The 56,923-nt window shown below is 75.0% G+C and carries 54 protein-coding genes and 1 tRNA gene (1 of these 55 cut by a window edge); 15 read left to right on the forward strand and 40 right to left on the reverse strand.

Annotation, left to right across the window (positions count from 1 at the left end; genetic code table 11):
• Positions 1-193: 193 nt before the first annotated feature.
• Positions 194-1,072 (forward strand): SGNH/GDSL hydrolase family protein, encoded by an 879-nt coding sequence (locus tag ACI769_RS18665; RefSeq protein ID WP_137281508.1) that lies wholly within the window; start codon positions 194-196, stop codon positions 1,070-1,072.
• Between the two features lie 141 nt (positions 1,073-1,213).
• Here ACI769_RS18665 and ACI769_RS18670 read toward each other — a convergent pair.
• The 4 genes from ACI769_RS18670 to ACI769_RS18685 form a co-directional block, all read right to left on the reverse strand.
• Positions 1,214-1,289: transfer RNA gene (locus ACI769_RS18670), tRNA-Thr, on the reverse strand.
• Positions 1,290-1,406: 117 nt separating this feature from the next.
• Entirely contained in the window at positions 1,407-2,258 is an 852-nt protein-coding gene (locus ACI769_RS18675; RefSeq protein WP_076406173.1) for a DsbA family protein, read from the reverse strand.
• 89 nt (positions 2,259-2,347) lie between these two features.
• Complete coding sequence (locus tag ACI769_RS18680; RefSeq protein ID WP_076406171.1) at positions 2,348-2,923, reverse strand: hypothetical protein; 576 nt, start codon at positions 2,921-2,923, stop codon at positions 2,348-2,350.
• A gap of 55 nt (positions 2,924-2,978) precedes the next feature.
• Positions 2,979-4,718, reverse strand: a complete 1,740-nt coding sequence (locus ACI769_RS18685) for a serine/threonine-protein kinase (protein ID WP_043654197.1) — start codon at positions 4,716-4,718, stop codon at positions 2,979-2,981.
• Positions 4,719-4,934: 216 nt separating this feature from the next.
• Between ACI769_RS18685 and ACI769_RS18690 the strand changes: the two genes are divergently transcribed.
• The 5 genes from ACI769_RS18690 to ACI769_RS18710 all read left to right on the forward strand — a co-directional run bounded on the left by ACI769_RS18690 (position 4,935) and on the right by ACI769_RS18710 (position 11,892).
• The gene (locus ACI769_RS18690) at positions 4,935-6,413 is read left to right on the forward strand and encodes a trehalose-6-phosphate synthase (protein WP_232322710.1); all 1,479 of its coding nucleotides are present in this window, start codon (positions 4,935-4,937) and stop codon (positions 6,411-6,413) included.
• On the forward strand, positions 6,410-7,264 hold the full coding sequence (otsB, locus tag ACI769_RS18695; protein ID WP_409142091.1) for a trehalose-phosphatase: 855 nt from the start codon (positions 6,410-6,412) through the stop codon (positions 7,262-7,264). Before ACI769_RS18690 ends, otsB begins: the two co-directional genes overlap by 4 nt.
• A gap of 278 nt (positions 7,265-7,542) precedes the next feature.
• On the forward strand, positions 7,543-8,667 hold the full coding sequence (locus tag ACI769_RS18700) for an ABC transporter ATP-binding protein (RefSeq protein ID WP_021483311.1): 1,125 nt from the start codon (positions 7,543-7,545) through the stop codon (positions 8,665-8,667).
• A 215-nt stretch (positions 8,668-8,882) separates the two neighbouring features.
• Positions 8,883-10,556 (forward strand): discoidin domain-containing protein, encoded by a 1,674-nt coding sequence (locus tag ACI769_RS18705; RefSeq protein WP_409142092.1) that lies wholly within the window; start codon positions 8,883-8,885, stop codon positions 10,554-10,556.
• 70 nt (positions 10,557-10,626) lie between these two features.
• Positions 10,627-11,892, forward strand: a complete 1,266-nt coding sequence (locus tag ACI769_RS18710) for a DUF4032 domain-containing protein (RefSeq protein ID WP_171468326.1) — start codon at positions 10,627-10,629, stop codon at positions 11,890-11,892.
• Positions 11,893-11,967: 75 nt separating this feature from the next.
• On the opposite strand, the gene rlmB is transcribed toward ACI769_RS18710, so the two are convergent.
• From rlmB to ACI769_RS18725, 3 genes are all read right to left on the reverse strand, one after another.
• Positions 11,968-12,984, reverse strand: coding sequence for a 23S rRNA (guanosine(2251)-2'-O)-methyltransferase RlmB (gene rlmB, locus ACI769_RS18715; RefSeq protein WP_409142093.1), 1,017 nt, complete (start codon positions 12,982-12,984; stop codon positions 11,968-11,970).
• A 249-nt stretch (positions 12,985-13,233) separates the two neighbouring features.
• On the reverse strand, positions 13,234-14,664 hold the full coding sequence (gene cysS / locus ACI769_RS18720; protein WP_034654010.1) for a cysteine--tRNA ligase: 1,431 nt from the start codon (positions 14,662-14,664) through the stop codon (positions 13,234-13,236).
• Between the two features lie 74 nt (positions 14,665-14,738).
• On the reverse strand, positions 14,739-16,007 hold the full coding sequence (locus ACI769_RS18725) for an alanine racemase (protein WP_409142094.1): 1,269 nt from the start codon (positions 16,005-16,007) through the stop codon (positions 14,739-14,741).
• Between the two features lie 44 nt (positions 16,008-16,051).
• Between ACI769_RS18725 and ACI769_RS18730 the strand changes: the two genes are divergently transcribed.
• Positions 16,052-17,461 carry a D-arabinono-1,4-lactone oxidase gene (locus ACI769_RS18730; protein WP_409142095.1) on the forward strand — a complete coding sequence of 470 codons (1,410 nt, stop codon included), beginning with the start codon at positions 16,052-16,054 and terminating at the stop codon, positions 17,459-17,461.
• A 46-nt stretch (positions 17,462-17,507) separates the two neighbouring features.
• Here ACI769_RS18730 and ACI769_RS18735 read toward each other — a convergent pair whose 3' ends face one another.
• A complete protein-coding gene (locus tag ACI769_RS18735) occupies positions 17,508-18,146 on the reverse strand; it encodes a TetR/AcrR family transcriptional regulator (RefSeq protein WP_255179558.1) in 639 nt (212 codons plus the stop codon).
• A 157-nt stretch (positions 18,147-18,303) separates the two neighbouring features.
• Between ACI769_RS18735 and ACI769_RS18740 the strand changes: the two genes are divergently transcribed.
• The gene (locus ACI769_RS18740) at positions 18,304-18,873 is read left to right on the forward strand and encodes an LpqN/LpqT family lipoprotein (protein WP_170982204.1); all 570 of its coding nucleotides are present in this window, start codon (positions 18,304-18,306) and stop codon (positions 18,871-18,873) included.
• Positions 18,874-18,875: 2 nt separating this feature from the next.
• Here the strand turns inward: ACI769_RS18740 and ispF are convergent, their stop codons facing one another.
• The 3 genes from ispF to ACI769_RS18755 form a co-directional block, all read right to left on the reverse strand.
• The gene (gene ispF, locus ACI769_RS18745) at positions 18,876-19,445 is read right to left on the reverse strand and encodes a 2-C-methyl-D-erythritol 2,4-cyclodiphosphate synthase (RefSeq protein WP_137281513.1); all 570 of its coding nucleotides are present in this window, start codon (positions 19,443-19,445) and stop codon (positions 18,876-18,878) included.
• Positions 19,442-20,188, reverse strand: a complete 747-nt coding sequence (ispD, locus tag ACI769_RS18750; protein WP_137281514.1) for a 2-C-methyl-D-erythritol 4-phosphate cytidylyltransferase — start codon at positions 20,186-20,188, stop codon at positions 19,442-19,444. The genes ispF and ispD overlap by 4 nt, the downstream gene beginning before the upstream one ends.
• Positions 20,189-20,292: 104 nt before the next feature.
• Entirely contained in the window at positions 20,293-20,775 is a 483-nt protein-coding gene (locus ACI769_RS18755) for a CarD family transcriptional regulator (RefSeq protein ID WP_031315710.1), read from the reverse strand.
• Between the two features lie 442 nt (positions 20,776-21,217).
• Between ACI769_RS18755 and ACI769_RS18760 the strand changes: the two genes are divergently transcribed.
• Together ACI769_RS18760 and ACI769_RS18765 are read left to right on the forward strand one after the other, a co-directional pair.
• Positions 21,218-21,628: a hypothetical protein gene (locus ACI769_RS18760; RefSeq protein ID WP_081895923.1), complete on the forward strand. Its 411-nt coding sequence runs from the start codon at positions 21,218-21,220 to the stop codon at positions 21,626-21,628.
• 107 nt (positions 21,629-21,735) lie between these two features.
• The gene (locus ACI769_RS18765) at positions 21,736-22,263 is read left to right on the forward strand and encodes a septum formation family protein (RefSeq protein WP_043653407.1); all 528 of its coding nucleotides are present in this window, start codon (positions 21,736-21,738) and stop codon (positions 22,261-22,263) included.
• A 97-nt stretch (positions 22,264-22,360) separates the two neighbouring features.
• On the opposite strand, the gene pstB is transcribed toward ACI769_RS18765, so the two are convergent.
• From pstB to ACI769_RS18795, 6 genes are all read right to left on the reverse strand, one after another.
• Entirely contained in the window at positions 22,361-23,140 is a 780-nt protein-coding gene (gene pstB, locus ACI769_RS18770) for a phosphate ABC transporter ATP-binding protein PstB (protein WP_034654020.1), read from the reverse strand.
• 15 nt (positions 23,141-23,155) lie between these two features.
• Positions 23,156-24,139, reverse strand: coding sequence for a phosphate ABC transporter permease PstA (gene pstA, locus ACI769_RS18775; RefSeq protein ID WP_021481980.1), 984 nt, complete (start codon positions 24,137-24,139; stop codon positions 23,156-23,158).
• The gene (gene pstC / locus ACI769_RS18780) at positions 24,139-25,164 is read right to left on the reverse strand and encodes a phosphate ABC transporter permease subunit PstC (RefSeq protein WP_034654023.1); all 1,026 of its coding nucleotides are present in this window, start codon (positions 25,162-25,164) and stop codon (positions 24,139-24,141) included. The genes pstA and pstC overlap by 1 nt, the downstream gene beginning before the upstream one ends.
• 100 nt (positions 25,165-25,264) lie before the next feature.
• Complete coding sequence (gene pstS / locus ACI769_RS18785; protein ID WP_021483683.1) at positions 25,265-26,404, reverse strand: phosphate ABC transporter substrate-binding protein PstS; 1,140 nt, start codon at positions 26,402-26,404, stop codon at positions 25,265-25,267.
• Between the two features lie 276 nt (positions 26,405-26,680).
• Positions 26,681-27,385, reverse strand: a complete 705-nt coding sequence (locus tag ACI769_RS18790; RefSeq protein WP_076406159.1) for a response regulator transcription factor — start codon at positions 27,383-27,385, stop codon at positions 26,681-26,683.
• Positions 27,382-28,689: a sensor histidine kinase gene (locus tag ACI769_RS18795; protein ID WP_409142096.1), complete on the reverse strand. Its 1,308-nt coding sequence runs from the start codon at positions 28,687-28,689 to the stop codon at positions 27,382-27,384. Before ACI769_RS18795 ends, ACI769_RS18790 begins: the two co-directional genes overlap by 4 nt.
• Before the next feature lie 219 nt (positions 28,690-28,908).
• On the opposite strand from ACI769_RS18795, the gene phoU reads away from it, so the two are divergent.
• On the forward strand, positions 28,909-29,592 hold the full coding sequence (gene phoU / locus ACI769_RS18800; RefSeq protein ID WP_021482507.1) for a phosphate signaling complex protein PhoU: 684 nt from the start codon (positions 28,909-28,911) through the stop codon (positions 29,590-29,592).
• A 93-nt stretch (positions 29,593-29,685) separates the two neighbouring features.
• On the opposite strand, the gene ACI769_RS18805 is transcribed toward phoU, so the two are convergent.
• Entirely contained in the window at positions 29,686-30,423 is a 738-nt protein-coding gene (locus tag ACI769_RS18805) for a phosphoglyceromutase (protein WP_021482508.1), read from the reverse strand.
• A 174-nt stretch (positions 30,424-30,597) separates the two neighbouring features.
• Between ACI769_RS18805 and ACI769_RS18810 the strand changes: the two genes are divergently transcribed.
• Positions 30,598-31,038, forward strand: coding sequence for a nitroreductase family deazaflavin-dependent oxidoreductase (locus ACI769_RS18810; RefSeq protein ID WP_043653402.1), 441 nt, complete (start codon positions 30,598-30,600; stop codon positions 31,036-31,038).
• 33 nt (positions 31,039-31,071) lie between these two features.
• Here ACI769_RS18810 and mshA read toward each other — a convergent pair whose 3' ends face one another.
• The 20 genes from mshA to ACI769_RS18910 all read right to left on the reverse strand — a co-directional run bounded on the left by mshA (position 31,072) and on the right by ACI769_RS18910 (position 53,539).
• Entirely contained in the window at positions 31,072-32,328 is a 1,257-nt protein-coding gene (gene mshA, locus ACI769_RS18815) for a D-inositol-3-phosphate glycosyltransferase (protein ID WP_409142101.1), read from the reverse strand.
• Between the two features lie 69 nt (positions 32,329-32,397).
• A complete protein-coding gene (locus tag ACI769_RS18820) occupies positions 32,398-33,609 on the reverse strand; it encodes a beta-propeller fold lactonase family protein (protein ID WP_043653399.1) in 1,212 nt (403 codons plus the stop codon).
• A 116-nt stretch (positions 33,610-33,725) separates the two neighbouring features.
• Positions 33,726-34,067 (reverse strand): Lsr2 family protein, encoded by a 342-nt coding sequence (locus ACI769_RS18825; protein ID WP_021483784.1) that lies wholly within the window; start codon positions 34,065-34,067, stop codon positions 33,726-33,728.
• A gap of 172 nt (positions 34,068-34,239) precedes the next feature.
• The gene (locus ACI769_RS18830; protein WP_021483783.1) at positions 34,240-34,419 is read right to left on the reverse strand and encodes a hypothetical protein; all 180 of its coding nucleotides are present in this window, start codon (positions 34,417-34,419) and stop codon (positions 34,240-34,242) included.
• A 27-nt stretch (positions 34,420-34,446) separates the two neighbouring features.
• Positions 34,447-35,982 carry a lysine--tRNA ligase gene (gene lysS / locus ACI769_RS18835; protein ID WP_051027899.1) on the reverse strand — a complete coding sequence of 512 codons (1,536 nt, stop codon included), beginning with the start codon at positions 35,980-35,982 and terminating at the stop codon, positions 34,447-34,449.
• Between the two features lie 102 nt (positions 35,983-36,084).
• On the reverse strand, positions 36,085-37,065 hold the full coding sequence (nadC, locus tag ACI769_RS18840) for a carboxylating nicotinate-nucleotide diphosphorylase (RefSeq protein WP_396052746.1): 981 nt from the start codon (positions 37,063-37,065) through the stop codon (positions 36,085-36,087).
• Positions 37,066-37,233: 168 nt separating this feature from the next.
• Positions 37,234-38,925 carry an L-aspartate oxidase gene (locus ACI769_RS18845; RefSeq protein ID WP_086150980.1) on the reverse strand — a complete coding sequence of 564 codons (1,692 nt, stop codon included), beginning with the start codon at positions 38,923-38,925 and terminating at the stop codon, positions 37,234-37,236.
• Positions 38,922-39,380 carry an aspartate 1-decarboxylase gene (panD, locus tag ACI769_RS18850; RefSeq protein ID WP_051028700.1) on the reverse strand — a complete coding sequence of 153 codons (459 nt, stop codon included), beginning with the start codon at positions 39,378-39,380 and terminating at the stop codon, positions 38,922-38,924. The genes ACI769_RS18845 and panD overlap by 4 nt, the downstream gene beginning before the upstream one ends.
• 53 nt (positions 39,381-39,433) lie before the next feature.
• Positions 39,434-40,432, reverse strand: a complete 999-nt coding sequence (panC, locus tag ACI769_RS18855) for a pantoate--beta-alanine ligase (RefSeq protein WP_409142097.1) — start codon at positions 40,430-40,432, stop codon at positions 39,434-39,436.
• Positions 40,429-41,472, reverse strand: coding sequence for a Rossmann-like and DUF2520 domain-containing protein (locus tag ACI769_RS18860; RefSeq protein WP_171468331.1), 1,044 nt, complete (start codon positions 41,470-41,472; stop codon positions 40,429-40,431). The genes panC and ACI769_RS18860 overlap by 4 nt, the downstream gene beginning before the upstream one ends.
• The gene (locus tag ACI769_RS18865) at positions 41,469-43,007 is read right to left on the reverse strand and encodes a PH domain-containing protein (protein WP_085387359.1); all 1,539 of its coding nucleotides are present in this window, start codon (positions 43,005-43,007) and stop codon (positions 41,469-41,471) included. Before ACI769_RS18865 ends, ACI769_RS18860 begins: the two co-directional genes overlap by 4 nt.
• A complete protein-coding gene (locus ACI769_RS18870; protein ID WP_043660504.1) occupies positions 43,004-43,522 on the reverse strand; it encodes a PH domain-containing protein in 519 nt (172 codons plus the stop codon). The genes ACI769_RS18865 and ACI769_RS18870 overlap by 4 nt, the downstream gene beginning before the upstream one ends.
• A 67-nt stretch (positions 43,523-43,589) precedes the next feature.
• A complete protein-coding gene (locus tag ACI769_RS18875; protein WP_021483259.1) occupies positions 43,590-44,108 on the reverse strand; it encodes a DUF3180 domain-containing protein in 519 nt (172 codons plus the stop codon).
• The gene (folK, locus tag ACI769_RS18880) at positions 44,108-46,741 is read right to left on the reverse strand and encodes a 2-amino-4-hydroxy-6-hydroxymethyldihydropteridine diphosphokinase (RefSeq protein WP_409142098.1); all 2,634 of its coding nucleotides are present in this window, start codon (positions 46,739-46,741) and stop codon (positions 44,108-44,110) included. Before folK ends, ACI769_RS18875 begins: the two co-directional genes overlap by 1 nt.
• Positions 46,742-46,861: 120 nt before the next feature.
• Positions 46,862-47,749, reverse strand: a complete 888-nt coding sequence (folP, locus tag ACI769_RS18885; RefSeq protein WP_144681046.1) for a dihydropteroate synthase — start codon at positions 47,747-47,749, stop codon at positions 46,862-46,864.
• Positions 47,750-47,813: 64 nt separating this feature from the next.
• Entirely contained in the window at positions 47,814-48,467 is a 654-nt protein-coding gene (gene folE, locus ACI769_RS18890; RefSeq protein WP_051876749.1) for a GTP cyclohydrolase I FolE, read from the reverse strand.
• Positions 48,467-50,569 (reverse strand): ATP-dependent zinc metalloprotease FtsH, encoded by a 2,103-nt coding sequence (gene ftsH / locus ACI769_RS18895; RefSeq protein WP_043659730.1) that lies wholly within the window; start codon positions 50,567-50,569, stop codon positions 48,467-48,469. Before ftsH ends, folE begins: the two co-directional genes overlap by 1 nt.
• A 178-nt stretch (positions 50,570-50,747) precedes the next feature.
• On the reverse strand, positions 50,748-51,302 hold the full coding sequence (gene hpt / locus ACI769_RS18900) for a hypoxanthine phosphoribosyltransferase (RefSeq protein ID WP_021479810.1): 555 nt from the start codon (positions 51,300-51,302) through the stop codon (positions 50,748-50,750).
• 5 nt (positions 51,303-51,307) lie between these two features.
• On the reverse strand, positions 51,308-52,408 hold the full coding sequence (gene tilS, locus ACI769_RS18905) for a tRNA lysidine(34) synthetase TilS (protein WP_137281519.1): 1,101 nt from the start codon (positions 52,406-52,408) through the stop codon (positions 51,308-51,310).
• A gap of 3 nt (positions 52,409-52,411) precedes the next feature.
• The gene (locus ACI769_RS18910) at positions 52,412-53,539 is read right to left on the reverse strand and encodes a zinc-dependent metalloprotease (RefSeq protein WP_232322706.1); all 1,128 of its coding nucleotides are present in this window, start codon (positions 53,537-53,539) and stop codon (positions 52,412-52,414) included.
• An 85-nt stretch (positions 53,540-53,624) separates the two neighbouring features.
• Here ACI769_RS18910 and vapB point away from each other — a divergent pair, with 85 nt between their 5' ends.
• Both vapB and ACI769_RS18920 read left to right on the forward strand, forming a co-directional pair.
• Complete coding sequence (gene vapB / locus ACI769_RS18915; RefSeq protein ID WP_021482085.1) at positions 53,625-53,858, forward strand: type II toxin-antitoxin system VapB family antitoxin; 234 nt, start codon at positions 53,625-53,627, stop codon at positions 53,856-53,858.
• Positions 53,855-54,277, forward strand: a complete 423-nt coding sequence (locus ACI769_RS18920; protein ID WP_034655167.1) for a type II toxin-antitoxin system VapC family toxin — start codon at positions 53,855-53,857, stop codon at positions 54,275-54,277. The genes vapB and ACI769_RS18920 overlap by 4 nt, the downstream gene beginning before the upstream one ends.
• Before the next feature lie 34 nt (positions 54,278-54,311).
• Here the strand turns inward: ACI769_RS18920 and dacB are convergent, their stop codons facing one another.
• Positions 54,312-55,724: a D-alanyl-D-alanine carboxypeptidase/D-alanyl-D-alanine-endopeptidase gene (gene dacB / locus ACI769_RS18925; RefSeq protein WP_409142099.1), complete on the reverse strand. Its 1,413-nt coding sequence runs from the start codon at positions 55,722-55,724 to the stop codon at positions 54,312-54,314.
• Between the two features lie 259 nt (positions 55,725-55,983).
• On the opposite strand from dacB, the gene ACI769_RS18930 reads away from it, so the two are divergent.
• The gene (locus tag ACI769_RS18930) at positions 55,984-56,487 is read left to right on the forward strand and encodes an inorganic diphosphatase (protein WP_034655165.1); all 504 of its coding nucleotides are present in this window, start codon (positions 55,984-55,986) and stop codon (positions 56,485-56,487) included.
• A gap of 69 nt (positions 56,488-56,556) precedes the next feature.
• Here the strand turns inward: ACI769_RS18930 and ACI769_RS18935 are convergent.
• Positions 56,557-56,923 carry part of the coding region annotated (locus ACI769_RS18935) for a C40 family peptidase (RefSeq protein WP_409142100.1) on the reverse strand (this coding region is incomplete at its 5' end). Its footprint extends 249 nt past the window's final position, so 367 of the 616 annotated nt are shown.

Below are 56,923 nucleotides of genomic sequence, written 5' to 3' on the forward strand. Positions count from 1 at the left end.
CGTCCGCGCCAAGGTCGCCTGACGCGTCGCACCGCACGGCCGCGCCCGTCCGCCCGGCGGCGCCCCCGGCCCCCCGCCCCCGTCTCCGCCGAGCAGGTGGTCCTGGCTCGTCCGCGCCGCGTGACGCGCCAGGACCGCCTGCTCGACCCGCCAGGATCGCCGGGTCGACGGCGCACCGCCCCGCAGGAGCACAATGGGGCGGGTGACGACGCAGAACCCGACGACCACTCCCCTGGCCGGTGACACCGCCGACGCACGCCGACCCGACGACCCCGCTCCGCGCTGGACGAGCTACGTCGCGATCGGCGACTCGTTCACCGAGGGGCTGTGGGACCCGTACCCCGGCGAGGAGGACCACCAGCGCGGGTGGGCCGACCTCCTCGCCCAGCACCTCGCGACCCGGCGCGTCGCCGCCGGCAAGGAGCCGCTGCGGTACGCGAACCTCGCCATCCGCGGACGCAAGCTGCGCTCGATCCTCACGGAGCAGGTGCCGGCGGCGCTCGAGCTCCGGCCGGACCTCGTGAGCGTCATCGGCGGCGGCAACGACATCCTGCGGCCGAACGCCGACGTCGACCGCCTCGCGCGCAACCTCGAGCACGCGGTCTCGCGCCTGCGCGGCGCGGGGATCGACGTGCTCATGGCGACCGGCTTCGACGCCTCGCAGTCGCCGCTCGTCGGCCTCACGCGCCCGCGCGTCGGCGTGTACAACGCCCACATCTGGTCGATCGCGCGCCGCCAGGGCGCGTACGTGCTGGACCTGTGGGGCATGCGCGCGCTCCAGGACTGGCGCGTGTGGTCGGAGGACCGCATCCACCTGACGCCCGCGGGGCACGCGCGGGTCGCGCAGGCGGCGCTCGTCGCGCTCGGCCAGGCGCCCGACGACGCCGCGTGGGACGACCCGCTGGCTCCCCTCCCGCCCGCGCCGGCTCTCGACCGCGCGCGGCAGAACGCGCAGTGGGTGCGCACGCACGTCGTGCCGTGGGCGCAGCGGCGGCTGCGCGGGACGTCGTCGGGCGACGGGCGGCTCCCCAAGGCGCCCGAGCTCCTGCCCGTCCCGCTCGCCGACCGCTGAGCGCGGGCGACCTCGGCAGCACCTGCCGAGATCGGCTCGCGCCACCACCGATCCGGGCAGCGACTGCCGACCGACTGCTGACCCCGCGGTGCGCACCGGCACGACGACGCCCCCGGCTCCGTGGAGCCGGGGGCGTCGTGGTGGAGCCGCCTGTCGGATTCGAACCGACGACCGTTCGCTTACAAGGCGAGTGCTCTACCGGCTGAGCTAAGGCGGCGTTCCCGGGGCTGCCGGGCGAGCGAACAGACTACCTGCTCGCCCGGCGCGCCCCGGTCGGCGGCCCGCGCCGGTCACGGCGCGGGCGGCGCGGGTCAGGACACCGACGACGTGCCGGTCAGCCCTGGGCGGCGGTGACGGCCTGCGGGAGCGCGTTCGGGTCGCTCCAGTTGCCGTCCCACCGCTCGCCGTTGATCGTGATCGTCGGCGTGCCGAACCCGCGCTCGCCGTGCAGCGACGTGTCCTGGTTCACCAGGCTCGACGCCGTCGCGACCCAGTCGCCGAACGTCTCGACGGCCGTCCCGTCCTCGATGCCGGCGGCGACGTCGGCGGGCACGCCCGCCTGCTCCGCGATGTCGGCGATCTGGGCGTCGGTCAGGGTCTCGCTGCCCTCCTGGGGCTGGTTCTGGAACATCGCGGTGTTGAAGTCGTTCATCGACTCGGGCGCGCGGTCGGCGACCCAGGCCGCCGCGGCGGCGGAACGCGTCGAGAACTGCTGCGACTGCGCGACGCGGTCGAGGATCGAGATCGGGTGCAGCACGACGGTCACGTCACCGGACTCGCGGAGCTGGTCGAGCGTCGCGCCGTTCGTCTCCTCGAACTGGCCGCAGATGGGGCACATGTAGTCGAGGTAGACCCCGACCTCGACGGCGCCCTCGTTCTGCGTCCCGGCGGCGCCGTCCGCACCGATCGGGATGCCGCCGTCCTCGGCGTCGCTCGTGGCGGGGCTCGTGACGTCGGCGAGGTTGCCCGCCGCGACGGCGTCGATCGTCTTGTTCCGGTCGTTCATGGCCGGGATCCACACGGCGAGGAACACGCCGACGAGGACGAGGACGCCCGCGACGAGCGCTCCGATCGTGATGAGGCGGTTGCGCTTGTCGCGCTTGGCCTGCGCCTCGCGCAGCGCGAGCGCCTCCGCGCGCGCGGCCTCGCGGCGCTGGGCCTTGGTCTGGGTTTCGTTGCTGGGCATGGTCGTCCTCCGAGGGAGTGGCCGAGAGCTGGGGATGTGTCAGGGTGCGCGCCGACGGGGTCGCGCGGGCCGTGCGTCCTACGACGTCGTCAGACGAGCGCGACCTGCGGAGGCCCGCGCCGGGTGCGCACCACCGCGTCGGCGAGGTGGTGCAGCGCGGTGGGGACGGCGTCGGGCACCGGGCGCACGACGCGGCGCGCGACCCCGACGAGCGACCCCACGGGGCGCAGCGCCCCCCGGAGCACGGCGCGCAGCGCACGCCCGGCCCCGGTCACGACGGCGCGGGAGCGCTCGTGCGCGCGTCGCGCCCACGCGGAGAGCCCCCACGCGACGGCAGCCGCCGCCGCGTGGGCCACGACGACGGGCAGCGCGAGCGCGCCCACGACGGTGACCATGGCGGCCGGGTCGCCCCCGAGCGCGGTGCCCGACGGGCAGTCCGGCACCTCGTGGACGAGCGCGAGGTGCATCCCGGCGGCTCCCCACACCCCCGGCACCGTCACGCACTGGTGCACGACGGCGTACCCGCGGTCGGCGAGGTGCGTCACCACGGCGGCGAGGAGGGTGAGGAGCAGGAGCGCAGGGCCGAGCAGACGGCCGGCTGCGGGCACGACGGACGTGCGCGTCACGCCGCGCGACAGGGCGCGCGGCACCGTCGTCCGGAGCACGGCGCCCATCCTACGCGCGCGGCCTGGCAGCGGGCTGGGAAGGGCCGGTGCCGGCTCAGCGCAGCGACGGCGGGCCGGGGAACGGCCACCAGGTGACGCCCGGGTCGCCCCCGAGGAGCACGAGGGACACGACGGTGAGCACGAGACCCAGGCCGGCGAGCACGAGCGTCCCCGTGCGGCCGGGGGCGAGCCGCGCCAGCGCGGTCCGCGTCCCGTACCGCGTGAGGTGCGTCAGGGGCCCGACCCAGGCCAGGGTCACCGCCGCGACCGCCGCGAGGCACAGCAGCACGGTCGTCACGACGGGCGCGTTGCCGCCGTCGGGACCCTCGACGACGACCCAGCGGTCGGACTCGAGCAACCACCACCCGGCCACGACCACGAGCACCGCGGCGCACGCCGCGACCAGGAGGGACGGGAGCGCGCCGACGAGCGCACGCACGACGTACCACGGCGACGCCGCGACCGCGCGCACCGTGTCCCGCGACGAGACGCCGCGCCGCTCGCGCCGCGCGTGCAGCGACTCGGTCGTCACGCCGACGACGCGCGCGAGCACGACCAGCACCGACAGCACGACGAACGCCACGCCGGGGTACGTCCCGCCGAGCAGCACGAGCGGCACGGCGAGCAGGAGCAGCGCGGTGCGCCGTGCCGCGGGCACGGGGCGCACGTAGAGCGGTTCGCCGTCCTCGCCGAGGGGAGGGGCGCCGAGGTCGTCCATGAGGTCGTGCCCGACGGGGACGGCCATCGTGCGGCCGTCGTTGACCTGCGCCTGCGACGTGGGCAGGGGCGGCGGCACGACCTGGGCCTGGCCGGTCCACGCGGACGCGCCGGTCCACGCCTGGGCCCCCGTGCCGCCGGGCACGACGGCGACGGGCGGCACCACCTGGGTCGGTCCGGTGGGCGGCGCGACCACCTGGGTCGCGGGCGCGGCGTCGCCGGTGTCGGCCGCGTGCCGCAGGGCGGCCACGACCTCCGTCGGCCCGAGGCGCTGCGCCGGGTCGGCGTGCAGCGCCCGACCGATCGCGTGCGCGGTGACGGGCCCGAGGCCGGCGAGGTCGGGGCGTCCGCTGCGCGCACGGGCGAGCACGACGTCCGTCGGGCGCACGCCGAACGGCGCCCGCCCGGTGGCCGCGTAGGCGAGCAGGGCCGCCCAGCCCCACCAGTCGGTGTCGACGCTGGGGGCCGCGCCCTCGAGCAGCTCGGGCGCCAGGTACCCCGGGGTGCCCATGACGAGGCCCGTGGACGTGACGCGCGCGTCCTCGAGCCCCTGGGCGATGCCGAAGTCGATGAGCACCGGGCCTCGCGAGGACACCATGACGTTGCTCGGCTTGAGGTCGCGGTGCACGACGCCGGCCGCGTGCACGGCCTCGAGCGCGGCGGCGAGCTGGTCGGCGAGCTCGTAGAGGTCCCAGGCGTCGAGCGGCCCGCCCTCGGCGATCTCGTCCTCGAGCGTGGGCCCGTCGACGAGCTCGGTGACGATGAACGCGTCCGGGCCGTCGAGCTCGACGTCGAGGATCTGCGCGACGGCGGGGTGCCGCAGGCGCTGGAGGGCGCGGGCCTCGCGGCGCAGCCGTTCGCGGCCCTGCGCGGCGGCGTCGAGGTCGACGTGCGCGTGCAGGAGCTTGATCGCGACGAGGTTGCCGCCGCCGTCGTGCGCGCTGTGGACGGTGCCCATGGCGCCGGACCCGAGCCGCGCGCCGATGTGGTAGCCCCCGACCTCGCTGCCGGGGGCGGGTCCGCGCGACGGCCCCCCGGCGACGTTCCGCGCCTCGACGCGCTGCGTGGGCTCCTCCATGGTGACAAGGTAGCCGCAGTGGACGGGCCGGCGCTGGAGGGTGCGGCCCCGACGGGCCCGGTGGGCGACCCGGCCCGGGGCGGCGTCCGGCACGCAACCGGCACCGGACGACCCGTCCATGCGCCCGACGAGCGGACTACCCTGGGCCGCCCAGGCGCGATTCATCGAAGCTCAAGGAGAGGTCCATTGACAGGCAAAGAGGGATTCGATCTCGTCGTGGTGGCCAACCGGCTGCCCGTGGACTTCACGGTCGGCCCCGGCGGTGAGATCGAGTGGAAGCGGTCGCCCGGAGGCCTGGTCACGGCGCTCGAGCCCGTCATGCAGGCGTCCGACGGCGCCTGGGTCGGCTGGTCCGGCGCGCCCGACCTGGCGAGCGAACCGTTCGACGCCGACGAGATGCGCCTCGTGCCCGTGACGCTCTCGGCCGACGAGATCGAGCGGTACTACGAGGGCTTCTCGAACGACACGCTCTGGCCGCTCTACCACGACGTCATCTCGCCGCCCACGTACCACCGCACGTGGTGGGACGCGTACCGCCGCGTCAACCAGCGCTTCGCCGACGCCGCCGTCGCGCAGGCGGCGCCGGGCGCCGTCGTCTGGGTGCACGACTACCAGCTCCAGCTCGTGCCGCAGATGATCCGCGCCCAGCGCCCGGACGTGCGGATCGGGTTCTTCAACCACATCCCGTTCCCCCCGCTCGAGCTGTTCCAGCAGCTGCCGTGGCGCCGCCAGGTGATCGACGGCCTGCTGGGCGCGGACCTCGTGGGCTTCCAGCGCGCGGGCGACGCCGCGAACTTCATCCGCGCGGTGCGACGGCTGCGCGCCCACACGACGCGCGGGCCGATCATCACGGTCCCGGGCGAGGACGGGCGCGACCGCCACGTCCGCGCCGCCGCGTTCCCCATCTCGATCGACTCGCGCCGGTTCGACGAGCTCGCCCGCACGCCCGAGGTCCAGCAGCGCTCGCGCGAGATCCGCGCGGACCTCGGCGACCCGGACATCATGATGCTCGGCGTCGACCGCCTCGACTACACCAAGGGCATCCGGCACCGCATCAAGGCGTACGGCGAGCTGCTGCAGGACGGCCGCCTCGACGTCGAGCACGCCACGCTCGTCCAGGTCGCGAGCCCGAGCCGCGAGAACGTCGACGCCTACCAGGAGCTGCGCGAGCACGTCGAGGGCGCGGTCGGGCGGATCAACGGCGAGTACGCAGAGATCGGGCACGCCGCGATCCACTACCTGCACCACTCCTACCCGCCCGAGGAGATGGCCGCGCTGTACCTCGCGGCCGACGTCATGCTCGTCACGGCGCTGCGCGACGGCATGAACCTCGTCGCGAAGGAGTACGTCGCGGCCCGCTCGGACGACCGCGGGGTGCTCGTGCTCTCCGAGTTCACGGGCGCCGCCGACGAGCTCTCGTCCGGCGCGCTCCTCGTGAACCCGCACGACATCGACGGGATGAAGGACATCATCGTCGCGGCCGCGCACATGGACCACCGCGAGCAGCGCAAGCGCATGCGCCGGCTGCGTCGCAAGGTCCTCACCGACGACGTCGCACGGTGGTCGGAGTCGTTCCTCGGCGTCCTCACGGCGATGCCGTCCCGCGTGCCGCGCCGCCGCCCGGAGGACGACGAGCCGGGTGCGCCGCAGGACGCCCGCCAGGGCGCCGACGAGCCCGCGGAGCAGGGCGCGTGACCGCGACGCACCACCCCGCGCCCGTGCCCGGGCCGGTCGCCGACGCCGTGCGCGCCTTCGCGGCGGACGCGGACGGCCCACCCGCCGCGCGGCTCGTCGCGCTCGACTTCGACGGCACGCTCTCGCCGCTCGTCGACGACCCGCTCGCCGCGCGCATGGCGCCGTCCGCCCGGGCCGCCGTCGACCGGCTGGCCGCCGCGCTCGTCGGCACGACGACGCGCCTCGCCCTCGTCTCGGGCCGCAACCTCGCGGACCTCGCCGAGCGCAGCGAGCCGCCCGTCGGCACGTACCTCGTGGGCAGCCACGGCGCCGAGACCGGGCACGTGACCGAGGACGGGCTCGACGCCGTCCCGCTCGACCTCACGCCGGAGCAGGCCGACCACCTCGCCGCCCTGCGCACGGGCATGGCCGAGGCCGTCGCGGGGCGGGAGGGCGCGTGGGTGCAGGAGAAGCCGAGCGCCGCCGTCCTGCACACGCGGCTCGCCTCGGCGGCGGACACGCAGGCCGCCGAGCACCTGGCCGACGCGGTGGCCGCGCGGCTCGGGCTGCACGCGATGCACGGGAAGGACGTCGTCGAGGTCGCGGTCGTCGAGACGTCGAAGGGCGAGGCGGTGGACCGGCTGCGGGACGTCGTCGGGCAGGACGCCGGGTGCCCCGACGCGCGCACGCGCGTGCTCTACGCGGGCGACGACACGACCGACGAGACGGCGTTCGCCGTGCTCGGCCCGGGCGACCTGGGCGTCAAGGTGGGCGACGGCGACACGCTCGCCGAGCAGCGCGTGCCCGACGCCGACGCGCTCGCCGCGGTGCTCAACCTCCTCGCCGACCTCCTGGAGCGCCGGGAGGCCTGACCCCAGGCGGGGTCCGCCGGGCGCGCGCCCGGCGGACCCTGCCGCCCGCACCGAACCGCTACCGGATCGTGACCGACGCTGTGACGAAGCACTCAGGACCGGGAGTAGGATCGGGTCACGATGACGTCGGGTCCCCTGCCCGTTCCGGAGGGGGTCCGACTTCTTCTGTGTCGTCGAAGACACGCTCGTCCGCCATCGCGAACAGCTACGTCGACGTGGCACGTCACTGCACAACGGATCGTCCGGCACGTACCTGCCGGTGGAGGGATGTACCAGTCATGGCTACGGTCACCTACGACCACGCAACCCGCGTCTACCCCGGGACCGAGCGTCCTGCCGTGGACCAGCTCAACCTGCACATCGAGGACGGCGAGTTCCTCGTCCTCGTCGGCCCCTCGGGCTGCGGCAAGTCGACCTCGCTCCGCATGCTCGCGGGCCTCGAGGACGTCAACGGCGGACACATCTACATCGGCGACCGCGACGTCACGGACGTCCAGCCGAAGGACCGCGACATCGCGATGGTGTTCCAGAACTACGCGCTGTACCCGCACATGTCCGTCGCGGACAACATGGGCTTCGCGCTGAAGATCGCCGGCACGCCGAAGGCGGAGATCCGCCAGCGCGTCGAGGAGGCCGCGAAGATCCTCGACCTCACCGAGTACCTCGACCGCAAGCCGAAGGCGCTCTCCGGTGGTCAGCGCCAGCGCGTCGCGATGGGCCGTGCGATCGTCCGTCAGCCGCAGGTGTTCCTCATGGACGAGCCGCTGTCGAACCTCGACGCCAAGCTCCGCGTCCAGACGCGCACCCAGATCGCGTCGCTCCAGCGCCGCCTCGGTGTCACGACGGTCTACGTCACGCACGACCAGACCGAGGCCCTCACCATGGGCGACCGCATCGCGGTCCTCAAGGACGGCCTGCTCCAGCAGGTCGGCACGCCGCGCGAGATGTACGACACGCCGGCCAACGTCTTCGTCGCGGGCTTCATCGGCTCGCCGGCGATGAACATCGGCACGTTCGCGGTCAACAACGGCGTCGCCGAGGTCGGCCCCGCGCGCATCGCGCTCGAGCGCGAGACGGCCGCCAAGATCACCGAGGCCGACAACGGCAAGGTGACGATCGGCTTCCGTCCCGAGGCGCTCGACGTCGTGTCGCAGGCCAACGAGGCCGCGTTCCCGGTCGAGGTCAACATCGTCGAGGAGCTCGGCTCCGACGCGTTCGTCTACGGCACGCTCAAGGGTGACCTGGCCTCGCAGGCCGACGTCCACTCGGGCGCCGGCGACAACCAGGTCATCGTCCGCGTCGACCCGCGCAACGTCCCGGCCAAGGGCGAGCGCATCTACGTGACGATCCGCCCGGGTCAGTCGCACGTCTTCGGTGCCGCCTCGGGTCAGCGCATCAGCTGACACCTCGCACCACCCCCGCAGGGCGGGTCCTCCCGGTCGGGAGGGCCCGCCCTGCGGCGTTCCGGGCTCGCGACGGCGAGGCACGCTCTCTCGCCGACCCGCCGGGTCCGTGCCCTTGACAGGGTCATGGGGGACCTCAAGACTGCTTTTGCACACACGACGCCAAAAGTCGTCTGTTCGTCACCCAAATCGACAACGCTGTCAATTGGAGCCTCATGCAGATCTCGTCCCTCTCCCCGCGCGCCCGGCGCGTCGGCGCGGCGCTGACCACCGGCGCGCTCGTCGCGACCGCGCTCGCCGCCGCGCCGGCCGTCGCAGCGCCCGTCGGGCCCGCGCCGTCCTCGGGTCCGTCGACCACCGCCGCCGTCACGTGCGACGCGGACGACGGCCTCCCCGACGCCAAGATCTCGATCCAGCTCTACACGCACGTGGGCGAGCTCGGCGGCTCGGGGACGCCGTCCCCCGAGACGCTCGACCGCGTGCTCGGCGAGGTGGCCGCGGCCGGGTTCACGAACGTCGAGCCGTACAACCAGCCCTACGCGATGCCCGTCGACGACTACCGGGCGATCCTCGACCGGCACGGCCTCCAGGTGTCGTCGAGCCACGGCAGCACGGACCGGGCCACGTGGCCCGAGACGGTCGCGTACGCCGTCGCGCTGGGCCAGGACTACATCGGGACCGGCGGCATGGCGGGCGGCTACGGCACCTACGACGAGGCGGTCGCCACCGCGGCGTACGTGAACGAGCTCGGGAAGTACGCGCACGAGAACGGCGCGAACAAGATCGTGCTGCACAACCACCAGAGCGAGTTCACCACGCGGTACACCCACCCGGAGACGGGCGAGACGGTCAGTGCCTGGGAGGTCATCGAGGAGAACACCGACCCGCGCTACGTCACGTTCGAGCTCGACGTCGGCTGGGCCGCCGACGCGGGCCTCGACGTCCCGGCGTGGATCGAGGAGCACGGGGACCGCATCGAGCTGCTCCACATCAAGGACGCCGTGAACGTCGACGCGCCGGGCGACATGCGGCAGGTCGCGCTCGGCCGCGGCGAGCTCGACCTCCCGGCGATCATCGCCGCGGCCGAGCCCTACGTCGAGTACTTCACCTACGAGTGGGACTGGGCACCGTCGTTCGAGACCTCCGCGGAGTCCTACCAGTACCTGCGCTGCTTCCGGTCCGACGACGGGGGCGGCGAGGAGGACGAGGACTCGCTCGCCCTGGGCCGGCCCGTGACGGCCTCCAGCATCGACGAGGCCGGCCACGAGCCCGAGAAGGCGGTCGACGGCAACGCCGGGACCCGCTGGAGCAGCGCGTGGAGCGAGCCCGAGTGGATCGCGGTGGACCTCGGCGCGAGCTACGACCTGAGCCGCGTCGTCGTCGACTGGGAGACGGCGTACGGGTCGGGCTACGAGGTCCAGACGTCCCCCGACGGCGAGACCTGGACCACGGTCCGCACCGTCACCGACGGTGACGGCGGGTTCGACGACCTGGAGATCACCGGGACGGGCCGGCACGTGCGGCTCTACCTCACCGAGCGCGCGACGCAGTGGGGCTTCTCCCTCTACGAGCTCGAGGTCTACGGCGCACCGGCCGGACAGCTCGACCTCGACGTCGAGGTGCAGGCCCGCTGCCTCGCCGGCCAGGCGTACGTCGCCGTCCGGGCGACGAACGGCGAGGACCAGCCCGTCGACGTGACGCTCGCGACGCCGTACGGCACCCGCGAGGTCGCCGACGTCGCCCCGGGCGCGAACGCGTACCAGTCGTTCGCGGTGCGCTCCACCTCCGTCGAGAACGGGTCGGTGACCGTCACCGGCACCGCGACGGTCGACGGCGGGGACGTCACGTCGACGGTCGAGGTCGACCACGACGCGGTCGCCTGCGCCTGACCTGCGGCACCTCGTCGCGGGGCGGGTCCGACCTCACGGGTCGGGCCCGCCCCGCCCGGGCCCCACGACCATGGACAATGGACCCGTGACGGTGCACAACCTGCAGATCACCGCGTCGGCCCCCGACCCGGCGCTCCTCGACCTGCCCTGGGACGTCCCGCTCGAGGAATGGCCGGCGGAGACGCTCGCCGCCCTCCCCCGCGGCATCTCGCGGCACATCGTGCGGTTCGTCCGCCTCTCCGGGCGGGTGATCGCGATCAAGGAGATCGGCGAGACGGTCGCGTACCGCGAGTACGAGCTGCTGCGGCAGCTCCGCCGGCTCGAGGTGCCGAGCGTCGTCCCGGTGGGCGTCATCACCGGACGCCAGGACGCGAACGGCGAGCGGCTCGAGGCCGTGCTCATCACCGAGCACCTCCAGTTCTCGCTCCCCTACCGCGCGCTGTTCAGCCAGTCGCTGCGGCCGGACACGGCCACGCGCCTCATCGACGCGCTCGCCGTCCTCCTCGTGCGCCTGCACCTCGTGGGCTTCTACTGGGGCGACGTGTCGCTGTCGAACACGCTGTTCCGGCGCGACGCGGAGACGTTCGCCGCCTTCCTCGTGGACGCCGAGACGGGTGACCTGCACCGCGAGCTCTCCCCCGGCCAGCGCTCGTACGACGTCGACCTCGCGCGCACGAACATCATCGGCGAGCTCATGGACCTCGCCGCCGGCGAGCTGCTCGACGAGGACGTGGACGAGGTCGCGATCGGCGACGCGCTCGTCGCGCGCTACGAGGAGCTGTGGGAGGCGCTGACGACGTCCGAGTCGTTCGACGCGAACGAGCGGTGGCGCGTCGCGGCCCGCATCGAGCACCTCAACAACCTCGGGTTCGACGTCGACGAGCTCGCGATCACGACCGACATCGACGGCACGACCGTGCAGATCCAGCCGAAGGTCGTGGACGCGGGGCACCACTCGCGACGCCTGCTGCGCCTCACCGGCCTCGACGTGCAGGAGAACCAGGCCCGCCGTCTGCTCAACGACCTGGACTCGTTCCGCGCGGCGGCCGAGCGGCAGAACGACGACGAGGAGTTCGTCGCGCACGACTGGCTGAGCGGCGTGTTCGAGCCCACGATCCAGGCCGTGCCGCGGAACCTGCGCCGCAAGCTCGAGCCGGCGCAGCTCTTCCACGAGATCCTCGACCACCGCTGGTTCATCTCGGAGCGCGCCGGTCGCGACGTGCCGATGGCGGAGGCGACGCACTCGTACGTGGAGAACGTCCTGCGCCACCGCCCGGACGAGAAGGCGATCCTCGGCCTCGCGCCGGGCGAGAAGGACCCCGAGTACTACGGCTGACGGACGCGCGTCGCCCCGCCGTCCGAGGACCGGCGGGGCGACGCGTGACGGTGAGTGCTGCCGGGCGCGCCGGCGTCAGGCCTCGCGCCGCAGGCGCGCGACCTCGTAGAGCGAGATGCCCGTCGCGACGGCGGCGTTGAGCGACTCCGTGTCCGACCCGATGGGGATGGACGCGACGACGTCGCACGCCTCGCGCACGAGGCGGGACAGGCCCTTGCCCTCCGACCCCGCGACGACGACGAGCGGCTCGGTCGCGAGCTCGAGGTCGCCGATCGCCGTGGTGCCGCCCGCGTCGAGCCCGACGACGAAGCACCCCGCCTTCTTCAGCTCACCGAGCGCGCGCACGAGGTTGGTCGCCCGGGCGACCGGGACGCGCGCGGCGGCACCCGCCGAGACCTTCCACGCGGACGCGGTGACGCCCGCGGCGCGGCGCTCGGGCACGAGGACGCCGTGCGCGCCGAACGCGCCCGCGGAGCGGAGCACCGCGCCGAGGTTGCGCGGGTCCGTGACGCCGTCGAGCGCGACGACGAGCGGCGGCCGCCCCGACTCCTCGGCGGCGTCGAGCAGGTCGTCGACGTCCGCGTACTCGTACGGCGGGACCTTGATCGCGACGCCCTGGTGCACGGCCCCGTCGGTGAGACGGTCGAGCTCGGGCTTGCCCACCTCGAGGAGGTCGTAGCCGCGGCCCGCGACGATGTCGACGATCTCGCGCGTGCGGTCGTCGGCGTCGAGGCGCGACGCGAGGTAGACCACCTCGACGGGGATGCGCGCGCGCAGCGCCTCCAGGACCGAGTTGCGACCCGCGACGACCTCCTGGACCGACCCGCGGCCCTTGGGGCCGCCACCGCGCGAGGCCCCGCCGCGCGACGTGCCGGCACGCTCGGTGCCGCGCGCCGTGCCGCCGCGCCCGGTCGCGCGCTTCTCGTCGGCCACCTTGCGCTTGTGCGCCGCGTGGTAGACGCGGTCCTCGGCCTTCGGGGTCGGCCCGCGGCCCTCGAGGCCCTTGCGCCGCTGCCCGCCCGAGCCGACGGTCGCGCCCTTCTTGCTTCCGGGCTTGCGGGTCGCGCCGCGTCGTTGTGAGTTGCCAGCCATGGTGCACCGATCGTGTCGTCGTTCAGGTCAGTTCAGGTCAGTCCACGTCGGGTTCGGCGCCCGGCGTGCGTGTCTCGCTCCTGGGTCCAGTGTCCCCCAGACACCCCGCCGAGGGGGAACCGTGGTCGTCACCAGGGTTCTCCCGCGCGCTACCAGAGCTCTACCTCGCGTTACCGGAGCTCTATCTCGTGCTACCGGAGCTCTGTCTCGTGCGCCGGCGGGTGGCTCCCGGCCGTCGTCCGGTGGGCGTCAGGCGAGGGTCCAGCGCGCGCCGTCGGCCGAGTCCTCGACCGCGACGCCTGCCGCGGCGAGCCGGTCGCGGATCGCGTCGGCCGTCGCGAAGTCCCGCGACGCGCGCGCCTCGGCCCGCGCCGCGAGCTCCGCGCCGACGACGGCGTCGAGCACCGCCGCGTAGCGCGAGTCGCCGCGGTCGGCCCACTGCGCGTCGCCCGGGTCGAGCCCGAGCACGTCGAGCATCGCGCGCACCGCCACGAGGTGGTGGCGCGCGACGGCGTCCGCGGCCGTCGTCCGGTCCGCGAGCGCCGCGTTGCCCGCGCGCAGGTGCTCGTGCACGACGGCGAGCGCCGCCGGCACGTTGAGGTCGTCGTCCATCGCCGCGGTGAAGGCGGTCGGGAGCTCGGCGTCGCGCACGTCGTCGACCTCGCCCACCCGCTCGGTCGCCCGCTCGACGAAGCCCGCCAGCCGCTCCCACGTCGCCTCGGCCTCGACGACCGTGGCGGGGGTCCACTCGAGCATCGAGCGGTACTGCACGGACGCGAGCGCGTAGCGCAGCACGGCGGGGCTCGTGGTCGCGAGGACCTCGCGCACGAGCAGCCCGTTGCCGAGCGACTTGCTCATCTTGGCGCCGCCCTGCGTGACCCACGCGCTGTGCAGCCAGTGCTGGGCGAACCCGTAGCCCGCGGCGCGCGACTGGGCCTGCTCGTTCTCGTGGTGGGGGAACCGCAGGTCGAGGCCGCCCCCGTGGAGGTCGAACGTGTCGCCGAGGTAGCGGCGCGCCATCGCGGAGCACTCGAGGTGCCAGCCCGGACGGCCGCGCCCGAACGGCGTGTCCCACGACGCGGTCTCCGGCTCGCCCGGCTTCGGGGCCTTCCACAGCGCGAAGTCGCGCGGGTCGCGCTTGGCGGCGGCCTCCTCGGCGTCGGCGGGGACGTCGTCGGGCACGGGGTTGAGGTCCTCGAGGCGCTGGTTGGTGAGCGCGCCGTACTCGGGCCAGGACCGCACGTCGAACCACACGTCGCCGGGGCCCGTGGTGTAGGCGTGGCCGCGCTCGACGAGGCGCTGCATGAGCTGGACCATGTCCGGGACGTGGCCCGTCGCGCGCGGCTCGTACGTGGGGGGCAGCACGCCCAGGGCGTCGTACGCGGCGGTGAACGCGCGCTCGTACGTCGCGGCCCAGGCCCACCAGGGCTCGCCCGCGTCGGCCGACTTCGCGAGGATCTTGTCGTCGATGTCGGTGACGTTGCGGATGAGCGTCACCCGCGCGCCGCCGCGCCGGAGCCAGCGCACGAGCACGTCGAACGCGACGGCCGAGCGCATGTGCCCGATGTGGGGGGCGGCCTGGACGGTGGCACCGCACAGGTAGATGCCGACCTCGCCCGGGGTCAGGGGGACGAAGTCGCGCACGTCCCGCGTGGCGGTGTCGAACAGGCGAAGGGTCACGCCGCAAGGGTACCGGGGACGCACCGTCGCGGCCGAAGCGACGCCGGGGCGACGGCCGGCCCGTCCCCGCCGCGTCAGCCGAAGCTCTTGCCCTCCCCGCGGTACGTCGGGACGACGTCGACCACCTCGTCGCCGCGCACGAGGTGCACGCGGTCGAACCGCTCCATGGCCTCGCCGGCCTTGCCGTGGCGGAACCAGACGCGGTCCCCCACGCCCAGGTCGGGCGCCCCGGCGGCGCCGCGCGACCGGTGCAGCGGCGTCTGCACCTCGCCCGCGCCCTCGCGGCCCGTGAGCGACCAGCCCGGCGTCACGACGCGCGGCAGACGGCTGCGGGTCGCCGGGCCGGACGCGACGTACCCGCCGCCGAACGCCGTCGCCCAGCCCGGGCCCGGGACGCGCACGACGTCGAGGCCGAAGAACGCCGACGGCCGGGGCCGGAACGCGCGGTACTCGTCGAACAGGCCCGGGACGTACAGGCCCGACCCGGCCGTCACCTCGGTCACGACCGCGTCGGCGGACGACGTCTCGAGGGACCCCGTGCCGCCCGAGTTCACGAGCTCGAGGCCGTGCCCGACGACGTCCCGCACCGCCGCGACGACCTCGCCCCGGCGCTCGCCCAGCTCGAGCACCGAGAGCCGCTTGACCGCGCGGACGGCGAGGCTGGAGTCCGGCATCCCGGCGACCTGCGCCTCGTAGAACATGAGGCCCCGCAGCGCGAGACCGGGCGTCGAGACGACCCGGGCGGCGAGCGACGCGACGTCGCGCGCACCGTGCAGGGGCGAGCGGCGCGTGCCCAGGTGGACCGTCACGAGACCGAGGCCCACGCGCAGCGACGCGTCCACGTCGAGGCACACCCGCACGGGCGGCTCGTCCCCGGTGCCGGTCTCGGCGAGCGCGTGGCGCACGAGCTCCAGGTGCGCGGCGTCGTCGACCATGAGCGTGACCTCGCGCCGGCCAGCCTCGTGGCGGGCGAGCGCCGCGAGCGCCCCGCGGTCGACCGACGGGTAGCCCACGAGGACGTCGCGGACGCCCGACTCGACGAGCCACAGCGCCTCGCGCACCGAGTACGCCATGACGCCCTGGAAGCCCCGCTCGCCCGCGCGCGCGACGAGCGAGCGCACCCGCACGGACTTCGACGCGACCCGCACGGGGACGCCGCCCGCGCGCGCGAGCAGCTCGTCGGCGTTGGCGTCGAACCGGTCGAGGTCGACGACGGCGAGCGGGCCGTCGAGCGCCGCGGTCGCGCGGGTGAGGCGGGCCAGGAGCGACGGCGTCGCGCCCCGCTCGTCACCGTCCAGCGGGCCCGCGCCCTGGTCCGCCCCCGGTGCCATGTGGGTCGTCATGGGGAGAACGTACGCCACCCGCCGGGCGTGAGACAGTACGACCTGTGAGCAGCGACGACGCCCTCTCCTGGACCAACTGGGCCCGCACGGCCTCCGCGACGCCGCGCCGTCGGGCCTCGCCCCGCGACGAGGCGGAGCTGGGCGCCCTCGTCGCCCGCGCCGCGGCGGAGGGCATGCCCGTCCGCGCGGTGGGCGCCGGGCACTCGTTCACCCCGGCCGCCGTGACGGACGGCCTGCTGCTCGACCTCGACCGGCTGAGCCTCGTCGAGCGCATCGCACGCGGCGGGGCGGACGGCACCGACGGCGACGCGATCCTCGTGACCGTCGGGGCGGGCATCCGCCTGCACCGGCTCAACGAGGCCCTCGCCGCCGCGGGGCTCGCGATGCGCAACCTCGGGGACATCGACCGGCAGTCGGTCGCGGGCGCGATCTCGACGGGCACCCACGGCACCGGGGCACGCCTCGGCGGCCTCGCGACGCAGGTGCGCGGCGTCCGCGTCGTGGGGGCCGACGGCGAGGTGCGCGAGGCGTCGCCCGCGCACGAGCCGGGCCTGTTCGAGGTCAGCCGGCTCGGGCTGGGGGTCACGGGCATCCTGTCCGCCGTGACGCTCGAGGTGGTCCCGGCGTTCCTCCTGCGCGCGCAGGAGGAGCCGTGGCCGCTCGACCGCGTGCTCGAGCGGCTCGGCACGCCCGACGACCCCGACGGGCTCGTCGGCGGCAACGACCACTTCGAGTTCTACTGGTTCCCCCACACCCGCCGGGCGCTGACCAAGCGCAACAACCGCCTCGCGCCCGACGAGGAGGCCGTCGAGCTCGAGCGGCTGCGCACCACGGGCCCCGGGCCGGTCGCGCGGGCGCGCACGTGGGTCGACGAGGAGCTCCTGTCGAACGGCGCGTTCGAGCTCGTGAACCGGCTCGCGACCGCGGTCCCGCGCGTCACGCCGCGCCTCAACGCCGTCTCCGCGCGGGCGCTCGCGCCGCGCACGTACGTCGCGCCGTCGCACCACGTGTTCGTCACGTCGCGCCGCGTCCGGTTCCGCGAGATGGAGTACGCCGTGCCGCGCGAGCACCTCGTCGACGTGCTGTCGAGCATCGACGCGTGGCTGGACCGGTCCGGCGAGCACGTGCCGTTCCCCGTCGAGGTGCGGTTCGCGGCGCCCGACGACGTGTGGCTCTCCACGGCCCACGGGCGCGAGACCGCCTACGTCGCCGTGCACCAGTACGCGCGCCTGCCGCACGAGCGGTACTTCGACGCCGTCGAGCGCATCGTCGCCGAGGTCGGGGGCCGCCCGCACTGGGGCAAGATGCACGGCCTGGCGGCGGACCGGTTCCGGGAGCTCTACCCGCGCTTCGACGACGCCGTCGCCGTCCGCGACGCGACGGACCCCGAGGGCGTCTTCGCGAACGGCTACACCGACCGCGTGCTCGGCCCGGCCCCGGCCGCGCGGCGCTGACCGGCGTCGTCCCGGACCCGTCAAGGGACGGGACGTCGTCCGTCCGTCAGGGGACGGGCTCGGGACCGTTCTCCCGCACCGGCGAGCCGTCGGGGCGCACCATCATCGACAGCACGTACTCGGCGAGCGCGTGGAAGCTGCGGACCGCCGTCTCGTCGTCCTGCTCGACGAGCCACGCGATCTCGATCCCGTCGATGTACCCCGCGACGACCCGGGACAGGAACCCCATGTCCATCGTGTAGCTGACGTTCCCCCGCTCGGCCACGTTCTCGAGGAACCCGCGCGTCATCGCCCAGGTCTGCTCCAGGTGCGTGTGCGCGACGGAGCGCAGCGCGCGGCTGCGCACGCCCGCCGTCGCGAACTCGAACGTGAGGAGCCGCATGTGACGACGCGGCGTCAGCCCGCTCCACAGGCCGTCGGCGGCGGCGTGGGCGAGCGCCACGACGTCGCCGTCGACGTCGAGCGCGGACCGGACGGGCTCGGAGGCCACGAGCGCGAGGCTGTTGCCCATCGCCTGGAGGAGCTCGTCCTTGTCCTCGAAGCAGTAGTGCACGACGCCGAGCGAGACCCCGGCCTCGGCCGCGACGCCGCGGATGGTCACGGCCTCGACGCCCTCGCGGACGGCGATGGTCATCGCGGCGTCGACGAGCTGGGCTCGGCGTTCCTCGACGGACATTCGGTTCATGTGCGATTCATCCCATGTGTCGTTCTTGGGAAAGTCAAACACATCGATGCGCTTCCAGCGATCGTAGAGGCAGGTGGCGGGCCTGGCACGCCGGACGGGAGCGGGCGAGAATGACGAGCCGGACCAGCCCCGGCCCCACCCCCGACGAAGGACTCCCGTGCCCCGACCGCGCCTGCCCCGCTCCCCCTGGACGCTCGCCCTCACGGCGGCCGTCGCGCTCGCCCTCGCGGCCTGCGGCGGGCCCGAGGACGCCGCAGGCGGCACGGAGCCGGTCGTGCACGACGTCCCCGAGATCCCGGTCCAGGTGACCGCGCCCCCGGACTGGGAGCGCGGCACGCGCGACGGCGCGTTCCTGCTGCGCGCGCCGAGCGGCACGGGTTCCGAGGACTTCCGGGCGAACGTCGTCGTCACCGGCAAGCAGTCGGCGCAGACCGTCGACGAGGCGGGCGCCGCGACGACGGCGGCGGTCGCCTCGATCCCCGGCTGGGTGCCCGATCCCGACGGGCAGGGCCCCACGACCCTCGCCGGGCTGCCCGCCTACCGCGTGGCCGGGACGTACGGCGCCGCGGGCACCGCCGTCGCGCAGGAGATCGTGGCCGTGCGGACGGGCGACGGGCCGGACGCGTGGGTCGTCGACCTCACGGCGTCGTACGCCGTCGACGACGCCGACGGCGCCGCGCAGGCGCGCGCGATCCTCGAGAGCGTCCAGGTCGCGCCCGCGGGCTGACGTCAGGCGGGCGGCGCGACCCGGACCACGAGGGCCGTGGCGACCGCCGCGACGCCCTCGCCGCGCCCGGTGAGGCCCAGCCCGTCGGTCGTGGTCGCCGTGAGGGTCACCGGGGCGCCCGCGGCCGCCCCGAGCGCCGCCTCCGCCTCCGCGCGGCGCGGTCCGAGGCGCGGCCGGTTGCCGATCACTTGGACGGCCACGTTCCCGATCGCGAACCCCGCGGCCCGCACCCGGCGCGCGGCCTCCGCGAGCAGGCTCGCACCGCTCGCGCCCGCCCACTCGGGCGCGCTCGTGCCGAAGTTCGAACCGAGATCGCCCAGGCCGGTGGCCGAGAACAGCGCGTCCGCGGCGGCGTGCGCCGCGACGTCGGCGTCGGAGTGCCCGGCGAGCCCGCGCTCGCCCGGCCAGTGCAGACCGCCCAGCCACAGCGCTCGATCCTCGCCCTCGGTCGCGAAGGCGTGGACGTCCACCCCGATGCCCGTGCGCGGGAGCGCCGGGACGGGGCCCGCGGCGGCCGGTGCGGTGGTGGGCGTCTCGGCCGGTGTCCCGGTGGAGCCTGCAGGGGTGGTCATCGGTCCTCCCGGAGCGTGAGCGCCGCGACCCGGAGGTCGTGCGCGGTGGTGATCTTGGCCGCCGCGGCGTCGCCGGGCACCACGTGGACCGGGACGCCCAGCGCCTCGACCAGCCCGGCGTCGTCGGTCGCGGCGACGGACTCGTCGTCCGCGCGGTGCGCCGCTGCCGCGTGCGCGCGGGCCAGGAGCTCGCCGTCGAACCCCTGCGGGGTCTGGACGGCGCGCAGCGCGCTCCGGTCGACCGTCTCGACGACGGGCTCCGCACCGGACGCGTCTCCCGCGCCCGCGGGCGCCACGCGCTTGATCGTGTCCGTGACGGGGAGCCCCGGCACGACGGCCCCGTGGCCCGCGCGCACGGCCGCGACGACGCGGCGGACCAGCGACGGCGGCGCGAGGGGCCGTGCGGCGTCGTGGACGAGCACGACGTCGGCGGGCACGTCGCCCTCCGAGAGGTCGCGGCCGGCCCGGAGACCGGCCGCCACGGAGGCCTGGCGGGTCCCCGCGCCCTCGACCACCCGGACCGGCCGGTCGACCGCGGGGTCGTCGGCCAGGAGCGTCGCGACGTGGTCGCGCAGCCCGGGCGGCGCGGTCACGACGAGCGCGTCCACGACCCCGGACGCGCACAGCCGTCGGGCGGCGTGCGCCACGAGCGGGAGGCCGTCGAGCTCGACGAGGGCCTTGGGCAGGTCCAGCCCGAGGCGGGTCCCGGAGCCTGCGGCGGTGAGGACGGCGAGAGTCGGCACGCGCACACGCTACCGGGCACGACGACGGGGAGGGCGCCGTCCGTACGGACGGCGCCCTCCCCGGTGGTCTGTGGCGCTGACTGCGCGGGCCGCGGCCCGCGACGTCAGGAGGCGAGCACCTCGTCGAGGATCGCCTCGGCCTTGTCCTCCTCGGTGTGCTCGGCCAGCGCGAGCTCCGAGACGAGGATCTGCCGTGCCTTCGAGAGCATGCGCTTCTCGCCGGCGGACAGACCGCGGTCGGCGTCGCGGCGGGAGAGGTCGCGCACGACCTCGGCGACCTTGATCACGTCGCCCGACGCGAGCTTCTCGAGGTTCGCCTTGTACCGGCGCGACCAGTTGGTCGGCTCCTCGGTGTAGGGTGCACGAAGCACCTCGAACACGCGGTCGAGACCCTCCTGGCCGACGACGTCACGCACGCCGACGAGGTCGACGTTCTCGGCTGGGACTTCGATGGTCAGGTCGCCCTGCGCGACCTTGAGCTTGAGGTAGATCTTGTCCTCTCCGCGGATGGTGCGCGTCTTGATCTCCTCGATCAGTGCGGCTCCGTGGTGCGGGTAGACAACGGTCTCGCCTACTGTGAACGTCATCTGCAGATGTCCCCTTTCGCGGTGGTCCACCTTACCACGCGGAAGGGCGGAAATCCGAGCCCCTCGGCCCCTTGACAAGCCCGTCACCAGCACGTTCGCGCAGGTCAGAGCCGTGTCAGCGCGCCTGACGAATCTCGGGGAGGGGCCCCATCGGCCCCTTGCGAGCGCCCCGCGGGCCCTCTCAGGACCTTCACCTCGCCCGACGACCACCGTCCCGGCGCCCCCGGAGCCACGTGACGCCGCTCACGCCACGGTCGCGAGCCGGCCGTTCCGGCCGCCCGCGCCCTCCCGACGCACTAGGCTGGGCGCGGAATCCCGTCCCCCTTCTTGCAGCCCTGGAGTGCACGTGACCCGCATCCCGACCCCCCGAGCCTCGACCCGTGCGGAGTCCCGAGCGACCGGCCGTGCGCGCGCCTGGGCCGTGCCCCTCCTGGTCGCCGGTGTGGCCCTCGCGTCCGCCTGCTCCCCCATCGAGACGAACCGCCCGTACTCCCCCTCCGACGGCCTGCGGGTCGACCTCACCAGCGAGCTGCGCGGGCTCAACCTGCTCGTCGTGAGCGCGGAGGACGGCGAGCCGGGCGCCCTCGTCGGGGCCTTCGCCAACGACTCGACGGAGGACGTGGAGTTCGACGTGACGCCCGAGGGCGGCGCGCCGGTGACGATCCCCGTCGCGGCGGGCGAGACGGTCTACCTCGGCGCCGAGGACGGCTTCGACGCGCAGATCGGCCGCGTCGACGCGGAGCCGGGTGCGATGCTGCCCGTCACCGTGAGCGCGACGACGGGCGAGGAGCAGACCCTCTCCCTCCCCGTCCTCGACGGCACCCTCGAGGAGTACGCGCACCTCCTGCCGTGACCGCGCAGGTCGCGCCGGAGATCGGCTCGGCTCGTGTCACCGCCCGGCGCTAGCCTTCGCGTGCCGCCCCACCACCCTGGTCGGGGCCTCGTACCGAAGGAACCCTGGTGACCCTCCCCCGCTCCACCCGCCGGCCGCTCGTCCTCGTCGTGAGCGCCGTCGCCCTCGCCCTGACCGCGTCGGGCTGCGGCGCGATCCTCGACGAGATCTCCGGACCCGCCGACGCCCAGCGCGACGAGCCCGGCGGCGAGGTGACCGAGGCGTCGGACGCCGACGTCTTCTCGGTCCAGGTCGGCGACTGCATCGTCTCCTCGAAGCTGGACGACGCGGACCTGGTCGAGTCCGTGCCCGTCGTGCCGTGCTCGGAGCCGCACGACGCCGAGGTCTACGCCGAGACCGAGCTCCCCGCGGGCGACTACCCCGGTGACGAGGCCGTGACCACGAGCGCCGAGGAGTTCTGCTACGGCGCGTTCGAGCCGTTCGTCGGGCTCCCCTACGAGGAGTCGGCGCACGAGTACTGGTACTTCACGCCGCGCGCGGACGGCTGGACCCGGCAGGGCGACCGCGTGGTCCAGTGCGTCCTCGACACGAACGGCACCGACGTCACGGGCTCGCTCCAGGGCAGCGCGACCTGATTCCCCTGATCCGTCCCGCACGCACGACGGCGCCCCTCCCCGCGGGGGGAGGGGCGCCGTCGCGCGTCGGGCCGGGGCCGTGACGGACGGGCTCAGGTCACCCGAAGCGGCCGGAGATGTAGTCCTCGGTGGCCTGCTGCGTGGGCGAGGAGAACATCGTCGCGGTGTCGTCCATCTCGATGAGGCGCCCGGGCTTGCCGGTGCCCGCGATGTTGAAGAACGCGGTGCGGTCGCTCACGCGCGCCGCCTGCTGCATGTTGTGCGTGACGATGACGATCGTGTACTCGTCCTTGAGCTCGGCGATGAGGTCCTCGATCGCGAGCGTGGAGATCGGGTCGAGCGCCGAGCACGGCTCGTCCATGAGGAGCACCTGGGGCTTGACGGCGATCGCGCGCGCGATGCACAGGCGCTGCTGCTGGCCGCCGGAGAGGCCCGAGCCCGGGCGGTCGAGGCGGTCCTTCACCTCGTTCCACAGGTTCGCGCCGCGCAGCGACGACTCGACGAGGTCCTCGGCGTCGGCCTTCGAGATGCGCTTGTTGTTGAGCTTCACCCCCGCGAGCACGTTCTCCTTGATGGACATCGTGGGGAACGGGTTCGGCCGCTGGAAGACCATGCCGACCTGGCGGCGGACGGCGACCGGGTCGACGTCGTCGCCGTAGAGGTCGACGCCCTCCATCGCGACGGTCCCCTCGACGCGTGCGCCGGGAATCACCTCGTGCATGCGGTTGAGCGTCCGCAGGAACGTCGACTTGCCGCAGCCGGACGGGCCGATGAAGGCCGTCACGGACTGGGGTTCGATCGTCATGCCGACGTCCTGCACCGCGAGGAAGTCGCCGTAGTAGATGTTGAGGTCCTTGACGTCGATGCGCTGTGCCATCGGGGCTGTCCTGTTCTAGCGGAGGGTCTTGGGCGCGAACCAGCGGGTGACGAGTCGCCCGACGAGGTTGAGCAGCATGACGATGAGGATCAGCGTCAGGGCGGCCGCCCAGGCCCGGTCGTAGTTGATGTCGGGGAGGCACACGGCGTCGGTGACGTTGCTGCAGGGCACCAGGCCCTGGCTGTACTGCCGGTAGACGTACACCGGGAGCGTCATCATGCGGCCCTCGAAGAGGTTGCCGTTGATCGAGTCGACGACGCCGACCGTGATGAGGAGCGGCGCCGTCTCGCCGATGACACGCGCGACGGCGAGCATGACGCCCGTCGTGATGCCGGCGATCGACGTGCGGAGCACGACCCGCACGACGGTGAGCCACTTGGGCACGCCGAGCGCGTAGGCGGCCTCGCGCAGCTCGTTCGGCACGAGCCGGAGCATCTCCTCGCACGAGCGCACGACGACCGGGATCATGAGGACGGACAGTGCGACCGAGCCGACGATGCCCATGCGCACCCCCGGCCCGAACAGCACCGCGAAGAGCGCGTACGCGAAGAGGCCCGCGACGATCGACGGGATGCCGGTCATGACGTCGACGAAGAACGTCACGGCGCGCGCGAGCGGCCCGCGCCCGTACTCGACGAGGTAGATCGCGGCGAGCAGGCCGATCGGCACCGAGATCACCGCGGCGCCGAGGGTGATGAGGAGCGTGCCGAGGATCGCGTGGTAGATGCCGCCCGCGTCCATGCCGCCGAAGACGCCGCGCATCGAGTGCGTGAGGAAGTAGACGTCGAACCGCTCCATGCCGTGCACGACGACGGTCCACGCGACGGACACGAGGGGCACCATCGCGAGCGCGAACGCGCCCCACATGAGGACCGTCATGGTGCGGTCCTTGCGGCGACGTCCGGCGTCCGCGCCGCGCAGGAGCGCGCGCACGGACGCGGTGCGCTCCGGGTCCGGTGCGGAGGCCCCGCGCGCGGGGCTGGTGCTGAGGGCGCTCATCAGTTGGCTCCCGAGAAGTCCTTGCGCCGCGCGACGATCGCGCGGGCGCCCATGTTGACGAGCAGGGTGATGACGAACAGCGCGAGGCCCGTCGCGATGAGGGCGCTCACCCCGAGCGGGTTCGCCTCGGGGAAGTCCGCCGCGATGTTCGCGGCGATCGTCTGCTGCTGCCCCGCCTGCAGGATCTTGAACGAGTAGAGGAGCCCGGGCGAGAGGATCATGAGCACGGCCATCGTCTCGCCGAGCGCGCGCCCGAGGCCGAGCATCGCGGCCGAGATGACGCCCGACCGCCCGAACGGGATGACCGCGGTGCGGATCATCTCCCAGCGCGTCGCGCCGAGGGCGAGCGCGGCCTCCTCGTGGAGCTTCGGCGTCTGGAGGAACACCTCGCGGCTCACGGCCGTGATGATCGGCAGGATCATCACAGCGAGCACGAGCGCGACGGTGAGCAGGACGCGACCGGTCGGCGACGCCGGGCCGGCGAAGAGCGGGAACCACCCGAGGGTGTCGGCGAGCCAGGACCACACCGGCACGACGACCGGCGGGAGGACGAGCGAGCCCCACAGGCCGTAGACGACGCTCGGGATCGCCGCGAGGAGGTCGACGACGTAGCCCAGGGTCGAGGCGAGCCGGCGGGGCGCGTAGTGGGAGATGAACAGCGCGATGCCCATCGCGACGGGCGTCGCGAGCACGAGCGAGAGCGCCGCCGCGAGCAGCGTGCCGAAGATCAGCGGCCCCACGAACGACAGGAGCGACGCGCCCTCGGGGAACCACGCGACCTGCTCGCTCAGCTCGGCCCCGCCCGCGCTGAGCGCGGGCCACGCCCGCAGCAGCAGGAAGATCGCGACCGCGGCCAGCACGGCGAGGATGAGCGCGCCGGCACCCGTCGCGGTCCAGCGGAACGCGCGGTTCACGCCGCGGTCGCTGTTGCGGGCGCGGCGGCGCGAGGTGCCCGCGCGACGCGCGGGCTCGGACGAGCCGCCCGGCGCGGGGCCCGGCGTCGTGGGTGGGGCTGTGGTGGTCACTCTCGTGCTCCCGGTGTGCTGTCCTGCGGCGTACGGTCTGGTCGCGGGTCGGGGGCGACGGGGCCCGCAGGCCCCGCCGCCCCCCGGCGCCCGGCGGTCGTCAGCCGGCGGCGCCGACCGTGATGGCCTCGACGGCCGCGTGGACGTCCGTGCGCAGGTCCTCCGAGATCGGCGCGCTGCCCGCGGCCGACGCGGAGGCCGACTGGCCCTCCTCGCTCGAGACGTAGGTGAGGAACGCCTTGACGAGGTCGCCCGTCGCCTCGTCCTCGTAGTTGAGGCACGCCACCGCGTACGAGACGAGCACCAGCGGGTAGGCGCCGGCCTCGGTCGTGGTGCGGTCCAGCTCGACCGCGATGTCGTGCTCGTGCCGGCCCTCGACGCGCGGCGACGCGTCGACGACCTTGGCAGCGGCCTCCGGGGAGTAGGCGACCCACTCCTCGCCGACCTTGATCTTCGCGGTGCCGAGGTCGCCGGCCTTCGAGGCGTCGGCGTAGCCGATGGTGCCCTCGCCGCCCTGGACGGTCTGCACGACGCCGGACGTGCCCTGCGCGGACTCGCCGCCCTGCGTCGGCCAGTCGCCGCTCGGCTCGTGGCCCCACGCGTCGCCCGCGGTCGCGGCGAGGTACTCGGTGAAGTTCTCGGTGGTGCCCGACTCGTCGGAGCGGTGGACGGGCGTGATCGCCACGTCGGGGAGCGTCGCGTCGGGGTTGTCGGCGGCGATCTCCGGCGCGTTCCACTGCGTGATGGTGCCGTTGAAGATGCCCGCGATCGTGGCCGGGGCGAGGTTCAGCTCGGCGACCTCCGGCAGGTTGTAGATGATCGCGATCGGGCTGACGTAGACGGGGAGGTCGATCGCGCCGTCGGGGCCGCAGACGGCCTGCGACTGGGTGATCTCCTCCTCCTTGAGCACCGCGTCGGAGCCGGCGAACGCGACGCCGCCCTCGAGGAACTGGGTGCGGCCACCGCCGGAGCCGACCGGGTCGTAGTTGACCGTGACGTCGGGGTTCGCGCTCTGGAACCCGGCGCGCCACGCCTCCATGGCGGACTCCTGCGAGCTCGCGCCCGCACCGTTGAGCTCACCGCTGAGGTCGCTCGCGGTCTCGGACGAGCCCTCGGAGGAACCACCGGTGGAGCCGTCGGCGCCGCCGACGGGGTCGTCCGACCCGCACGCGGCGAGGGTCAGGGCGAGCGCGCCGACCGCGACGGCGGATCCTGCACGGGAGAATCGGCTGAGCTTCACTCTTCGTTCCATCCTGTTCACGCGTCTCGTGCCACCAGCGAGCGCCGGTGACGATCCCGACGCTAGGAGCGCCGGGTGACGCGTTCCCCGAGAGCGGGTGAACGACGGATGAACAGTGCACAGACCTTCCGTGCCGGGCTGCCGGCTCGCGCGGCGGGCCCCGCGGCGTCGGACGACGACGGCCCGGTGCGTCCGCGAGGGACGCACCGGGGCCGTCGTGCCGGCAGTCGCGCCGGTCGTTCGTGCCGGACGGGACCGCCGGACGGGACCGTCGGGTCAGGCCTGCCCGACGCCGTCGGCGATCTTGTAGCCGAGGCCCCGCACCGTGAGGAGGTAGCGCGGGCTCGCGGGCTCGGGCTCGATCTTCGACCGGATGCGCTTGACGTGGACGTCGAGGGTCTTGGTGTCCCCCACGTAGTCCGTGCCCCACACCCGGTCGATGAGCTGCCCGCGCGTGAGCACGCGACCGGCGTTGCGCAGGAGCAGCTCGAGGAGCTCGAACTCCTTGAGCGGGAACGGCACGACCTCGCCGTCCACGCTCACGGTGTGCCGCTCGACGTCCATGCGGACGGGACCGACCTCGAGCGCGCTCTCCGCGACCGGTTCGGCGCCGGCCTCCCCACCCTTGCGGCGCAGGACGGCGCGCACGCGCGCGAGCAGCTCGCGGAACGAGTACGGCTTGGTCACGTAGTCGTCCGCGCCCAGCTCCAGGCCGACGACCTTGTCGATCTCCGAGTCCTTCGCCGTGAGCATGATGACGGGGACGTCGCCGCGCTGGCGCAGCTCCCGGCACACCTCCGTGCCGCTCAGGCCGGGGAGCATGAGGTCGAGCAGGACGAGGTCCGCGCCGTCGGCGTCGTACCGCTCCAGCGCCTCCGTGCCCGTCGCCGCCTCGACGACGTCGAAGCCCTCGCGCCGCAGCTGGTACGTCAGCGGGTCGCGGTACGACTCCTCGTCCTCCACCACCAGGATGCGCGTCACGCGCCTACCTCCTTGTTCGGTGCGCCCGCTTCCGGGGCGCCGTCGTCCGACGCGTGCCCGTGCGGCGCGCGCTCGTGCTCGTCCGGTGCGCGACCCTCCGTCGCGTGCCCGTCGGGTGCCTGCTCGGCCACCCGGTCGGTCACCGCGCCGCGCGTCCGCGCGGCCGGGACGTTCGCCGCCGGGATGCGGAGCGTGAAGGTCGACCCGCGGCCCGGCTCGGACCACATCGTCACCTCGCCGCCGTGGTCGGCGGCGACGTGCTTGACGATGCTCAGCCCGAGGCCGGTGCCCCCGGTGTCGCGCGAGCGCGCCGGGTCGACGCGGTAGAACCGCTCGAAGACCCGCGCCTGCTCGTCGGCCGCGATCCCGATGCCCTGGTCCACGACGGCGATCTCGACGAGGTCGCCCGACCGGGTCACGCCGACGCCGACGCGCGTGTTCTCGCCCGAGTAGGCGACCGCGTTGTCGAGGAGGTTGCGCACCGCGGTGACGAGCAGGTTGTGGTCGCCGTAGACCGCGGCGTCCAGCTCGCCGCCCGTCGTGAGCACGATGCCCTTGCCCTGCGCGGTCGTGCGGGCGCGGTCGACGGCCTCCTCGACCACGCCGCGCACCGGCACGACCGTCACCTCCTGCAGGGCTCCCGCGACCTGGAGCCGCGACAGCTCGATGATCTCCTGGACGAGCGCGGACAGGCGCGTCGCCTCGGACTGCATGCGTGCGGCGAACCGGCGCACCGCCACCGGGTCGTCCGCGGCGTCCTGGACGGTCTCCGCGAGCAGCGCGAGCGCGCCCACCGGCGTCTTCAGCTCGTGGGACACGTTGACGACGAAGTCGCGGCGGATCGCCTCGACGCGCCGCGCCTCCGTCCGGTCCTCCGCGAGCACGAGCACGTGGTGCGGGCCCACCTGGGCCACGCGCACCTGGAGCATCACCGTGCCCCGGCCGACGGGACCGCGCGGGAGCTCGAGCTCCTCGTCGCGGATCACGCCGTCCCGGCGCACGTCGTCGATCATGTCGCGGATCGCGGCGTGGGCGATCGCGTCGCCGCGCACGACCCCCAGCGCGTACGCGGGCGGGCTGGCCCGCACGACCTCCCCCTCGCCGTCGAGCACGACGGCGGCGGACCGCAGCACGGCCAGCACCCGGACGAGGCCCTCGTCGAGCTCCGGCGCGGTCTCCTCGCGCACGGCGCGCTGCTGCCGCTCGCTCACGCGGAACGCGATCGCGGCGATCACGCCGACGACGATGCCCACGACACCGGCGAGCAGCACGGTCACGCCCTCGATCAGACTCTCGGCTTGCACCCGTCCAGCGTACGGTCGCGCGCGCTCCCTCCCGGCCCCACCGGACCCTGGGCGGGCCCGATCCGCCAAGAGTTCACCTGACGGCGCACTGGTGTTCACCGGCCGGTCGACCACGCCTGCGAGCGTGTCAGGAGCCGACGGCGTGCCCGGGCGCCTCCCGGCGCGTCGGGGCGCACGCCGTCACGGACCGGACCGACCGGTCACGACGAGAGGGAAGCGATGCGGGAGATCTTCGAGGCCGAGCTGAAGCAGGTCGGCGACGACCTGGCCGAGATGAGCCGGCTGGTGGAGTCGGCCGTGAACCGCGCCGGGCAGGCGCTCCTCACGGCGGACCTGCAGCTCGCGCAGTCGGTGATCGGCGACGACCACACGATCGACGCCCTCGAGCGCGAGCTCGACGAGCGCTGCGTGCTGCTGCTCGCGCAGCAGCAGCCCGTCGCGACCGACCTGCGGGTCGTCGTCAGCGCGCTTCGCATGAGCGCCACGCTGGAGCGCATGGGCGACCTCGCGCGCCACATCGCGCAGGTCGCGCGCGGCCGCTACCCGGGCCGCGCGATCGAGCCGTCGCTGCACCGCACGTTCGAGCAGATGCACGACGCCGCCGTCCGCGTCGCGCGGCGCACCACGACGCTCCTCACGACGCGCGACCTCACCGTCGCCGCGAACATCGAGCGTGACGACGACCTGCTCGACAAGCTGCACCAGGACACGTTCAGCGCGCTGCTCGACGGCACGTGGACGGGCACGCCGCAGGAGACGGTCGACGTCACGCTCGTGGGCCGCTACTACGAGCGCTTCGGCGACCACGGGGTGTCGATCGCCAAGCGCGTGACGTACCTCGTGACCGGCGAGTTCGCCGACGACCGCGGCGCACCCGCGGGCACCACGCGCGCGACCGCCTGACACGCCGCCGGGAGCGCCCGCTCGACCGGCGCAGACGACCGTGGCCCGTCCGGATCTCCGGACGGGCCACGGTCGTGCGGGGGGTGGGGCCGGTCAGCGGCCCTGGTTCGCGACCGCCGCGGCGGCCTCGGCGGCGGCCTCGGGGTCGAGGTAGCGGCCGCCCTTCGTGACGGGCTTGAGGTCCTCGTCGAGCTCGTAGAGCAGCGGGATGCCGGTCGGGATGTTGAGCGCGGCGATGTCCTCGTCGGAGATGCCGTCGAGGTGCTTGACGATCGCGCGCAGCGAGTTGCCGTGCGCGGCGACCAGGACGGTCTTGCCCGCCTTGAGGTCGGGGACGACCTCGCCGTCCCAGTACGGCAGGGCGCGCTCGAGCACGTCCTTGAGGCACTCGGTGCGCACGACGGGGGCGTCGGCGTAGCGCGGGTCCGTGTCCTGCGAGAACTCGGAGCCGAGCTCGATCTCGGGCGGCGGGACGTCGTAGGAGCGGCGCCAGAGCATGAACTGCTCCTCGCCGAACTCCTCGAGGGTCTGCTTCTTGTTCTTGCCCTGGAGCGCACCGTAGTGCCGCTCGTTGAGGCGCCAGGACCGCTTCACGGGGATCCAGTGGCGGTCGGCCGCGTCGAGCGCGAGGTTCGCCGTCGTGATGGCGCGGCGCAGGAGCGAGGTGTGCACGACGTCGGGCAGGACGCCGGCCTCCGTGAGGAGCTGACCGCCGCGCTTCGCCTCCTCGGTGCCCTTCTCCGACAGGGCGACGTCCACCCAGCCGGTGAACAGGTTCTTGGCGTTCCATTCGCTCTCGCCGTGGCGGAGCAGCACGAGGGTGTAGGTCATGCCTCCATCCTGCCGCACGGCCCGGCGCGGCGGCACGCGCGTCCCACGTGGTGGTGACCGTCGCCGCGCGGCGTGGGACGAAGGTCCGGCCGTCCCGGGCCGCCCGAGCAGCGCCGCGCCACGGCCGGGGGCGCGGCCGGGAATCAGCGCGCCGTCGCGCACGTTCTCTCCCGCATGCCGATCGACGGAGAGTACGCACCGAGCCCGAGCACCTGGTCCCGCGAGCAGGCGGAGGCCTACGAGTCGTCCGGCGGGACGCGCAGCACGACCATGAACGGGATGCCCGTCGTCGTCCTCACGACGCTCGGGCGCCGCAGCGGCAAGGTCCGCAAGACCCCGCTCATGCGGGTCGAGCACGACGGCGCGTACGCGGTCGTCGCGTCGCTCGGCGGCGCGCCGAAGCACCCGGTCTGGTACCTCAACGTGCTCGCGCACCCGCGGGTCGAGCTGCAGGACGGCACCGAGCGGCACGACTACGTCGCGCGCGAGGTCCACGGCGAGGAGAAGGCGCTGTGGTGGGAGCGCGCGGTCGCGGCCTACCCGCCGTACGCCGACTACCAGGAGAAGACGTCGCGGGAGATCCCCGTCCTCGTGCTGGAGCGCGCGGACGACTGAGCCCGGCGTGACCCCGCGTACCGGTCCGCGCGGTCAGCGCGCCGCGCGGACCTTCTTCGCCTGCGCGTAGACGTCGAGCATGCGGACCGCCGCGACGTCCCACCCGAACCGCTCCCCCGCGCGTCGGGCGCCCTCGCCGAGGGTCGCGAGGCGGGCGTCGTCGGCGAGCAGGTCCGCGAGGACGCGCGCCCAGGTCTCCGGGTCGTGGTCGGCCACGAGGACGCCGGAGACCTGATCCTCCACCACGGTCCGCAGCCCGCCGACGGCGGCCGCGACCACGGGCGTGCCGCTCGCCTCCGCCTCGGCCGCGACGAGCCCGAACGTCTCGTTGTGCGAGGGGACGGCGACGACGTCGGCCGCCCGGTACCAGCGCACGAGCTCGTCGCGCGGGACGGGCGGGCGCACGACGAGGCGGTCGCTCACGCCCACCTGGTAGGCGAGGGCCTCGAGCTCGCGAACGGCCGTCGGGCGGCCGCTGGGCCCGCCGAGCACGACGAGCGTCGGCACGGGCTCCCCGCGCGCGGCGAGGACGCCGAGCGCCCGGACGAGCACGTCCGGGCCCTTGAGCGGCTGCACGCGCCCGGCGAAGAGGACGAGGCCGCCGTCGGCGGGCAGACCCAGCTCGGCCCGCAGCGCGCGTCGCCGCTCGCGGCGCGCCCGGGCGTCGCCGGTCGTGGCGCCCGGCGCCGGGGAGAACAGCTCGAGGTCCACGCCCGGCGGCACGACGTGCACGCGCGCCGGGTCGGCCGCGTAGTCGCGCACGAGGTCCTGCGCCTCCGCGTCCGTGCTCGCGACGAGCGCGTCCGCCTCCGCGACGACCTGCTCCTCGCCGATGATGCGCCCGAGCGGCTCGGGCGCGTCACCCGGCGCGAGCGCCGCGTTCTTCACGCGCGCGAGCGTGTGCATGGTGTGGACGAGCGGGACGTCCCAGCGGTCGGCGGCGAGCCACCCGACCTGCCCCGAGAGCCAGTAGTGCGTGTGCACGACGTCGTACCATCCCTCGCGGTGCCGCGCCTCGGCCCGGAGCACCCCGGCCGTGAACGCGCAGAGCTGGCCCGGGAGGTCGTTCTTGTCGAGCCCTTCGAAGGGCCCGGCGGCGACGTGGCGCACCGTCACGCCGTCGGACACCTCGACCACGGGCGGCTGGCTCGACGCCGTCGCGCGCGTGAAGATCTCGACCTGCGTGCCGCGGCGCGCGAGCGCGTGCGCGAGCTCGGTGACGTACACGTTCATGCCGCCCGCGTCGCCGGTGCCCGGCTGGTCGAGCGGCGACGTGTGCACCGAGAGCATCGCGACCCGCAGCGGGTCCGACGGGTCGGGGGCGGTTCCGCCCGGCAGGTCGAGCGTCGTCACGGCGGGTCAGGCCTCCACGACGCACGCCGGGGCCGGGAGCGCGAGCACGTCGAGCACCTGGGCGGCGCCGTCCGAGCGGCGCACGCGCAGGAGCGCGAGGTTCGACGTCGGGGCGTCCGGGCCGGCCACGGCGGGCCGCTCGATGAGCGGGTCGTCGTTCTGGTTCGCCACGACGACGAGGTCGTGCAGGGGCGCGTCGGCGTCCCCCTGGTCGGCCTCGGCGCCCGACCCGGCGCCGGTCGCGGCTCCGAGGATCGCGAAGTGGCGCGGCCACGCGCCGCCCACGGGCGAGTCGGCGAGGTGGCGCAGCGTGGGCACGCCGCCGTCCGGCCCCGGCTCGACCGCGTGCACCGCGAGCACGTCGGCGCCGCGCACCGCGGCGAGGACGCGCGTGCCGTCCGCCGTGACGGCGACGTGCGAGGGGTAGTTCCCGCCGTCGGCCGGAGCAGCGGCGTGCGTGACGTCGTAGCGCGCGACGACGTCGTAGGTGCGCACGCCGTCCGGCCCGTCCACCGGGGAGAGCAGGAACAGCGCCGGGTCCAGCTCGCCGACGACGACGAGGTGCCCCGACGGCAGCGCCGCGAGGTGGCGCGGGCCCGTGCCGGGCGGGAAGGTCGCGACGACGCGGGCCGTCGAGCCGTCGGGCGCGGCCGGGTCGTGCCGGCGCAGCTCGTCGGTGCCGAGGTCGACGACGAGCACCGCGCCGCTGCCGTCGTCCGCCGCGCCGAGGTGCGCGAGGGGCGCGACGAAGTGCGCGTGCGGCCCCTCCTGGCGGTCGGCGACCGGGCCGGTCCCCGCGTGCGGCTGCCGGCGCGGCCCGGCGTCGGACGCGGTCGTGTCGAGAGCGCCGTCGTCCGTCGTCGGCACGACCGTGAGGACGCCGTCGCCGTAGTTCGCGACGAGCACGTCACCGCTCACGGCGACGTGGCACGGGTACGAGCCGCCCGTGGCGACCGGGCCGCCCCGAGGGGCGAGGGCGCCGTCGGGCCCGACGGCGAACGCCGAGACCGAGCCGGCCTCCGTCTCCCCCACCGCGTAGAGCGTGTCGCCGTCGAGCGCCAGGAACGACGGCGACCCCGACGCGGCGGCGAGCGTGCCGCCCCCGAAGGAGCCGGTGCCCGCGGCCGGGTCGACGTCGAGCTCGACGCGCCACACGCCCTCCGCGCCGCTCGGGTGCGGGTAGGTGCCGATCCAGAGGGCGCGGGTCGCGGAGGTCATGCCCCGAGCCTAGTTCTCCGCGCGGGCGGCTCGGCACGAGCGCCCCCGGCGCACGAGAAGGGCGCCCGGCCGACGTGTCGTCGGCCGGGCGCCCCGGTGCTCGGTGAGACGACGCGTCAGTGCGCGGCGTCGTACGCGGTCTGGATCTCCTGGGAGATCCGACCACGGTCGTTGACCGTGTAGCCGTTGGCACGGGCCCACTCGCGGACCTCGGTCGCACGGGCCGAGCCGGACGAACGACCGCCGCCGCTGCGGCGGGCCGGCCGGGCCGAGCTCGTGCGGGACGAGACCTTGCGCGCGTTGCCGACCCACGAGGCAAAGGCGTCGCGCAGCTCTTGGGCATTCTTCGTGCTGAGGTCGATCTCGTAGGAGACGCCGTCGAGTGCGAACGTGACGGTCTCGTCGGCCGCACCCCCGTCGAGATCGTCGACGAGAATTACCTGGACTTTCTGGGCCACTGTGGTTTCCTCACGCTTCACAGGAATTGCTGTCGCCGTCAGGATGCCACCGCGAATGGCGAGCGTCAATTGAACACGCCGCGCCGACGGAACGTGCGCGCCGTACCCGACGGGCAATTCTTGGACGGAGGTCCATCATTTCGGGACGCCGCCCGAGGGCCTTCCGCGGAGATCAGGAGTCGTGCGCGGGAGCAGCATTCCCGCGCGCGGCGGATTCCTGTTCCGCGTCGAGACGCGCCAGCGCGGCGCGCTCGTTGCGGTCCGCGCGCACGATCGCGCGCATCGCGACATAGAAGAGCACGCCGACGCCGATCGACGGGATCAGCGCCGCGAGGGTGGGCCAGATGTCCATGCTGTCGGTCCTAGGTTCTCGGCCGCGCTACTGCGCGGGCTTCACGAGCGGGAAGAGGATGGTCTCGCGGATGCCGAGACCGGTGAGCGCCATGAGCAGGCGGTCGATGCCCAGGCCCATCCCGCCGGACGGCGGCATCGCGTACTCCATCGCGGTGAGGAAGTCCTCGTCGATGCGCATGGCCTCCTCGTCGCCGGCCGCGGCGAGCAGGGCCTGCGCCTCGAACCGCTGCCGCTGGACCACCGGGTCCACGAGCTCGGAGTACGCCGTCGCGAGCTCGACGCCGCGCACGTAGAGGTCCCACTTCTCGACCTGCCCGCGCACCGTGCGGTGGTCGCGCGTCAGCGGCGAGGTCTCGACCGGGAAGTCCCGCACGAACGTGGGTGCCACCAGGTGATCTCCCACGAGGTGCTCCCACAGGCCTTCGACGAGCTTTCCGTGATTGACGTTCTTCGGGTCGAAGGAGAGCTCGTGCTTGTCCGCGAACGCCCGCAGCGTCTCGACCGACGTCTCGGGGGTGATGTGCTCGCCCAGCGCGTCCGAGAGCGAGTCGTACATCTTCAGCTGCGTCCATTCCCCGCCGAGGTCGTACTCCGTGCCGTCGGCGAGCGTCACGAGCGTCGTGCCGAGAGCATCCTGCGCGGCGCGCTGGACGAGGTTCTGGGTGAGCACGGCCATCGTGTCGTAGTCGCCGTAGGCCTCGTACGCCTCGAGCATCGCGAATTCCGGCGAGTGCGTGGAGTCCACGCCCTCGTTGCGGAAGTTGCGGTTGATCTCGAACACCTTCTCGACGCCGCCGACGGCCGCGCGCTTGAGGAACAGCTCGGGCGCGATGCGCAGGAACAGGTCGATGTCGAACGCATTCATGTGCGTCTCGAACTGGCGCGCGGCGGCACCCTCCGGACGCGTCTGGAGCATCGGGGTCTCGACCTCGACGAAACCGCGCTCCCAGAAGTTCTCGCGGATCGAGCGCACGACGGCGGCGCGCAGGCGCACGGTGTCGCGTGCGGCCGGGCGGGCGATGAGGTCGACGTAGCGCTGGCGCACGCGCGCCTCCTCCGAGAGCTCCTTGTGGAGCACCGGGAGGGGACGCAGCGCCTTCGCGGCGATCTGCCACGCGTCCGCGAACACGCTCAGCTCGCCGCGGCGCGAGCTGATGACGCGGCCGTGCGCGAACAGGTGGTCGCCGAGGTCGACGTCGGACTTGAACGCCGCGAGCGACTCCTCCCCGACCACGGCCTGGCTGAGCATGACCTGCAGGCGGTTCCCCTCGCCGTCCTGCAGCGTGGCGAAGCACAGCTTGCCGGTGTTGCGCAGGTACACCACGCGGCCGGCGACGCCGACCTCGTCCTGCGTCTCCTCGCCCGTCTCCAGGTGCGCGTACGCGGCACGGACCTCGGCGATCGTGGTCGTGCGCGGCACCGAGACGGGGTAGGGCTCGTCGCCGCGCGCGAGAATCCGTTCGCGCTTCTCGCGGCGGACCTGCATCTGCTCGGGCACGTCGTCGACGTGGTCCTCGGGCTCGGGCACGGCAGGAGAGGGGGTTCCGGCGGGGGAGGTCACCCCTGGATTCTACCGACGCTCCCGCGTCCCCGAGGTAGAGCCGTGGTCGCGCGAGGTAGAGCCGTGGTCCGCCGAGGTAGAGCCGTGGTGGTGACCGGGGCTCTACCTCGCGGGACCGGGGCTCTCCCTCGGCGGGAGGGTGGGGAGGAGGTCGAGCGCGAGGTCGAGGATCGGGGCCGAGTGGGTGAGCGCGCCGACGGACAGGTAGTCGACGCCGGTGCCCGCGACCTCGCGCGCGCGGTCCAGGGTGAGGTTGCCCGTCGCCTCGAGCTCCACCTTCGCCGGGACGCCGTCGGTCCCCTCGCGCGCCCGCACGGCCGCGACCGTGTCGGCGAGCACCGGCGTCGGCATGTTGTCCAGGAGCAGGAAGTCGGCGCCCGCCGACAGCGCCTCGAGCGCCTGCGCCGTGGTGTCGGCCTCGACCTGCACGAGCACGTCGGGGAACGCCCGGCGGATCGCCTCGATCGCGGCGCTCACCGACCCCGCGGCCACGACGTGGTTGTCCTTGACCATCGCGACGTCGTACAGGCCCATGCGCTTGTTCGTGCCGCCGCCCGCGCGGACCGCGTACTTCTCGAGCGCGCGCAGCCCGGGGGTCGTCTTGCGCGTGTCGAGCACCTGGGCGCCGGTGCCGGCGAGCTCCCGCGCCCACGCGCGCGTCGCCGTCGCGACGCCCGACGCGCGGCTCGCGAGGTTGAGCAGCGTGCGCTCCGCCGTGAGCAGCACCTGGACGGGGCCGGTCAGCGCGGCGAGGACACGGCCGCGACCCACGGCCTCGCCGTCGGACGCGACGAACGTCACCTCGACGGGCGGGAGGCCAAACCGCTGAGCGACCTGCCGCGTCACCTCCTCGACCACGACGAGGCCCGCGACGACCCCGTCCGCGCGGGACACGAGGTGCGCGGTCCCGGTGGCCGACGCCGGCACCGTCGCCTGGGTGGTCACGTCGCGCCCGGGCACGGGGCCCAGGTCCTCGTCGAGCGCCCGCGCGACGGTCTCGGCGATCCACGCCGGGTCGAGGCCGGGCTCCACGCGGGACGGGACGGCGGGCGGTGCTCCGCCGTCGGCGGGACGGGCGGGCACGGGCTCGGCAGGGCTGCTCACGGTCCCCCACGCTATCCGCTCGCGTGCCCGCAGCGCGCCGGTGCCCGACGGCTCCCGGCCGCCGGCCGCCCACGCCGTCGCGCAGGACCGCGGTCGTGCGGGCCCGCGGTCGTGCAGGCCCGCGGTCGCGAGGTCGCGCGCCGCGCCTCAGCGGACGAGCAGGGTCCCGTCCGCGCCGAGCGAGACGAGCACGCGCCGCTCCCACGCGGGGTCGCTCGCCGGGAAGTCGGTGCGGAAGTGGCCGCCGCGGCTCTCGGTGCGCAGCGCCGCCGCGGCGGTGAGCGCGGTCGCGACCTGGTGCACGTTCGTCGTCTCCCACTCCGCGGCCTGCGGCTGCGCGACGACGTCGCTCGCCTCGTGCGCGTCGGTGCGGACCGCGGCGAGGCGGGCGGCGGCGGCCGCGAGCCCGTCGCCGTCGCGCAGGACGCCCGGGCCCGCGGACGCGATCGACTGGATGCGCGACCGCGCGGCCGCCGCCACGAGGGCCGACGGCCCCGGACGGTCGACGGGCTCGCCCACCTCGAGCTCGCCCGCGGCCACGCGCTCCGTGATCTGCCGCGCCGCGCGGTGGGCGAACACGAGCCCCTCGAGCAGCGAGTTCGACGCGAGGCGGTTCGCGCCGTGCACGCCCGTGCACGCGACCTCGCCGATCGCGTAGAGACCGTCGACGGTGGAGCGACCGTGCAGGTCCGTCACGACGCCGCCCGAGTGGTAGTGCTGCGCGGGCGCCACGGGGACGGGCTCCTCGGTCCAGTCGAGCCCGTTCTCGGCGAGCCGCTCGGTGATCGTCGGGAAGCGCGCGCGCAGGAACTCGGCGCCGAGGTGCCGGGCGTCGAGCAGCACGTGGTCCGAGCCGGTCGCGGCCATCTGCCGCACGATCGCGTGCGCGACGACGTCGCGCGGCGCGAGCTCGGCCATGGGGTGCTGCGCGGGCATGAACCGGTGGCCGTCGGTGTCGAGGAGGATCGCGCCCTCGCCGCGCACGGCCTCGGAGATGAGCGGGAGCTGCCCCTTGGCGCCGAGGCCGAGCCACAGCACCGTGGGGTGGAACTGCACGAACTCGAGGTCGCCGAGCGTCGCGCCCGCGCGCAGCGCCGCGGCGATGCCGTCGCCCGTGGCCTGCGGCGGGTTGGTCGACGAGCGGAACACCTGCCCCACTCCCCCGGTGGCGAGCACGACGGCGCGCGCGAGGACCGCACCGACGCCGTCGCGCGAGCCCTCGCCGCGCACGTGGAGGGTCACGCCGCACGCGCGGGCAGCGCGGTCGCCCGAGCCGTCGGTCGTCAGCACGTCGAGCACGAGCGCGTTCTCGATGACCTCGATGCCCGGGTCGCGGCGCACGGCCTCGAGCTGCGCGACGAGCGCCCGCGAGATCTCCGCGCCCGTGGCGTCGCCGCCCGCGTGCGCGATCCGGTCGGCGTGGTGCCCGCCCTCGCGCGTGAGGGCGATGTCGCCGTTGGCCGCCCGGTCGAAGTTCGCGCCGCGCGCGACGAGCTCGCGCACGCGCGCGGGGCCCTCGGTGACGAGCACCTCGACGGCCGCCGGGTCGCACACGCCGGCCCCTGCGACGAGCGTGTCCGCGAGGTGCGCCTCGGGCGAGTCCTCGGGGTCGAGCGCGGCCGCGATGCCGCCCTGCGCCCAGACCGTCGACCCGGACGACAGCTCGCCCTTGGTGACGAGCAGGACGTGCGGCACGCGCGTGCGCAGCTCGAGCGCGGCGGTGAGGCCGGCGATGCCCGAGCCGACCACCACGACGTCCGCCGTCGTCGTCCACCCCGGTGCGGGGGCGGCGAGGGACCGGGCGAGGTGGGGCGCGGACGCCCCGCCGGCCCGGGTCACGCGGGGCGCACCGCGGAGGCCACGCCGCCGTCGTCGACCGCGCCGCGGAACGGGGCGAACGGCAGGCCGCTCGCCTCGAGGCCGTGGCCCGCGGGCACGAGCCCGGGCTCGTCGGAGAGCTCGACGATGCGGTTCTGCTCGTCCACGAAGACGACGTTCGGCAGGTAGGTGCGCGCGTCGGCGTCGTCGAGCATGCCGTAGGCGATGAGGATGACGACGTCGCCCGGACTCACGAGGTGCGCGGCGGCGCCGTTGATGCAGATCTGGCCCGCACCGCGCTCGCCCGGGATGACGTACGTCGTCAGGCGCGCGCCGTTGGTGACGTCCACGACGTCGACCTGCTGGCCCGGGTAGAGGTCCGCGGCGTCGAGCAGGTCGGCGTCCACGGTGATCGAGCCGACGTAGTGCAGGTCGGCCTGCGTCACCGTCGCGCGGTGGATCTTGCCGATCATCATAGGTCGCTGCAGCGACGCCGGACGTCGCGGCGGGCTCGGCGGGGTCTGCGCGGTCACGCGGTTCCTCCAGGTGCGGGGGCACGGCCCGCGGGGTCCGCCGCCCGGGTCGCGGGCGGCACGATCTCGACGGCCGTGTTGTCGATGAGACGCGTGGTGCCCACGCGTGCCGCCACCAGGAGGAGCCCGGGGCCGACGGCGCCGGGCGCCAGGTCCTCCACGGTAGCGGGATCGACGAGCACCACGTAATCGACGTCAACGCCGTCGGTGGCCTCCAGGATTCCCCGCGCGGCGGCGAGCACGGACGGCGCGTCCTCCCCCGCGGCCGCGGCGTCCCGCCCGGCGCGCAGCGAGCGGCTCAGCGCGAGCGCGTGCTCGTGCTCGGCCGGGGACAGGTACGCGTTGCGCGACGACCGCGCGAGGCCGTCCGCCTCGCGCACGGTCTCGACGGCCAGGACCTCCACGTCGAGGTCGAGGTCGGCGACCATGCGGCGCACCGCGAGGAGCTGCTGCGCGTCCTTCGCCCCGAACACGGCGACGTCCGGCCGCACGAGGTGGAGCAGCTTGAGCACGACCGTGAGCACGCCGTCGAAGTGCCCGGGCCGCGACGCGCCCTCCAGCACCGTCCCGATGCGCCCCGACGTCACCCGCACGATCGGGCCGTCGGCCGAGCCCAGGTCGGGGTAGAGCTCGTCGACGGGCGGCGCGAAGACGACGTCGGCCGCCGCGTCAGGGCCCGCCGCGGCGAGCAGCGCCACGTCGGCCGCGACGTCGCGCGGGTAGCGCTCGTAGTCCTCGCCGGGGCCGAACTGCAGCGGGTTGACGAAGTCCGTCACGACGACCTGGCCGACGGCGCCCGCCTCCGCGCGCGCCCGGCGCACGAGCTCGAGGTGCCCGGCGTGCAGCGCGCCCATGGTCATGACGACGACGCGGCGACCGTGCGGGTGCTCGGCGCGCCACGCGTCGAGGGTGGTGCGCAGCGCGGCGCGCGTCGTCACGACGGCCGGGGTCCCGGTTGCGGGGGGCCCGGCGTCCGGGCGGGGGGTGCTCGTCATGCTCGTCCTTCGTCGTGCGGGTCCTGCGGGTCGGGCCGGTCCTGCTGGTCGTGCCGGTCCTGCTGGTCGTGCCGGTCCTGCGGGTCGGGCGCGGGCGCGTCGAGCGCGTCGAGAAGATCGCGGGCCGCACGCTCGCCGAGCCGGCCGCCCGCGAGCGCACGGTGCGTCGCGGCGCGGCTCAGCGCCCGGTACGACGGCGGCACGTCCGCCGCGTCGCTCGTCGCAGCGAGCGCGTCCAGGGCGGCGAGGTGCTCGCGGACGGTGCCGACGTCGCCCCGCGCCACGGGCCCGGTGAGCCCGAGGAGCGCCCCGGCGCCCGCGCCCGTCCCCGACTCGGCGCCCGCGTCGGCGCCCCGCGTCGCGCCGTCGAGGGCGGCAGCGAGGAGCGGCGCGAGCGCGCGCCCGGGCTGGTCGACGCCCGCGGCCTCGAGCGCCTGCGCGGCCTGCGCGACGAGCACGACGAGGTGGTTCGCGCCGTGCGCGAGGGCCGCGTGGTAGAGCCCGCGCGACTCCTCCGCGACGACGACGGGCTCCCCGCCGAGCTCGACGACGAGCGCCTGCCCGATCGGCAGGACCGGGCCGGGCGCGGTGACGGCGAACGTCGTGCCCTCGAGCCGCGCGAGGTCGAGCGACGTGCCGGTGAACGTCATGGCGGGGTGCAGCGCGAGCGGGATGGCGCCGGCGGCGCGCGCGGGGTCGAGGACGGCCGTGCCGTAGCGGCCCGACGTGTGCACGACGATCTGGCCGGGCTGCCACGCCCCCGTCTCGGCGAGGCCGCGGACCAGGGCCGGGAGCGCGTCGTCGGGCACGGCGAGGAGCACGAGCTCGGCGCGCTCCACGACCTGCGGGACCTCGAGGACGGGCACCCCCGCGAGGAGGGTCTCGATGCGGTCGCGCGACGCGTCGGACACGCCGCTCGCGCCCACGACCGCGTGGCCGACGGCACGCAGGGCGCTGCCGAGGACCGCCCCGACGCGGCCGGCCCCGACGACGCCGACCCCGAGCCGCCCGGGGCGGCGACCGCCGTCCGCGGCGCTCACGCGTTCTCCTCGAGCGGGACGTCGTCGCGGCGCATCCAGAGCTCCGGCCCCGCGTGCGCGCGGGCCTCGCGGGCGCGCTCGGCCTGGGTGTCGAGGAGGCGCGCGGCATCGCCCGCGTCGAGGTGTCGCACCTGGGGCGAGACCGGACCCGGCGTCGAGTGCACGGTGAACGACGCGACCTCGAGCCGGCGCTGCAGCGGGCCCTGCTCGAGCCCGAGCGACTGGGTGCGCTCGTGGGGCACGACGACGAGGGTGCGGAACACGCGCCCGCCGCGCAGCAGGAGGGCGCGGTCGGTGACGCTGAAGCCGTTGCGCCGCCACGCGACGAGATCCAGCAGGCGCGCACGGCGCGGGGACGCGACGAAGTGCTGCCCGGCGTCGAGCCCGGACAGGCCCTCGTCGAGCAGGCCGCGGGGGTCGGGCGTGCCGAGGTCCGGCAGCACGAGCCACAGGGCCGCGAGCGCCTCGTCGCGCGTGCCGACGGGCAGGAGCACGCTCGTGCTGTCCGTCCCGTCGGTGCTGACGCCGTAGCCCGCGACGTTGACGTCGACGCGCCACCAGTCGGGCCCGCGCCAGAACGGGCCCTGCCGCAGCCGCACGGCCTGGACGCGACCGGGCGGGATCGTCTGCGAGCGGGTCTCCAGCAGGCCGTGGCGCAGGCGGATGCCGTCGGGCGAGATGGCGGACCGGAAGCCGAACTCGCCCGTGAACCGGGAGAACAGGAACCCGCCGAAGCCGAGCACGGCGGGCAGCGCGCTGAACAGGATCCCGATCTCGCGCGTGCCGACGACGACGCCCGCGATGCCGAGCACACCGAGGACGAGGCCGACCGTCGCGCCCGACCGCAGGAGCGAGGCGACGAGCCGACCCGGCCCGACGGCGGTCACGGGCTGCTCGGGCGCCTCGGCGACGAACGACGGCGCGTCCGTCGCGGGGACCGTGACCTCTCCGGCCGGCGTGCCGACGGTGCCGGGAGAGCCGGGGACCGCGGTCGCACCCGGGGCGCCCGTCGCCGTCGCGGCGGCCGGGCGCTCGCGCGCGACCCGCAGGCCCGCGGCGCGCGCGAGGAGGTCGTTGCGCAGCCGGTTCGCCTCCGCCTCCTTGAGGAAGCCGAGCTTCACGCCCGAGTCCGCTCCCCCGGCGACCTCGAGCTTGAGCTCCGCGAGCCCGAAGAACCGGGCGAGGAGCGGCTGCACGACGTCGACCGCCTGGAGCCGGTCGAGCCGCGCCTTGCGCTGCTGCCGGAACAGCACACCGGTGCGCAGGTGCACCGACTCGTCGTCGACCGCGTAGCTCGTCATGCGCCACGCGACCGCCGAGTACCCGAGCCCCACGAGCCCCACCACGAGGATGCCGAGGAGGATCATCCACCAGCGGTCGCCCTCGAGGAGGTTCTCCCCCTCGGGCAGCCCGTTGAGCGTCTGCTGGCCGACGACGACCAGGAGCACCGCGATGACAGTCCAGCCCCGCACGAGCGGGGTGACCGGGTGCACCCGGTGCCACACGAGGTCGTCGGTGGCCGGTGCGTCGTTCACAGGCCCGCCAGCCTCGCCTCGCCGCGCGACGCGAGCCGGTCGCGCAGGCGCTCCGCCTCGGCGGGCTCGAGACCGTCGATCGTCGCGTCGGTCGACGCGGACGCCGTGTGGAGCTGGACCTGGGCGATGCCGAGCTTGCGCGCGAGCGGCCCGGCCTGGACGTCGACGTACTGCATGCGGCCGTAGGGCACGACGACGAGCGTGCGGAACATGATGCCGTGGCGGATCAGGAGGTCGTCGTCACGCTCCGCGTAGCCGATCGCGCGGACCTGGCGCGGCACGAGGACGGCCGCCCACAGGCCCAGGAGCGCGAGCACGCCGAGCACGAGCCACTGCCACCAGTGCGGGAAGAGGATCGCGAGCACGACCACGGCGACGGCCGGGACCGCGAGCGTGATGCCCACGGACAGCAGGCGCGCCGTGACGAGCCGCGGCGACACGCGCGTCCACTCGATGCCGGGCGGGTCGAAGGGGCCGGTGCCGCGGGGGTCCTGGTCCCGTGCAGGGTCGGTCATGCGTCGATTCTCCCATCCCGTCCCGGTGCGGACCGGGTCGTGCACAGGCCGGGGCGGAGGGCGCGTCTCAGGCGGGCGTGCCCGCGCCCGGAGTCTCCGGGTCCTCGCGCGTCACCGAGCCCTCGCGGCCCTCCCGGCCCTCGCCGCGGTCGTCGGGCGGGAGCTGGCAGAACCGCTCGGCAACGAGCCCGACGACGGCCAGCACCACCGCGCACGCGGCGGCCACCCCGGCCGCGAGGGCCCGGTCGCGGAACGCGTCGATCGAGAGGTCGGGCAGGGCGGCGAGCACCTGCGCGCCGTACCAGCCCGTCAGGAGTGCGCCCGTCAGCGCGGCCGCCTTCGCGAGGACGAACGTGCGCGCCGCCCGGATCGCGTCGAGCGACGGACGCTTGCCCTGCTGGTACGCGCGCACGGTCCAGCCCGCCCAGAAGACGGCTGCCGCGAGCGCGAGGACGGTGACGTCCACGATCCACGGCACCGCCGGCAGGAGCGTGCCGCGGCTCTGGAGCAGGCGCACGACGAACCACCCGCCGACGGCGGTCGCGACCGCCACGAGCAGCAGGGTGCGGACAGAGGTGCGCCGCATCAGCGCTCGTCGTCGCGACCGTCGCCGGACACCGGCCCGAACGGCGGCCACGGGTCGTTCGCCGGGAGCCCCGCGTCCGCGAGCGGGCCGGGGGCGGACGCCGGTCCGCCGCCCGAGACCGGCGGGAACGGCACCGACCGGATGATGTCGTCACCGGACGACGCGGCGTCCGCGGGCGGCTGCGGGTGCGCGGGCTGCGCGACCGGCTGCTGCGGCGCCGTCGGCACGGGCTCGGGCGCGTGGACCGGCGGGAAGACCGGGTGCGCGGGTGCGCCGTGCTCGGGGAAGCGCGCCGCGTCCTGAGCCGGGGCGGGCCCGGCGTCCGGGGCGTGCCCGGCGTCGGGCGACGACGGCACGGGGTGCGACGGCGGCCGGTTCGACGGCCCGGGGAACGGGGTGACGGGGACGCCCGCGTCCTCGCGCGGGTCGAACGAGCCGTCGGGGACGATCGGCGGGGCCGCCCCCTCGGGCGCGACGCCCTCGGAGACGGGCGCGAAGACCGGCCGTGCCGGGAGCGCCTCGCTCGGCGTCACGGTCTGCGGGAGACCGGCCGGCTGCGGCACGACCGCGGGCTGCGGCGGGGCGGCCGGGGGCGCGGGCTCCGGTGCGGGCGGCTGCGGCGGCTCCGCCTGCTGGACGTGCGGCGGCTGCTGCGGGACGGGCTGCTGCGGAGCCGCGGGCTGCTGCGCGAGGGGCTCCTGCGCGAGCGGCTGCTGCGGCGCCGGGTGCGGCTCGTGCGGCGGCACGGGCTGCTGCGGTGCCGACTGCTGCGGTGCCGGGTGCTGCGGTGCCGGCGCGCCGTCGGAGGCGGGCACGCCGCCGCCGGGCGTCGCGGGACCGTCGTACGGGGCGGCGACGGGACCGGTGTGCGCCTGCTGGTAGGGGTCGGGCACGTCGACGGGCGCGGGCGGCGGCGCGGCGTCCGTGCTGCCCGTGGTGACGGGCACGGCGCCCGTCGGGTCGGGAGCAGGGTCCGTCAGCCAGTCGAGCGCGAGCCACCGGATGCCCCCGCGGTCGGGCGCGGTCGCCGCGAGGGCCGCGACGGGGCCGCCCCCGAGGCCCGGGAGCACCGCGTCCGGGTCGATCTGCGACCACGGCTCGAGCACGAACGCCCGCTCGTGCGCGCGGGGGTGCGGCAGCTCCAGGTCGTCGGCGACGGCCGTCAGCGTGCCGTAGACGATGAGGTCGACGTCGAGCGTGCGGGGGCCCCAGCGCTCGTCGCGCACCCGGCCGTGCGCCTGCTCGACCGCCTGGCACGCGTGCAGCAGGTCGCGCGCCGACAGGCGCGTGCGCGCGAGGAGGACGGTGTTGAGGTAGTCCGGCTGGTCGGGGCCACCCACGGCCTCCGTCCGGGCCAGCGGCGAGACCTCCGTGATCTCGAGACCGGAGATCCGGTCGAGGTCCGTGATCGCGTCGCGCAGCGTCTGCTGGGCGTCGCCGAGGTTCGCGCCCAGCGCGAGCACGACCTCGACGAACCCGGCGGGCACGTCGTCCATCCGGTCGTGCTCGACGGGCGCGGCCACCTCCGCGGCGTCGTGCGCCCCGCCGGGGGCCTCGTCGTGCGCCGGGACGGGCTCGGCCGCGGCGCCGTACGGCAGGGGCTCGGCCTCGGGGGCGGCGTGCTCGACGGGCGCGGCGTCGCCGGGGACGGTCTGCTGCTCGCCCGACGGCGTGCCGGGCGCGACGGGCGGCGCGCCGTGGTGCAGCACGTGCTCGGCGGGGCCGGCCGCGGGGACCGACCCCGCGACGAGCTCGTCGTACGACGCCGCCTGCTGCGGGTGCGGTGCCGCGTCGTCGTGCGCGGGCTCGCCGACGTCGTCGTGCGCAGGCTCCGCGTACGGCGCCTCCCCGTACGGGGCCTCGCCGTGCGGTGCCTCCGCGGGGGTCTGCTGCTCGCCGCGGGCGTCGCCGGGGACGGCGGCGTCCCGGACGGCGGGAGCCTCGCGGGTCGCGTCGAGCGCGTCCTCCGGGGAGCCGGCCGCCGTCGCACCGGACTCGGCCGCGGTGCGCGCGTCCTCGACCGGGGCACCGGCCGAGCCCGGGAGGATGCTGGGCGGCATGACCTCGGGCGCGGGGGCGAGCGGGGCCCGGTCGTCGGGCGCGGGGACCTCACCGACGCCGTGGATGAGCGCGGGGGCGACCGACCCGACGGGGATCGGCCCGACGGGCTGCGCGTCGCGCGACCCCTGCTCCCCGCGGCGCGACAGCGGCGCGACGACGGGGACGACCACGCGGTCGCGACGGATGACGACCTCGACGTCCTCGAACGGGACCGTGATCGGCGCCTGCGGCTTGTGCACCGCGACGTCGACCGCGACGACGTCGTCGTGCGTGAGGATCGTCGCGGCGATGCGCTCGGCGACGGTCTCGACGAGGTCGGCGGGCGAGCCGGCGAGGACGGCGACGACGTCCTCGGCGACGCCCGCGTAGCTGACGGTCCGGGACAGGTCGTCGCCGCTCGCGGCCGCGCGCGTGTCCAGGTGGAGCACGACGTCGGCCCGGAAGAGCTGGCCCTGCGCCTTCTCGTGCTCGAAGACGCCGTGGTGGCCCGTCGCGCTCAGGCCCGTGAGGCGGATCCGGTCGAACGGCCGTCCGTCCGCGTCGAGGACCGCTCCTGCGAACGCTGTGGTCACGTCGTGCTCCCGTCCGGTGCTGCGTCGTCGCCCGCCGGGGCGGGTCGTCGTCACCGTGTCTCGTTGCGTGTGTCGTGCTGCGCCGGGCCGCCCGCGCCGTGGGGCCCCTCGCCCATCCTGCTAGGTCGTGGGCCGCGCCGTCGAGTCGCTCCCGGCCCTCGGTCGGTCCGCCGGCTGCGCCGCGCCGCCGTCCGCGGGCCGCACGACCTCGTCGCGGGCCCGGCCCCAGGCGGCGGCGACCCGCACCGCGTCGGCGGACGCCCGGACCGCGTGGACCCGCACGCACCACGCGCCCGACGCCGCGGCGAGGGTCGTGACCGCGGCGGTCGCGTCGTCGCGCAGGAGCGGCGGGACGGGCCGGCCGTCGGAGCGCGCGAGGAGGTGCCCGAGGAACCGCTTGCGGGACGCGCCCACGAGGACGGGCAGGCCCAGCGCCTCGAGCTCGCGCAGGCGGGCGAGCAGCGGCCAGTTCGACGACCCGGCCTTCGAGAAGCCGAGACCCGGGTCGAGCACGACCTGCTCGCGCCGTACGCCCGCCGCGAGGAGCACGTCCACGCGCGCGGCCAGCTCGTCGCGCACGTCCGTGACGACGTCGTCGTAGTCCTCGAGGTCGTCCATGACGTCCGCGTGCCCGCGCCAGTGCATGCAGACGTAGGCGACGCCCGTGCGCGCGACGACGTCGGCCATCGCCGGGTCGGCGAGACCGCCGGAGACGTCGTTGACGAGCCGGGCGCCCGCCGCGACTGCGCGCTCCGCGACGACCGCGCGCGTCGTGTCGACGCTGACGACAGCCCCCTCGGCCGCGAGCGCGGAGATCACGGGGAGCACCCGCGCGAGCTCCGCCTCGACGGGCACCCGGCCCGCCCCGGGGCGGGTCGACTCCCCGCCGACGTCGAGGATGTCCGCACCCTCGCCCAGCAGCTCGCGCCCGTGGGCGATCGCGGCGTCCGGCTCGAACCACTCGCCGCCGTCGGAGAACGAGTCGGGCGTGACGTTGACGACGCCCATGACGAGCGTGCGGCCGACGTTCGCGAGCTCCTCGAGCCCCGCGACCACGAACCGGTCCACGGGCCTAGCGCCCCAGGATGAGGCTCATCGCCTCGGCCCGCGTCGCGCCGTCGCGCATCTGGCCCCGCACCGCCGACGTGACGGTGCGCGCGCCGGGCTTGCGCACGCCGCGCATCGACATGCACAGGTGCTCGCACTCGACGACGACGATCGCACCGCGGGGCTTGAGGTGCTCCACGAGCGCGTCCGCGACCTGGGACGTGAGCCGCTCCTGCACCTGCGGGCGGCGCGCGTACACCTCGACGAGGCGCGCGAGCTTCGACAGGCCCGTGATGCGGCCGTCCACGTTGGGGATGTACCCCACGTGCGCGACGCCGTGGAAGGGCACGAGGTGGTGCTCGCACGTCGAGTACACCTCGATGTCCTTGACGAGCACCATCTCCTCGTGGCCGAGGTCGAAGGTCGTCGTCAGGACGTCCGCGGCCTCCTGGCGCAGGCCCGCGAAGATCTCGCGGTACGCGCGCGCCACGCGGGCCGGCGTCTCGCGCAGCCCTTCGCGGTCCGGGTCCTCGCCGACGGCGAGCAGCAGCTCGCGGACGGCGGCCTCCGCGCGGTCCTGGTCGTACGGCGGGACGTCCGCGGGGGCGCGCAGGCCCTCCGCCGACCGGGCCGGGGTGATCGCGCCCGTGCCCGCCGAGGCGCCCGTGGGGGTGCCCATCAGTCCTGCCCCGGCTCGCGCACGTCCGTGACGTCCGTGGTGGTGTCGCGGCCGAGCGCGCGGTCGAGCGGGCTGTCCGCGGGCACCTCGCCGATCCGCTCCGGGGGGAGCTCGTCGTTCGCGGCCGCGGCCTCGTCCTGCGGGATCACGGGCGCGCCGTTCTGCGCCGCCTTCTCGGCGTCGGTGAGCACGGGCCCGCGCTGGGAGACGGCCCGCTGCTCGCTCGAGAGCCAGACGTCGCGCGGGGCGCGCTTCTCGACCGGGGAGAACACGCGCGCGAGCTCGGCCTGGTTCAGCGTCTCCTTCTCGAGGAGCTCGAGCACGAGGGCGTCGAGCACGTCGCGGTACTGCGTGAGCACCTCCCACGCCTCGTCGTGCGCGGCCTCGACGAGCTTGCGGACCTCGTGGTCCACCGTGCCCGCGACCGACTCCGAGTAGTCGCGCTGGTGGCCCATGTCGCGGCCGAGGAACGGCTCGCCCGAGCCGGAGCCGAGCTTGATCGCGCCGACGCGCTCGCTCATGCCGTACTCGGTGACCATCTTGCGCGCGATCGCGGTCGCCTTCTCGATGTCGTTCGAGGCGCCCGTCGTGGGGTCGTGGAAGACGAGCTCCTCGGCGACGCGACCGCCCATCGCGTACGCGAGCTGGTCGAGCAGCTCGTTGCGCGTCGTGGAGTACTTGTCCTCGGTCGGCATGACCATCGTGTACCCGAGCGCCCGGCCGCGCGGGAGGATCGTCACCTTCGTGACGGGGTCCGTGTAGCGCATGGCCGCCGCGACGAGGGCGTGGCCGCCCTCGTGGTACGCGGTGATCTTCTGCTCCTTGACGTTCATGACGCGCGTGCGCTTCTGCGGACCGGCGATCACGCGGTCGATCGCCTCGTCGAGCGCCCGGTCGTCGATGAGCTGCGCCCCGCTGCGGGCGGTGAGGAGCGCCGCCTCGTTGAGCACGTTCGCGAGGTCGGCACCGGTGAAGCCGGGCGTGCGACGCGCGACGGCCGCCAGGTCGATCTCCGGGACGATCGGCTTGCCCGCCGCGTGCACCCGCAGGATCGCCTCGCGACCCTTGAGGTCGGGCGCCTCGACCGCGATCTGGCGGTCGAAGCGGCCCGGGCGCAGGAGCGCCGGGTCGAGGATGTCGGGGCGGTTGGTCGCGGCGATGAGGATGACGTTCGTCTTGACGTCGAAGCCGTCCATCTCCACGAGGAGCTGGTTGAGCGTCTGCTCGCGCTCGTCGTGGCCGCCGCCCATGCCGGCGCCGCGGTGGCGGCCGACGGCGTCGATCTCGTCGACGAAGATGATCGCGGGCGAGTTCTCCTTGGCCTGGTTGAACAGGTCGCGGACGCGGCTCGCGCCCACGCCGACGAACATCTCGACGAAGTCCGAGCCGGAGATCGAGTAGAACGGCACGCCCGCCTCGCCGGCGACGGCGCGGGCGAGCAGCGTCTTGCCCGTGCCGGGAGGGCCGTAGAGCAGGACGCCCTTGGGGATCTTGGCGCCGACGGCCTGGAACTTCTCGGAGTCGGAGAGGAACTCCTTGATCTCGTGGAGCTCCTCGACCGCCTCGTCGGCGCCCGCGACGTCCGCGAACGTCACCTGCGGGGTGTCCTTCGAGACGAGCTTGGCGCGCGACTTGCCGAAGCCCATGACGCGCGAGCCGCCGCCCTGCATGCGCGACAGCAGGAACCAGAACAGCACGCCGATGATGAGGAACGGGATGAGCAGCCCGAGCAGCGAGGACCAGAACGAGGGTTGCGCGACCTCGGAGTTGTACCCGTCCTTCGGCTCCGCGGCGACGACGGCGTCGACGACCGCCTCGCCCTGCGGCTGGACGTAGTAGAACTCGACGTTCTTGCCCTTGTTCTCCTCGGTGTCCGTGCCCTCGTCGGCCACGTAGTCCTCGGACAGCGTGAGACGCACGCGCTGGTCGCCGTCCACGATGAGCGCCTGCTCGACCGTGTCGCCCGAGAGCAGCTCGAGGCCCGCGGACGTGTCGATGCGCTGGACCGTAGGGCGCGACAACGTCGCGAACGCGATCCACAGGATCACGAGGCCCAGGACGATCCAGACGATCGGCCCACTGAGAATCTTCTTGATGTTCATCGGCGACGGGGCGTGCGCCCCGGATCCCTCCGCTCGCGCAAGTGTTCGGGCTCGAAACTACACTCTGGACCTTGGCGCCTGCTGGGGATCTTCCCTCTGTTCGCCCAGGGCGTGGTCCGTACTTCCTGAGCAGCTCCCTGGGCGGTCCGGGCGGGCTCGTGGCCCGCCGCCGCCCGGCTCAGCTCGAGTAGACGTGCGGCGCGAGCGTCCCGACGAACGGCAGGTTGCGGTACTTCTCCGCGTAGTCGAGGCCGTAGCCGACGACGAACTCGTTGGGGATGTCGAAGCCGACGTAGCGCACGTCGACCTCGGTCTTCGCCGCGTCGGGCTTGCGGAGCATCGCCGCGATCTCGACCGACGCCGGCCCGCGCGAGCGGAGGTTCGACAGCAGCCACGAGAGCGTGAGGCCCGAGTCGATGATGTCCTCGACGATGAGCACGTTGCGGCCGGTGAGGTCGGCGTCGAGGTCCTTGAGGATGCGCACGACGCCCGACGACTTGGTGCCCGAGCCGTACGACGACACGGCCATCCAGTCCATCTCGACGTGGCTGTGCAGGCGGCGCGCCAGGTCCGCCATGACCATGACGGCGCCCTTGAGCACGCCGACGAGCAGGAGGTCCTTGCCCGCGTAGTCACGGTCGATCTGCGCGGCGATCTCGTCGAGCCGCGCACCGAGCTGGTCCTCGGTGAGCAGGATGTTCTCGAGGTCGCCTGCGACGTCCGATGCTTCCACGGGGGTCACTCCTGAGCTGGGGGGAGGGGGGAGGTGCCGGCCCGGCGCGTTGGTCCCGGGCCCAGGGAAAGCCTGCCACACGCGCGCGACGCCCTGCGGTCGCCCGGGAGGTGCACCGGGCCTTGGCCGCGCCACGCGGTGACGAGCGCGTCGAGCGCGTCGACGTGGACGGCGAACAGGTCGCTCCCCGGGCACCCCGCGCGCAGCGCCGCGGACCGCAGCGCCCGACGCCGCAGCGCCGGGTGCGCGGCGGCGAGCGGGCCGACGTCGAGCACGACCGTCGCGCGGGGCGACGCTCCCCCGCCGCGGCCGGGGGCCGCGCCGGGGCCGGGGTCCGCGCCGGAGGCGGGGTCCGCGCCGGGTGGGACGAGCGCCGCGGCGAGGAGGTCGGCCGCGAGCGCGTCGAGGAGGTCGGCGTCGTCCCGCAGGAGGTCGGCGCTGCGCGCGAGCGCCGGCACCGCGCCCGGGCCGAGGACCTCGACGAGCGCCGGCACGACCCGTCCGCGGACCTGCGAGCGCAGCGGCGGGCCCGTGTTCGTGGGGTCGTCCCACCAGTCGAGCCCGAGCGTGCGGCACACCGCCTCGGTCTGCGTGCGCCGCAGGGCGAGGAACGGGCGCCGGTACGCCCCGCGCCGCGGCGCCATGCCGGCGAGCGAGCGCGCCCCCGCCCCGCGGGCGAGGCCGAGCAGCACCGTCTCGGCCTGGTCGTCGAGCGTGTGGCCCAGGAGCACCGCGCCGGCGCCGTGGGCCGCCGCGGCGTCGTCGAGCGCGGCGTACCGGGCCGTCCGGGCGTGGGCCTCCGGGCCGTCGCCCGCCGTCGGGACGACGACGCGGCGCACCTCCACCGGGTCGAGCCCCAGGTCGCGGCACCGCTCGGCGGCGGCCGCCGCGACGGCGGCGCTGCCGTCCTGGAGCCCGTGGTCCACGACGACGGCGCCCGCCCGCAGCCCGAGGCGCGGCGCCACGAACGCCGTGGCGGCCGCGAGTGCCGTCGAGTCGGCGCCGCCGGAACAGGCGACGAGCACCGTCGCCCCTGCGGGAAGGTCCGCGAGCGCGCCGCGCACGGCGTGGCGCGCGGCGGCGACGACCGGCGCCGGACCGCCCACGGCTCAGCCGTGCACGCGGCGCACCCAGGCGCGCGCGTCGGCGATCTCACGGGCCGTGGGCAGGTTCTCCGGGGAGGCCCACACGGCGTTGAAGCCGTCGCGCCCGACGTCCTTCTCGACCGCGCGGACGAACGCCGCCCCGTCGCGGTACTGGGCGATCTTGGCGTCCATGCCGAGCAGGCGCCGCAGCACGACGTCGAGGCCGGAGCTGCCCTCGCCGTCGCGCCGCGCGTCGAACTTGCGCCGGATGCTGCGCACGGTGCGCACGGTGCGGGGCCCGACGGCGTCCATGGCGACGTCCGCGTGGCCTTCCAGGAGCGCCATGACGGCCGTGACGTCGGCGAGCCGGTCCTGCTCCTCGGGCGTGAGGAGGCCGTCGAGGAGGGTCGTGCCCTCGCCGCGCACCGCGTGCAGGACGGCGCGCCCCACCGCGACGAGCTTGTCGCGCAGGCGGGCCTCGGCGAGGCGTCGCGACGACGCGGAGAGCTCGGTGAGGAGGTCGCCCGCGCGCGTGCGCAGGTGGTCCGCGAGCCACGGCGCCGCCGCGAACTGGAGGGCGTGCGTCTGCTCGTGCAGGCACACCCAGAGGCGGAAGTCGGCGGGCCGCAGGTCGAGCGCGCGCTCGACCTGGAGCACGTTGGGCGCGACGAGCACGAGCCGGCCGGGGCCCGCCCCTGCCGCGGCCTGCCCGCTGTACGGGTCGAACTGTCCGAGGACGCGGCTCGAGAGGACCGCGAGGACCGAGCCGACCTGCGCCGCGCCGACGAGGGCGGTCGCCTGCGGCACGCGCCCGCTCTCCCCCACGAGCGCCTCGGTGACGCCCGTGGTGAGCGACGCCATGATCTCGGTGTTGGCGCGCGCCCAGCGGGGCCGGTCCACGACGTGCACCGTGCCCAGCGTCTCCGGGGTCCCCGCGACGGGCGTCATGCGGGTCACGTCGAGCACGTGCGGGACGGCCTCCCCCGCCGCGGTGCGCAGCCCCTCGACGAGGTCGGCCAGCTCGGCGCGCGACGCCTGGGGCCCCGGGCGCGCGAGGCGCCCGGCGATCTGCGCGGCGGCGGACCAGTCGACGACCGACCGGTCGCCGCGCGACGGGCCGTGGGGTCGGCCGTCCTGCTCGACGAGAGTCACCGGCCCACGGTAACCCGCTCGCCCGGCCGACGGGTTCGAGGACGCCCGGAGGATATACTCTCGGGATATACGACGGGAGGTCGGCATGGTGCGCACGACGGTGTTCCGCAGCAACCGGACGCAGGCGGTCCGGCTGCCCAAGGCGGTCGCGCTGCCCGACGACGTCCGGGAGGTGGACGTCCGGGCCGTCGGCCGGTCACGGGTCATCACCCCGGCCGGCTCCGGGTGGGACGAGTGGTTCGAGCACGGCCTGCGCGTCGGTCCCGGCTTCCTCGCCGACCGTGACCAGGGCACCGCGGACGAGCGCGAGGCCCTGTGAGCACCCTCTACCTGCTGGACACGAACGTGCTCGTCGCCCTCCTCCGCGGGCACGGCGCGGCCGCGCGGCCGAGGCTGCGCGAGGCAGAGGGGCGCGTCGCGGTCTCGACCGTGAGCGAGATGGAGCTGGAGTACGGCGTGGAGCGCTCGCAGGACCCGGCCCGCAACCGTCAGGCGGTCGACGAGCTGCTGTCGCTCGTCGACGTGCTGCCCTTCGACAGCCTGGCGGCGATGCACGCCGGCAGGGTCCGCGCCGTCCTCGCGGCCCGCGGCACCCCTGTCGGCCCGTACGACGCGCTCCTCGCCGGGCACGCCCGGTCGCTCGGGCTCGTGCTGGTGACGAACGACGTCCGCGAGTTCTCCCGCGTGCCCGGCCTGGAGGTCGAGGACTGGCTGGCGGACGCGACGCACGGCCCCTGAACCGGGAGCCCTCCCCCAGAGGTGGCACGGCCCGTCAGGCGCTGCAGCCGCACTCCGCGAGCGACGCGACGAAGTCGTCGAAGATCAGGCGCGCGCCGTAGGTGCCGCCGTCCGGGACGGCGTCGGCCATGAGGGAGAACACGAGGAGGCGGTCGTCCGCGGTGACGACCGTCCCGGCGAGCGACGTGACGTTCGGCAGGCTGCCGGTCTTCGCGCGCACGACGCCGCGGCCCGCGTTGGCGAGGTAGCGCTCGTCGAGCGTCCCGGACAGCCCCGCGACGGGCAGGCCCACCGCGCCGGGCCGCAGCCGGGGGTGCGCGGGGTCGGCCAGGAGGCCCACGACCTCGTCGAGCTGCGCAGGCGTGACGACGGATCCGTCGCCGAGCCCGGACAGGTCCGCGAGCGTCGCGCCCGTGAGGTCGACGCCGAGGCCCTCGACCGCCGCCCGCACGGCCTGGGTCGCGCCGGCACCCGAGCCGGGCAGGCCCGCGTCGAGCGCGACGACCCGGCCGACGACCTCGGTGATCGTGTTGTCCGAGTGCTGGAGCAGGTACGCGACGACGTCGCCGAGCGGGGCGGACTCCACCTCGCCCACCGTGCGCCCCTCGCTCGGCGCCGGGGCTCGCACGACGTCCCCGGAGACGGTGACGCCCTCCTGCGCGAGCGCGGCCACGAACGCCTCGGCTGCGGCGAGGGCCGGGTCCTCGGCGCGCGGCGCGTACTCCTCGTCGGTGAGGCGCGCGATGTTCACCGCGAGCGCTGCGACGGGCGCGACGTAGCCGTTGCGCACGCTGGCCGGGTCGACGGTCGGCGCGACCCCGGGCCCGGTGAACAACGTGTCGTCGAGGCGCAGCGAGATCGTCGTGCGTCCCGTCAGCCGCAGCTCGCCCGCGACCTGCGCGGCCAGGTCGCCGAGCCCGGCCCGGCCGTTGACCGCCGTCGGGTCCCCGGCACCCGCCGCGAGCATCATGTCGCCCCCGCCCACGAGGTACACCGTCTCCTGCCCCTCGAGGACGGCTCGGGTGGGCAGCGTGGTGTGCGCTCCCGGCGAGGTGAGCGCCGCCGCGGCGGTGAACGTCTTGAGGGTCGACGCCGGGACGTGCCCCACGCTCTCGCCGGCGGCCCCCAGCACCTCGCCCGTCACCGCGTCGGTCACGAGGACGCCCACGCGCGGGCCGAGCCGCGTGTCCGCGACGAGCCCGTCCACGAGGGCCTGCACCGCGCCGGTCGCGGGGACGGGCGCCGCGTCGTCGAGCGCCGGCAGCTCCACCTCGAGCGGGGGCGCGGCGGCCGCGCCCGGCGCCTGCGGGAACGGCGGCGGCTCGGGGACGGGCGGCTCGAGCGTCAGCACGCCGGGGACGACGTCGTACGCGTCCGCCACGGCGTACCCGCCCGCGAGCGCGAGCACCACGCCGACGGCCACGCCCGTGCGCGTCGCCCAGCCCATACCTCTCCCTCGGTCCGCCCCGGTCACCGGGGCGTGTCGTCCGCCCGCCCGTCCCGACCGGTCGCCGGTCGTCCGACCCGCCCCGGGGCCGCGGGCACGTGCGCATTATCACTCACGGCGTCGCCCGCCCAGGGCCGTACGGACTCTTGTGGGCGGACGTCCCGTGTCACACTAGTTCCCGCACGACGGCGTCGTCCGTCGATCATCCGACACCAGCCACCGCCCGAGCGCCGCGGTGCCGGTACGACTGGAGGAAGCAGTGGAGTTCGACGTCACGATCGAGATCCCCAAGGGGCAGCGCAACAAGTACGAGGTGGACCACGCGACCGGTCGCATCCGCCTCGACCGCATGCTCTTCACCTCGACCCGCTACCCCGACGACTACGGGTTCATCGAGGGGACGCTCGGCGAGGACGGCGACCCGCTGGACGCCCTCGTGCTGCTCGAGGAGCCCACGTTCCCGGGCTGCCTGATCCGCTGCCGCGCGCTCGGCATGTTCCGCATGCGTGACGAGGCCGGCGGCGACGACAAGGTGCTGTGCGTCCCGACGGGCGACCAGCGTGCCGCGTGGCGCCAGGACATCGACGACGTGTCCGACTTCCACCGCCTGGAGATCCAGCACTTCTTCGAGGTCTACAAGGACCTCGAGCCCGGCAAGTCCGTCGAGGGCGCCCACTGGGTCGGCCGCGCCGACGCCGAGGCCGAGATCGAGCGCTCCCTGCAGCGCGCCATCGACTCCGGGTACCACACGCCGGGCCACTGACCGGCTCGTCCTCCCGTACGACGGCGGCCGTCCACCTCACGAGGTGGGCGGCCGCCGTCGTGCGTCGGGCTACGGTCGGCCCGCGTACGGCATCGCGTCGGCCCAGCGCATCGCGACCTCGTGCACGGGGCTGCCGGGCTGCCGCGCCTCGATCATCATCCCGCCGCCGGTGTACATCGCGACGTGGCGGATGGTCGACGGGTTCGACGTGTCGTTGGCGTAGAAGATGAGGTCGCCCGGGCGGAGGCGGTCGTAGGAGATCTTCTGCACGCGCTGGTACTGCGAGCGCGACGTCCGGGTGATGTCGACGCCCGCGGCGGCCCACGCGCGGGACGTGAGGCCCGAGCAGTCGTAGCCCGGCCCGGTGCCGCCGAACACGTACGGCGCGCCGATCTTCGTGCGCGCCCACGCGACGGCGGCCTGGCCCTGGGCGCCG

Source organism: Cellulosimicrobium sp. RS (assembly GCF_046159675.1).
GTDB lineage: Bacteria > Actinomycetota > Actinomycetes > Actinomycetales > Cellulomonadaceae > Cellulosimicrobium > Cellulosimicrobium funkei.

Bases quoted from the DNA above. Each gene is read 5' to 3' on its own strand.
- ACI769_RS18725 (WP_409142094.1), bottom strand. From the start codon at position 16,007: ATGACGACCCACATGGCACCGGGGGCGGACCAGGGCGCGGGCCCGCTG.
- ACI769_RS18810 (WP_043653402.1), top strand. From the start codon at position 30,598: ATGCCGATCGACGGAGAGTACGCACCGAGCCCGAGCACCTGGTCCCGC.
- ACI769_RS18830 (WP_021483783.1), bottom strand. From the start codon at position 34,419: ATGGACATCTGGCCCACCCTCGCGGCGCTGATCCCGTCGATCGGCGTC.
- ACI769_RS18705 (WP_409142092.1), top strand. From the start codon at position 8,883: ATGCAGATCTCGTCCCTCTCCCCGCGCGCCCGGCGCGTCGGCGCGGCG.
- pstA (WP_021481980.1), bottom strand. From the start codon at position 24,139: ATGAGCGCCCTCAGCACCAGCCCCGCGCGCGGGGCCTCCGCACCGGAC.
- panC (WP_409142097.1), bottom strand. From the start codon at position 40,432: ATGACGAGCACCCCCCGCCCGGACGCCGGGCCCCCCGCAACCGGGACC.
- ACI769_RS18700 (WP_021483311.1), top strand. From the start codon at position 7,543: ATGGCTACGGTCACCTACGACCACGCAACCCGCGTCTACCCCGGGACC.
- ACI769_RS18755 (WP_031315710.1), bottom strand. From the start codon at position 20,775: ATGACGTTCACAGTAGGCGAGACCGTTGTCTACCCGCACCACGGAGCC.
- ACI769_RS18665 (WP_137281508.1), top strand. From the start codon at position 194: ATGGGGCGGGTGACGACGCAGAACCCGACGACCACTCCCCTGGCCGGT.
- ftsH (WP_043659730.1), bottom strand. From the start codon at position 50,569: ATGAACATCAAGAAGATTCTCAGTGGGCCGATCGTCTGGATCGTCCTG.
- ACI769_RS18685 (WP_043654197.1), bottom strand. From the start codon at position 4,718: ATGGAGGAGCCCACGCAGCGCGTCGAGGCGCGGAACGTCGCCGGGGGG.
- ACI769_RS18735 (WP_255179558.1), bottom strand. From the start codon at position 18,146: ATGAACCGAATGTCCGTCGAGGAACGCCGAGCCCAGCTCGTCGACGCC.
- folE (WP_051876749.1), bottom strand. From the start codon at position 48,467: ATGGGCACCCCCACGGGCGCCTCGGCGGGCACGGGCGCGATCACCCCG.
- panD (WP_051028700.1), bottom strand. From the start codon at position 39,380: ATGATGATCGGCAAGATCCACCGCGCGACGGTGACGCAGGCCGACCTG.
- ACI769_RS18805 (WP_021482508.1), bottom strand. From the start codon at position 30,423: ATGACCTACACCCTCGTGCTGCTCCGCCACGGCGAGAGCGAATGGAAC.
- phoU (WP_021482507.1), top strand. From the start codon at position 28,909: ATGCGGGAGATCTTCGAGGCCGAGCTGAAGCAGGTCGGCGACGACCTG.
- pstB (WP_034654020.1), bottom strand. From the start codon at position 23,140: ATGGCACAGCGCATCGACGTCAAGGACCTCAACATCTACTACGGCGAC.
- ACI769_RS18675 (WP_076406173.1), bottom strand. From the start codon at position 2,258: ATGCCCAGCAACGAAACCCAGACCAAGGCCCAGCGCCGCGAGGCCGCG.
- ispF (WP_137281513.1), bottom strand. From the start codon at position 19,445: ATGACCACCCCTGCAGGCTCCACCGGGACACCGGCCGAGACGCCCACC.
- folP (WP_144681046.1), bottom strand. From the start codon at position 47,749: ATGGGCGTCGTCAACGTCACGCCCGACTCGTTCTCCGACGGCGGCGAG.
- dacB (WP_409142099.1), bottom strand. From the start codon at position 55,724: ATGGGCTGGGCGACGCGCACGGGCGTGGCCGTCGGCGTGGTGCTCGCG.
- ACI769_RS18875 (WP_021483259.1), bottom strand. From the start codon at position 44,108: ATGCGGCGCACCTCTGTCCGCACCCTGCTGCTCGTGGCGGTCGCGACC.
- rlmB (WP_409142093.1), bottom strand. From the start codon at position 12,984: ATGGCTGGCAACTCACAACGACGCGGCGCGACCCGCAAGCCCGGAAGC.
- vapB (WP_021482085.1), top strand. From the start codon at position 53,625: ATGGTGCGCACGACGGTGTTCCGCAGCAACCGGACGCAGGCGGTCCGG.
- ACI769_RS18870 (WP_043660504.1), bottom strand. From the start codon at position 43,522: ATGACCGACCCTGCACGGGACCAGGACCCCCGCGGCACCGGCCCCTTC.
- ACI769_RS18710 (WP_171468326.1), top strand. From the start codon at position 10,627: ATGGACAATGGACCCGTGACGGTGCACAACCTGCAGATCACCGCGTCG.
- ACI769_RS18820 (WP_043653399.1), bottom strand. From the start codon at position 33,609: ATGACCTCCGCGACCCGCGCCCTCTGGATCGGCACCTACCCGCACCCG.
- mshA (WP_409142101.1), bottom strand. From the start codon at position 32,328: ATGCTCTCGGTGCACACGTCGCCGCTCGACCAGCCGGGCACCGGCGAC.